The 57,494-nt window shown below is 61.8% G+C and carries 50 protein-coding genes and 2 pseudogenes (1 of these 52 running past the window's edge); 35 read left to right on the forward strand and 17 right to left on the reverse strand.

The genetic code is table 11. The annotated features are described in order from the left end of the window. Positions 1-103: 103 nt before the first annotated feature. The 8 genes and pseudogenes from F2S13_RS10815 to F2S13_RS10850 form a co-directional block, all read right to left on the reverse strand. Positions 104-1,402 carry an NAD(P)/FAD-dependent oxidoreductase gene (locus F2S13_RS10815; RefSeq protein ID WP_166360528.1) on the reverse strand — a complete coding sequence of 433 codons (1,299 nt, stop codon included), beginning with the start codon at positions 1,400-1,402 and terminating at the stop codon, positions 104-106. A gap of 84 nt (positions 1,403-1,486) precedes the next feature. After that, positions 1,487-1,660, reverse strand: a complete 174-nt coding sequence (locus F2S13_RS10820) for a DUF3094 family protein (protein WP_166360530.1) — start codon at positions 1,658-1,660, stop codon at positions 1,487-1,489. Between the two features lie 74 nt (positions 1,661-1,734). Beyond that, positions 1,735-2,364, reverse strand: coding sequence for a DUF1780 domain-containing protein (locus F2S13_RS10825; RefSeq protein WP_166360532.1), 630 nt, complete (start codon positions 2,362-2,364; stop codon positions 1,735-1,737). Positions 2,365-2,445: 81 nt separating this feature from the next. Further along, positions 2,446-3,576, reverse strand: a complete 1,131-nt coding sequence (locus tag F2S13_RS10830) for a helix-turn-helix transcriptional regulator (protein ID WP_166360534.1) — start codon at positions 3,574-3,576, stop codon at positions 2,446-2,448. A 302-nt stretch (positions 3,577-3,878) separates the two neighbouring features. After that, a complete protein-coding gene (gene paaY, locus F2S13_RS10835) occupies positions 3,879-4,475 on the reverse strand; it encodes a phenylacetic acid degradation protein PaaY (protein ID WP_166360536.1) in 597 nt (198 codons plus the stop codon). A gap of 135 nt (positions 4,476-4,610) precedes the next feature. Then, positions 4,611-5,384: an SDR family oxidoreductase gene (locus F2S13_RS10840; RefSeq protein ID WP_166360538.1), complete on the reverse strand. Its 774-nt coding sequence runs from the start codon at positions 5,382-5,384 to the stop codon at positions 4,611-4,613. 58 nt (positions 5,385-5,442) lie between these two features. Then, positions 5,443-6,684 carry an NADH:flavin oxidoreductase gene (locus F2S13_RS10845; protein WP_166360540.1) on the reverse strand — a complete coding sequence of 414 codons (1,242 nt, stop codon included), beginning with the start codon at positions 6,682-6,684 and terminating at the stop codon, positions 5,443-5,445. 221 nt (positions 6,685-6,905) lie between these two features. After that, positions 6,906-7,142: pseudogene (locus tag F2S13_RS10850) on the reverse strand (helix-turn-helix transcriptional regulator); the annotation flags it as partial. Between F2S13_RS10850 and F2S13_RS10855 the strand changes: the two are divergent. Then, positions 7,137-7,619 (forward strand): annotated as a pseudogene (locus F2S13_RS10855) (MMPL family transporter); the annotation flags it as partial. The pseudogenes F2S13_RS10850 and F2S13_RS10855 sit on opposite strands and share 6 nt — an antisense overlap. An 89-nt stretch (positions 7,620-7,708) precedes the next feature. Continuing rightward, the gene (locus F2S13_RS10860; protein ID WP_166360542.1) at positions 7,709-8,713 is read left to right on the forward strand and encodes an MFS transporter; all 1,005 of its coding nucleotides are present in this window, start codon (positions 7,709-7,711) and stop codon (positions 8,711-8,713) included. A 13-nt stretch (positions 8,714-8,726) separates the two neighbouring features. Here F2S13_RS10860 and wrbA read toward each other — a convergent pair whose 3' ends face one another. From wrbA to F2S13_RS10885, 5 genes are all read right to left on the reverse strand, one after another. Then, positions 8,727-9,329: an NAD(P)H:quinone oxidoreductase gene (gene wrbA, locus F2S13_RS10865; protein WP_166360544.1), complete on the reverse strand. Its 603-nt coding sequence runs from the start codon at positions 9,327-9,329 to the stop codon at positions 8,727-8,729. 42 nt (positions 9,330-9,371) lie between these two features. Next, the gene (locus F2S13_RS10870) at positions 9,372-10,478 is read right to left on the reverse strand and encodes an FAD-binding oxidoreductase (protein WP_166360546.1); all 1,107 of its coding nucleotides are present in this window, start codon (positions 10,476-10,478) and stop codon (positions 9,372-9,374) included. Position 10,479: 1 nt separating this feature from the next. Next, positions 10,480-11,535 (reverse strand): aromatic ring-hydroxylating dioxygenase subunit alpha, encoded by a 1,056-nt coding sequence (locus tag F2S13_RS10875; protein WP_166360548.1) that lies wholly within the window; start codon positions 11,533-11,535, stop codon positions 10,480-10,482. A gap of 33 nt (positions 11,536-11,568) precedes the next feature. Beyond that, positions 11,569-12,690, reverse strand: a complete 1,122-nt coding sequence (locus F2S13_RS10880) for a DUF2817 domain-containing protein (RefSeq protein ID WP_166360550.1) — start codon at positions 12,688-12,690, stop codon at positions 11,569-11,571. A gap of 77 nt (positions 12,691-12,767) precedes the next feature. After that, a complete protein-coding gene (locus F2S13_RS10885; RefSeq protein ID WP_166360552.1) occupies positions 12,768-13,538 on the reverse strand; it encodes an ABC transporter substrate-binding protein in 771 nt (256 codons plus the stop codon). Positions 13,539-13,682: 144 nt separating this feature from the next. Here F2S13_RS10885 and F2S13_RS10890 point away from each other — a divergent pair, with 144 nt between their 5' ends. The 31 genes from F2S13_RS10890 to F2S13_RS11040 all read left to right on the forward strand — a co-directional run bounded on the left by F2S13_RS10890 (position 13,683) and on the right by F2S13_RS11040 (position 51,099). Next, positions 13,683-14,633, forward strand: a complete 951-nt coding sequence (locus F2S13_RS10890) for a LysR substrate-binding domain-containing protein (RefSeq protein ID WP_166360554.1) — start codon at positions 13,683-13,685, stop codon at positions 14,631-14,633. Between the two features lie 236 nt (positions 14,634-14,869). Then, on the forward strand, positions 14,870-15,814 hold the full coding sequence (gene mhpB, locus F2S13_RS10895; protein WP_166360556.1) for a 3-carboxyethylcatechol 2,3-dioxygenase: 945 nt from the start codon (positions 14,870-14,872) through the stop codon (positions 15,812-15,814). Between the two features lie 43 nt (positions 15,815-15,857). Beyond that, complete coding sequence (locus F2S13_RS10900) at positions 15,858-16,727, forward strand: alpha/beta fold hydrolase (protein ID WP_166360558.1); 870 nt, start codon at positions 15,858-15,860, stop codon at positions 16,725-16,727. A gap of 118 nt (positions 16,728-16,845) precedes the next feature. Beyond that, positions 16,846-17,634, forward strand: coding sequence for a 2-keto-4-pentenoate hydratase (mhpD, locus tag F2S13_RS10905; protein WP_166360560.1), 789 nt, complete (start codon positions 16,846-16,848; stop codon positions 17,632-17,634). A 12-nt stretch (positions 17,635-17,646) separates the two neighbouring features. Further along, positions 17,647-18,582: an acetaldehyde dehydrogenase (acetylating) gene (locus F2S13_RS10910; RefSeq protein ID WP_166360562.1), complete on the forward strand. Its 936-nt coding sequence runs from the start codon at positions 17,647-17,649 to the stop codon at positions 18,580-18,582. Positions 18,583-18,593: 11 nt separating this feature from the next. Further along, positions 18,594-19,613, forward strand: a complete 1,020-nt coding sequence (gene dmpG / locus F2S13_RS10915) for a 4-hydroxy-2-oxovalerate aldolase (RefSeq protein WP_166360564.1) — start codon at positions 18,594-18,596, stop codon at positions 19,611-19,613. 102 nt (positions 19,614-19,715) lie between these two features. Next, positions 19,716-21,689, forward strand: coding sequence for a methyl-accepting chemotaxis protein (locus tag F2S13_RS10920; RefSeq protein WP_166360566.1), 1,974 nt, complete (start codon positions 19,716-19,718; stop codon positions 21,687-21,689). Positions 21,690-21,887: 198 nt separating this feature from the next. Next, entirely contained in the window at positions 21,888-22,937 is a 1,050-nt protein-coding gene (locus F2S13_RS10925; RefSeq protein WP_166360568.1) for a WD40/YVTN/BNR-like repeat-containing protein, read from the forward strand. A 34-nt stretch (positions 22,938-22,971) separates the two neighbouring features. After that, positions 22,972-25,344: an efflux RND transporter permease subunit gene (locus F2S13_RS10930; RefSeq protein WP_166360570.1), complete on the forward strand. Its 2,373-nt coding sequence runs from the start codon at positions 22,972-22,974 to the stop codon at positions 25,342-25,344. Positions 25,345-25,412: 68 nt separating this feature from the next. Continuing rightward, positions 25,413-27,020 carry a DUF1302 domain-containing protein gene (locus F2S13_RS10935; RefSeq protein ID WP_166360572.1) on the forward strand — a complete coding sequence of 536 codons (1,608 nt, stop codon included), beginning with the start codon at positions 25,413-25,415 and terminating at the stop codon, positions 27,018-27,020. Positions 27,021-27,040: 20 nt separating this feature from the next. Then, the gene (locus tag F2S13_RS10940; RefSeq protein WP_166360574.1) at positions 27,041-28,309 is read left to right on the forward strand and encodes a DUF1329 domain-containing protein; all 1,269 of its coding nucleotides are present in this window, start codon (positions 27,041-27,043) and stop codon (positions 28,307-28,309) included. Positions 28,310-28,385: 76 nt separating this feature from the next. Beyond that, positions 28,386-29,492 (forward strand): alcohol dehydrogenase catalytic domain-containing protein, encoded by a 1,107-nt coding sequence (locus tag F2S13_RS10945; protein WP_178119004.1) that lies wholly within the window; start codon positions 28,386-28,388, stop codon positions 29,490-29,492. Between the two features lie 64 nt (positions 29,493-29,556). Continuing rightward, positions 29,557-30,096, forward strand: coding sequence for a cupin domain-containing protein (locus F2S13_RS10950; RefSeq protein ID WP_166360576.1), 540 nt, complete (start codon positions 29,557-29,559; stop codon positions 30,094-30,096). A 286-nt stretch (positions 30,097-30,382) separates the two neighbouring features. Further along, complete coding sequence (locus tag F2S13_RS10955; RefSeq protein WP_166360578.1) at positions 30,383-31,381, forward strand: AraC family transcriptional regulator; 999 nt, start codon at positions 30,383-30,385, stop codon at positions 31,379-31,381. 161 nt (positions 31,382-31,542) lie between these two features. Beyond that, on the forward strand, positions 31,543-32,880 hold the full coding sequence (locus tag F2S13_RS10960) for an aromatic ring-hydroxylating dioxygenase subunit alpha (RefSeq protein WP_166360580.1): 1,338 nt from the start codon (positions 31,543-31,545) through the stop codon (positions 32,878-32,880). Positions 32,881-32,934: 54 nt separating this feature from the next. Further along, positions 32,935-33,798 (forward strand): alpha/beta fold hydrolase, encoded by an 864-nt coding sequence (locus F2S13_RS10965; protein WP_166360582.1) that lies wholly within the window; start codon positions 32,935-32,937, stop codon positions 33,796-33,798. Then, the gene (locus F2S13_RS10970) at positions 33,795-35,198 is read left to right on the forward strand and encodes an amidase (protein ID WP_166360584.1); all 1,404 of its coding nucleotides are present in this window, start codon (positions 33,795-33,797) and stop codon (positions 35,196-35,198) included. The genes F2S13_RS10965 and F2S13_RS10970 overlap by 4 nt, the downstream gene beginning before the upstream one ends. Before the next feature lie 383 nt (positions 35,199-35,581). Further along, entirely contained in the window at positions 35,582-36,607 is a 1,026-nt protein-coding gene (locus F2S13_RS10975) for a ring-hydroxylating dioxygenase ferredoxin reductase family protein (protein WP_166360586.1), read from the forward strand. Between the two features lie 10 nt (positions 36,608-36,617). Further along, entirely contained in the window at positions 36,618-37,943 is a 1,326-nt protein-coding gene (locus tag F2S13_RS10980; RefSeq protein ID WP_166360588.1) for a zinc-binding metallopeptidase family protein, read from the forward strand. 49 nt (positions 37,944-37,992) lie between these two features. Beyond that, positions 37,993-39,426, forward strand: a complete 1,434-nt coding sequence (gene iaaH, locus F2S13_RS10985; RefSeq protein ID WP_166360590.1) for an indoleacetamide hydrolase — start codon at positions 37,993-37,995, stop codon at positions 39,424-39,426. Positions 39,427-39,453: 27 nt separating this feature from the next. Next, positions 39,454-40,212 carry an SDR family NAD(P)-dependent oxidoreductase gene (locus F2S13_RS10990; protein ID WP_166360592.1) on the forward strand — a complete coding sequence of 253 codons (759 nt, stop codon included), beginning with the start codon at positions 39,454-39,456 and terminating at the stop codon, positions 40,210-40,212. Positions 40,213-40,258: 46 nt separating this feature from the next. Next, on the forward strand, positions 40,259-41,215 hold the full coding sequence (locus F2S13_RS10995; RefSeq protein WP_166360594.1) for a VOC family protein: 957 nt from the start codon (positions 40,259-40,261) through the stop codon (positions 41,213-41,215). After that, positions 41,212-42,072, forward strand: coding sequence for an alpha/beta fold hydrolase (locus tag F2S13_RS11000; RefSeq protein ID WP_166360596.1), 861 nt, complete (start codon positions 41,212-41,214; stop codon positions 42,070-42,072). The genes F2S13_RS10995 and F2S13_RS11000 overlap by 4 nt, the downstream gene beginning before the upstream one ends. Further along, entirely contained in the window at positions 42,069-42,491 is a 423-nt protein-coding gene (locus tag F2S13_RS11005; protein ID WP_166360598.1) for a lipocalin-like domain-containing protein, read from the forward strand. Before F2S13_RS11000 ends, F2S13_RS11005 begins: the two co-directional genes overlap by 4 nt. 254 nt (positions 42,492-42,745) lie before the next feature. Beyond that, the gene (locus tag F2S13_RS11010) at positions 42,746-44,032 is read left to right on the forward strand and encodes a cystathionine gamma-synthase family protein (protein ID WP_166360600.1); all 1,287 of its coding nucleotides are present in this window, start codon (positions 42,746-42,748) and stop codon (positions 44,030-44,032) included. Between the two features lie 150 nt (positions 44,033-44,182). Next, a complete protein-coding gene (locus F2S13_RS11015; protein WP_166360602.1) occupies positions 44,183-45,610 on the forward strand; it encodes an amino acid permease in 1,428 nt (475 codons plus the stop codon). Between the two features lie 44 nt (positions 45,611-45,654). Continuing rightward, positions 45,655-46,545 (forward strand): LysR substrate-binding domain-containing protein, encoded by an 891-nt coding sequence (locus F2S13_RS11020; protein WP_166360604.1) that lies wholly within the window; start codon positions 45,655-45,657, stop codon positions 46,543-46,545. Between the two features lie 17 nt (positions 46,546-46,562). Next, on the forward strand, positions 46,563-47,942 hold the full coding sequence (thrC, locus tag F2S13_RS11025; RefSeq protein WP_166360606.1) for a threonine synthase: 1,380 nt from the start codon (positions 46,563-46,565) through the stop codon (positions 47,940-47,942). Between the two features lie 19 nt (positions 47,943-47,961). Beyond that, complete coding sequence (locus F2S13_RS11030; RefSeq protein ID WP_166360608.1) at positions 47,962-48,399, forward strand: Lrp/AsnC family transcriptional regulator; 438 nt, start codon at positions 47,962-47,964, stop codon at positions 48,397-48,399. 228 nt (positions 48,400-48,627) lie between these two features. After that, positions 48,628-49,671, forward strand: coding sequence for a homoserine dehydrogenase (locus F2S13_RS11035; protein WP_166360610.1), 1,044 nt, complete (start codon positions 48,628-48,630; stop codon positions 49,669-49,671). A 15-nt stretch (positions 49,672-49,686) separates the two neighbouring features. Continuing rightward, a complete protein-coding gene (locus F2S13_RS11040; protein WP_166360612.1) occupies positions 49,687-51,099 on the forward strand; it encodes an aldehyde dehydrogenase family protein in 1,413 nt (470 codons plus the stop codon). 112 nt (positions 51,100-51,211) lie between these two features. Here the strand turns inward: F2S13_RS11040 and F2S13_RS11045 are convergent, their stop codons facing one another. From F2S13_RS11045 to F2S13_RS11055, 3 genes are all read right to left on the reverse strand, one after another. Next, positions 51,212-51,697: an ester cyclase gene (locus tag F2S13_RS11045; RefSeq protein WP_166360614.1), complete on the reverse strand. Its 486-nt coding sequence runs from the start codon at positions 51,695-51,697 to the stop codon at positions 51,212-51,214. 69 nt (positions 51,698-51,766) lie between these two features. Next, the gene (locus F2S13_RS11050; RefSeq protein WP_166360616.1) at positions 51,767-52,492 is read right to left on the reverse strand and encodes a cache domain-containing protein; all 726 of its coding nucleotides are present in this window, start codon (positions 52,490-52,492) and stop codon (positions 51,767-51,769) included. Continuing rightward, positions 52,489-53,244, reverse strand: coding sequence for a FadR/GntR family transcriptional regulator (locus F2S13_RS11055; protein ID WP_166360618.1), 756 nt, complete (start codon positions 53,242-53,244; stop codon positions 52,489-52,491). Before F2S13_RS11055 ends, F2S13_RS11050 begins: the two co-directional genes overlap by 4 nt. A gap of 226 nt (positions 53,245-53,470) precedes the next feature. On the opposite strand from F2S13_RS11055, the gene F2S13_RS11060 reads away from it, so the two are divergent. Together F2S13_RS11060 and F2S13_RS11065 are read left to right on the forward strand one after the other, a co-directional pair. After that, the gene (locus F2S13_RS11060) at positions 53,471-54,964 is read left to right on the forward strand and encodes an aldehyde dehydrogenase (protein ID WP_166360620.1); all 1,494 of its coding nucleotides are present in this window, start codon (positions 53,471-53,473) and stop codon (positions 54,962-54,964) included. A gap of 55 nt (positions 54,965-55,019) precedes the next feature. Continuing rightward, entirely contained in the window at positions 55,020-56,498 is a 1,479-nt protein-coding gene (locus F2S13_RS11065) for an APC family permease (RefSeq protein WP_166360623.1), read from the forward strand. 92 nt (positions 56,499-56,590) lie between these two features. On the opposite strand, the gene F2S13_RS11070 is transcribed toward F2S13_RS11065, so the two are convergent. Next, positions 56,591-57,494 carry the 3' portion of a TrkH family potassium uptake protein gene (locus tag F2S13_RS11070; protein ID WP_166360625.1) on the reverse strand. 551 nt of this gene lie beyond the right edge of the window, so the window shows 904 of its 1,455 coding nt (coding positions 552-1,455); its start codon lies beyond the right edge, outside the window — the gene reads right to left on this strand; the stop codon is at positions 56,591-56,593.

The raw sequence follows: 57,494 nt of genomic DNA on the forward strand, positions 1-57,494 counted from the left end.
CAACCATAGAATCTCCCACAGTGGATCTCCGTTGGCTCACAATTTTGTGAACGACATCTAACCCTGTGGGAGCGGGCTTGCCCGCGATGAGGCCCTCAGGGCCTCAATGCAGCTTCAAACGCGGCTCAGTCCCCCGCCCGATCCGACTCCCCAGCATCAACATCGCCGTCCGGAAAGTCCCATACAGCGCCATCTGGTGCATCCGGTACAGCGACACATAAAACATCCGCGCCAACCAGCCTTCCAGCATCACGCTACCGGTCAGGTTGCCCATCAGATTCCCCACCGCCGAAAAACTCGACAGGGAAATCAACGAGCCATAATCGCGATAACGGTACTCAGGCAGCGGCTTGCCCTCGATCCGCAGTTTCAGCGACTTGGCCAACAGGGACGCTTGCTGGTGCGCTGCTTGCGCACGAGGTGGCACATTTCGGTCGCTGCCCGGTTGCGGGCAGGCGGCGCAGTCGCCGAAGGCAAAGATATTTTCATCGCGGGTGGTCTGCAGCGTCGGCAACACCTGCAGCTGATTGATACGGTTGCTCTCCAGCCCATCGATCTCGGCCAGAAAGCCCGGCGCGCGAATACCGGCGGCCCAGACCTTCAAACTGGCCGGGATCACCTGACCACTGGCGGTCATCAGCGCATCAGCGGTCACTTCGCTGACCGCAGCGTTGGTCAACACGGTCACGCCGAGCTTTTCCAGGGTCTTGTGCACAGGCCCGCCAATGCGTTCGGGCAGGGCAGGGAGCACGCGTGGACCGGCTTCGATCAGGGTGATGCGCATGTTCTCCGGCTTGATCCGGCCCAAACCATAGGCGGCCAGTTCGTGGGCGGCGTGGTGCAGTTCGGCGGCCAGCTCGACCCCGGTAGCACCGGCGCCGACGATGGCCACGCTGATCTGCTCGCTGCCTTCGGTGTGGGCGGCGTGGGCGCGCAGGTAATGGTTGAGCAATTGTTGGTGGAAACGTTCGGCCTGCTTGCGGGTGTCGAGGAACAGGCAGTGTTCCGCAGCGCCACGGGTGCCGAAATCGTTGGTGGTACTGCCAACGGCAATCACCAGGCTGTCATAGCCCAGGGCGCGCGCAGGCACCAGCTCCTGGCCATTTTCATCCAGGGTCGCGGCGAGGAAGATCTGTTTGGAAGCGCGGTCGAGCCCACTCATGCGGCCGAGCTGAAACTCGAAATGATTCCATTTGGCCTGGGCCACATAGTTCAGTTCGTCTTCGGAGGAGTTCAGCGAGCCGGCAGCCACTTCGTGCAGCAGCGGTTTCCAGATATGGGTCAGGTTAGCGTCGACCAGTACCACACTGGCCGTGCCGCGCTTGCCCAGGGTCTTGCCCAGGCGGGTCGCCAATTCGAGGCCGCCAGCGCCCCCGCCAACGATGACAATACGGTGAGTCATGGAGATATCTCATAAGGTTTACGGAATCCGGGAATTGAGTGGCCGGCCGCGTGAACAGGCCGGATCGGGCGAGCGCAAGGCAGCTCATAGCACCAGGTGACTCAAGAGGCGGCTCAACAGGCCCAGACCGATCGTAACGGCTACCACCAGAACAAGGAGCAGCAAAGGCCGGAACGGCTTGCGCTCAACTTGATGCTGGGGGGCTCGCAGGTACTCATCGACGCGACGCTGGTCGTCGGGATTCAGGCGGCTGGTCATGGTGGCCTCGTTGATAGACGCTTCAGACTGTGGGAAAGCTACAGCGTTCACTGTAGTCGCACAACTGGGACCGCTCAGAGGCTGATGCCGACATCGAAAACAATGCTGCGTCCCAAATTGTTACGCAAAAAATCCGGGGCATCGGGGTGGGCGAACAACACCCGGGCAAAGGTCGGTCCGACCAGCGACAGAGAGCGCCAACCCTGGCGCAGGTATTCGGTCGGGGGCGGAAAGTGGCTGTTGAGATCCAGCACCTCACGCTTGAGGCTGGCGAAGGCAATGATGTCCAGTTCGGTCAGATCAAGCCCACGTTCCTTGTAGTTATGCGACTTTTTGCGCAGGGTCGGGGCCAATCGCTGCAGAAGTTCTTGCGCATTGATACGTCGAGGCTTGGCTTCGCGCCGCACCAACTGGCTGAGGGAGAAGGCGCTGCGGCGGCGCTGCAGTTCCTCGCGCCATTCATCATTCAGGCGTCGGCCTTCGTCGAGGACGAAAAACACCTCGAAGCAGGCATCGCGAAACAGGACGTCCGGCGGCTCCTGGCCGGCCGCGGTGAAGTCCTCGGCGCGATAGGGAATGTTCAAGCCTTGCAGCAGGCGCTCGCAGACCCAACGCTCGCGTTCCCATTTTCGAGCATTGGAGAGGAACGCATTGGCTTGTTCGGCCTGAATCGTGAGCAGGCGCAAAAAATCTGAGTCGTCCATGGGAACAAGCTTAGCGTTCAATTGTGAAGCTAAAGAATAAAGTCTGTCCCCAGGGCCGGTATCTGGTGTACGACGCAGCCCTCAGCCAAGGGTAGCGACGCTGCGCAGGATCAGGCGAACAAGCATGGTCTGGCGGGTGACGCCGGTTTTCGAGAAGGTGGAGCGCAGGTGCGCGCGCGCCGTGTTGCGACTGATGCCGAGCTCTTCCGAGGCTTCGTCGAGGGTCAAGCCATTGGCCAACAGCAGGGTCATTTGGGTTTCCGCCGGGGTCAGGTCGAAAAGTGCCCGGACGATCTCCTGTGGTGCACTGGATTCCTGCTCAGGATCGCTGATGAAGATGGCGACTGCCGGGCTTTGCTTGCCCTCGCTCCATTCGCTTGGCGGCACCGAGCGCACCACGATGCCCAGGTCGGCGAGCCCAGACGGGCGCTGCACGCGCATGGCCTCGACCACCGAAGGGTTGCTGCTTTTCTGCGACAGCAGGGCCTGCTTCACCAGGTTGCGAAACTGTTGGCTGTCCCGGGCTGTGCCGACCTGCAAGCCGTCGTTGACCAGCTTGATGCCGTCCTTTTGCTCCAGCAGGCGCTCGGCCAGGCGGTTCTTCTGCAGCACCTTGCCATCCTGATCGAGGATGATGGTACCCACCGCCAGTTGATCCACCGCGCCGGCGTACAGGTTGCGCTCGCTTTCCACGCGGTTGAGGTGGGTGTGCAGCACCACCGCGCGTTCCAGATGGGGCAGGAACAGGGTCAGCAGGTCCTTGTCGTCCTGGTTGAAGGGCGGATCGCTGCGTCCACGGCTGATGCGGATGCGGCACTGGGCACCGTCCTGGGTGTTGATGTCAGCGCCGAGCACATGGAACACATCGGCCGGCTCCAGGAAGTTCTTGTAGAACTCCGAGTTCAGCCAGTCGGGCATCGAGACGAACTCGATCAGGCTGACGACCTGGCGCTCAGGCAATCCGACAAAGGGGTCCAGGGAATAGAAATGCTGGTTATAAGAGGCCGTCACTTCCTCGGAGGAGCCCGAGGTCGTGATGCTCAGGCCATCCACCTGCTGGCTTGGCGGGCGCAGAATGAACGTGGCGTATTTGGACGCCAAGGCAATCTTGAGCTGGTCGAGGAAGGTCGTCCAGGGAACGTTCTCCAGCGGGCCCTGGTAGAGGGTGTCGAGCATTTCGCTGAACTGGTCGAATGTAAGGGAGTGCGCCATATGCAGGACATCTTCCGTCTTATTGTTATAAGGAGCTCGCCACAGGTTATGGGAAAAAGACCGTAAAGTTAACCATTCTGGCGACGGTTGGCAGTCGCCGTCCGAAGAGGCCGGTGAGAGGGCGACTCGACACCTGCCCTGTGGGAGCTGGCTTGCCAGCGATGACATCACCGTGGTGGTTCAGACAGACCGTGGCGTCTGAATCGCGGGCAAGTCGGATCGCCGCACCGCCGCTCCCACAGAATGGCCTAGGATACTTGCCGTCCGGGTCGCCTGATCATTGACGCGAGCCCCAATGAAGCTCATCCGCCAGGTCGCTTGGGCCGTATCCCCGAATCGTACACACGCGGGCGGTCCGTTTCCATCGCTGCCAGCGGCTCGCACTCCAGCAGGCCGGTCAGGCAGCGCCTGGCCAACGCTTGATATTCGGCAGTGCCGCGCTGTTTCCAGGCGATCTCCTGTTCGCCAAGCGCTCGCTTCACCTTGGCCGGTGACCCCATCACCAGGCTCTGCGGCGGGCACTCGAAGCCGGCCTTGACGAAGGCCGTAGCGGCGACAATACAGCGCTCCCCGATGCGCGCATTGTCCATTACCACCGCGTTCATCCCCACCAGTGCATCAGCGCCGATACGGCAGCCGTGCAGCACTGCGCCGTGCCCGATATGGCCGTGGCGTTCGACCACAGTGTCGCTGCCCGGGAAGCCGTGCATGACGCAAGTGTCCTGCAGGTTGACTCCCTCTTCCAGGATGATCCGCCCGAAGTCTCCGCGCAGCGCCGCGAGCGGGCCGACGTAGCAGCCGGGACCAACGATGACGTCACCAATCAGCACCGCGGTGGGGTGCACATAGGCGGTCGGATCGACCACCGGGGTCAGGCCATCAAGACTGTAGCAAGGCATCTTAGGGTCTCCGATCCTGAAGGGGGACGCGTTTTTTACGTGGGCTCACTCGGTGATCCGTATCGACACCCTCTGTCGCCACCGAACCGAAAATTGCAGCCCCGGTCAGCGAACCGGAGCAGCATCCGCCTGGGCTCAGAACTGCGTCGGCCGGATCTGGGCGTCGATGCCACCATCGACAAAGAGTTGGGCTCCATGGATGAAGCTGGCTTGCGGGCTGAGCAGGAACGCCACCACTGCCGCTATTTCACTCGGCTCGGCGTTGCGCCCCAGCGGCGAGACGTAGTCGCGGATCGCCTGGCCGAAGCGCGCATCCTGCATACCGGCCTGCAGCAGCGGCGTTTGGGTGGCCCCCGGGGCGATGCTATTGAGGCGCACGCCCATTTGGCCCCACTCCCGCGCACGGCGGCGCACTGCCACGGTGAGGGCATTCTTCGAGGCCGAATAGGCAAGGTAGCCAGCCTGGTCGCCAGCGGCCATCACGCCCTCGCCGACCTTCACCTCATCGCCGGCCTCGAAGGCCGCTGCCAGCGGATTGGTCTCCCAGTCGATACCCACCGAGGCGGTGGAGGAGATCACCACGACCGCCGGCGACTGGCCGCCGCGCAGCAGCGGCAGCAGGCCGTCGAGCAGTTCCACGGCACCGAAATAGTTGACCGAGCTGATCAGGCTCTCCGGTTTCACCTGCGGTCCCAGACCGGCGCACAGCACCATGCTGTCGAGGCGCCCCCCCAGGCGCTCATGCAACGCCTCCAACACTTGCTGGCGCCCCTCGGGGCTGGAAAGATCGCCATTGATGTCGGCATTGCGCAGATCCACACCCACCACCTCATGGCCGGCGCACTGGAGCAACTGACGGGTGGCGGCGCCGATTCCCGACGCGGAACCGGTTATCAAAGTGGTAGGCATTGTTTTACTCCAGGCTTGGGGAAAGTGCGCGCCCGTCCAGTGCCGGATGCGCCGGGAATCAGGACGCGGCACCCTGGCTGTTGAGCTGCGGATCACCGGGTTGTCCCAGCACGCAGGAGGTGCCGCCCGGGGTATACATCATCGCCACGCAGCGATTGCAGGCGGTGCAGATCGAGTCGCGGCTGATGCCCGACTGCAGCTTGTTGACATAGTCGTGTTCGGCAATCAGCACGCGCCCCATGGTCACGGCTTCAAAGCCCTCGGCCATCACCCGCTCGATCCCGGCCAGGCTCTTGGCCCCGCCCAGGTAGGCCAGCGGCATCTTCACTGCCTCTCGGACCTTGCGGGCATGCTCGAGCAGGTACAGCTCGCGGAAGTCTACCTTGGGTTCGATGAGGCTCTGGATGAACATGCCGGCGGCGACGATCGGGTTGCGGACGGTGACGCGGTTTTCCTTGGGAAAGGTGGAGCCGAATATAGTGCTCGTCGACTCGACGTTCATCCCCGCGCTCAACACCAGCAGGTGCGCGCCCTCACGTTCCAGGATACGGGCGATGGCGGCGCCGTCCTCGGCGGTATTGCCGGACCGCACGCCTTCGGTGATGCTGAACTTGCACACCACCGCCAGGTCCTTGCCCACCGCATCGAGTACCTTGCGCAACACCAGGCTGGGGAAGCGCAGGCGATTGTCCAGACTGCCGCCATACTGGTCGCGGCGCTTGTTGTACAACGGCGAGATGAACTGGCTGAGCAGATAGCCGTGGCCCATGTGCAGTTCAACCGCATCGAAGCCGGCCTCGCGAGCCAGTCGTGCACCGCGCACGAACTCATCGGCGACCCGCAGCATGTCGACCTCGGTCATCGCCTGTTTGCGGAACATGCCGCTGAGGATGCCGACCTTGTTGAAGCCGCCGCTGGCGGACAGCGGGCGCGCGGTCTGCTGTGGCGGCAGGAAGGTGAAGCAGCCGCCGTGGGTGATCTGTGCCGACGCTGCGGCGCCATGGCGATGCACGGCATCGGTGAGCACGCGCAGGTGCGCAAGGTTATCCCGGTCGAGGACGATCTGGTTCGGCAGCGTGCGGCCATCCGGGCTGACGGCACAGTAGGCCAGCGTGGTCATGCCCACGCCACCCGCAGCGATGTCGCCATGGAACTTGGCCAGCTGTTTGCTCGGAATGCCGCTTGGGGACATGCCCTCGTTGGTGGCGGACTTGATGAAACGGTTACGCAGTGTCAGCGGGCCGATGGTCAGCGGGCTGAAGGGGGACGGCGCAATGGCCTGAACGTTGTTGTTCTGCATGGCTAACCCTTTGTTGTTCTAATTGTCAGTGCAGCGGTTACTGCCCAGGTCGAAAACCAACAACGCCAGCAGCCTGGCGTGCCCAGGAAATGGCAGGATTGTTCTCCGTCCTTCCCGGTAGCCACATCGTCCAACAGGACTAGGGGCGGGGACGGTGGCGGTGGCGCTTTGGTGCAGTGCGCAATCCACTAGCTGCCGGTGAAAGGTCGGTCTACCCCTGACTACCCGAGGGTCGCTACGCTGCGCAGGATCAACCGCACCAGCACGGTCTGGCGCGTCACCCCGGTCTTGGAGAAGATCGATCGCAAGTGTGCTCGGGCGGTGTTTCGGCTGATATCCAATTCTTCCGAGGCTTCATCCAGGGTAAGTCCATTGGCCAATAGCATCGCCAGGTTGGTTTCAGCTGGTGTGAGGTCAAACAGTGCACCGACGATCTCTTTAGGAGCACTGGATGGCTGACCTTTCGCTCCTGGCGTGGGGTGCTGTGCGTGATCGTGCCACTGGTGCTGGTGACCATTCTTTGTAACGCACTAATGGCCCTGCTCGGCATCGGCCTGAAGGTCGCCACCCTGCCGGTGATCGCACTGGGCGTGGGCGTCGGCGTGGATTACGGGGTGTACCTCTACGAGCACATGCAGCACGAGATACGCCACGGCCTGGCCCTGCGCGAGGCGTTCTACCAGGCCATGCGCCAGCGAGGCACTGCCGCGGTATTCACCGCCCTGACCATGTCCATCGGCGTCGGCACCTGGGCTTTTTCCGCACTCAAGTTCCAGGCGGACATGGGCGTGCTGCTGGCGTTCATGTTTCTGGTCAACGTGCTCGGGGCGATCTTCCTGTTGCCTGCACTGGCTGTCTGGCTGGGCGTGGGTGCAGCGCCTCGACGGCTCGGCACCGATTGTTCGGCGATTCCCCTGGAGCTTCGCGCCGGTTGACCCGTAGCGACGATAAACGACGGCCAGGCTCTCGCCCGACTGCGGGTGAAGAGTCTCGGCCGATAACAATTCCGGATCAGAGTTTTGATATGTCGCGATTACAAAAGATGGGCGAGGAGCTGGAAATCGACGCTGCATCGGCGAACTTTTCCGCTCGGACAATCTGTGCATCGGCCAGCCAGCACCAGCGCCAGGGCTGGGCCATTGCCCTGAGTGGCATTGGCGTTGGCGCCTCGACCTATGTGCCGGCCATCACCATCGCCACGCGCTGGATCGCGCTTGAGCGGCAGGGGCTGGCCTTCGGCATCCTGCTTGCCGGAGCTTCCACGGGCGCCATCATCTTCCCCATGCTCCTGACCGACATCATCGCGGCCGTCGGTTGGCGAAGCGCCATGCAGGCTATCGCCGGCATGATTTTCCTGGTCTGCGTGCCATTGCTGTTGTGGGCCGCGCGCATGCCCGCAGTCCCATCGATCGCGAACCACCTCCCGGCGGACCTGCCCGATGGCCACGGCATTGCCCAGGCATTGCGCATGCCGCGTTACTGGTTGTGGATTGCCATGCAGATGCTCCTGACGCTGAGCAGCGTCGGTATCTTCATCGCCCTGGTGCCCTGTCTGGTGTCGGCCGGTTACTCGGCACAGCACGCTGCGGCCTTTCTCGCCGGCACCGCCACTGCGGCGCTGGTCGGCAATTTTCTCTTCGGTATGTTGAGTGACCACTGGGGCGCCAAGTCGATCTTGCTGATCGGTACGATCATCGGTGTCGCGGGTATTCTTTGCCTCCTGGCGGCGGCTGATCCAGCGTTGGGGTTGGCAGCAATCACGCTCTTTGCCCTGAGCTGGGGCAGTACCTTCAACCTGGTCAACCAATTCTCGCCCTTGCTGCTGGTGGAGGCGATGGGGCAGCGCAATTTCGGCAGCCTGCTCGGCATCGGCAATCTGATCGCGGGCCTGGGCTCCGCGTTCAGTCCGGCAGCCGTCGGCTATCTTGTCGACGCCACCCACACCTATACCCTGGCCCTGTGGCTATGCGCCGCCCTGGCAGTCGCCGCGTTGATACCCATTGCCTTGCAGTACCGCCGCGGCTCTTGAACGCCAGTGGGGATCAACCCGCCAGTTTTATTGCAAGCTCAGCGACGTGTTTGCCCTGGAAGCGCGCGATATCCAGTTCATTCTGTGAAGGTTGCCGTTTGCCGTCGGCACCTGCCAGGGTCGTTGCGCCATAGGGCGTACCGCCGGTGATTTCAGTCATGTTGGTCAACCCTGCGCAGGTGTACGGCACACCCACGATGACCATTCCTTGATGCAGCAGTGTGCTGTGGAATGACGTAATGGTGGTTTCCTGGCCACCGTGCTGGGTTCCGGTCGAAGAAAAAACGCTGCCGATTTTCCCGACGAGCGCGCCTTTCATCCACAGTCCGCCCGTCTGGTCGAGAAAGGTGCGCATCTGTCCGGCCATGTTGCCAAAGCGCGTCGGCGTGCCAAAGATGATGGCATCGTAATCGGCCAGTTCGGCAGGCGTTGCCACGGGTGCCTTTTGGTCGACCTTGACGCCGATGGCCGCCAATTGATCGGCCGGGATGGTTTCGGCGACACGCTTGAGCGTCACATCGGTGCCTGGGACGGACTTTGCGCCTTCGACGACGGCATTGGCCATTGTTTCGATATGGCCGTACATCGAGTAATAGAGAACCAGTACTTTTGCCATGATTGATGTCCTGGGTTGGGAGGCGACTTTGCGCAACTAACACTAGCAGCCACTCAAGTCCACCGTCAGGGCAGTGGTCGGACGCGTGCAACAAAGCAGGATGGCGCCGCCTGCCGGGGTATCCAGCGGCTCTTCGAAATATTCGACCGAACCTTCGCGCAGGCTCACCTGACAGGTGTTGCACAGGCCGGCGCGGCAATTGAAGGACGGGCTCAGGCCGGCCTGTTCGGCGAGATCGAGCAGCGAATGGCAATTCCGATCCCAGGCCACACGGGTGCCTGAGGGCAGAAAGTGCACGGTCAGGGCACTGTCTGTCGGGCTGGTTACAGTCGTTGGCGCAACGGCTGGCGGCTCGGGCATGACGTCGTCTTCTTCGAGGATGGTCGCGGGGCCGAAGAACTCGTAATGAATGCGTTCGCGGGCGATCCCGAGGCTGCGTAGCAGACGCCAGTTCGCTTGCATGAAGGGGCGCGGGCCGCACAGGTAGATGTCATAGTCGTCCAGCGGCAGCAGCCCTTGCAGGGTCTCCCGGCTGATCAGGCCCTGACTGTGGAAGGCCGCGTTGGCATGATCGTCGGCGTCCGGGTTGCGGTAGCAGAAGTGCACAGCAATCCCGGGACGCAGGCTGGCCAGGGTTAGGATCTCGTCGCGTAGTGCGTGCACGGCACCGTTTTCACAGGCATGGATGAAATACACTGGCCGCGCCGAGCTGCGGCTCAGTCGATGCAGCATGCTCACCATTGGCGTCAGCCCCACGCCGCCGCTGAACAGCACCACGGGCCTGGGGCTCTGTTCATCCAGAATGAAAGTGCCGGCTGGCCCGGCGATTTCGAGCAGGTCGCCGACCTGCACACTGTCGTGCAGGTAATTGGACCCTTGCCCGGGCGGCAGCTCCGGTCGGTCGAAAGGTGCTGGTTCGCGCTTGACCGAAATACGCAGCCGCGAAGAGTCGCCGGCGTCTCCCGAAAAGCTGTAGTTGCGCAGCGCGGTAACGCCGCCGCCCAGTGCGAGGCGCACGACAAGAAATTGTCCCGGCCGAAACGGCAGGCGCGAGACGCCGTCGGCAGCCGTCAGGACGAATGAGGTGATGACAGCACTTTCCTGTTTTTTCTCGATCACCCGGAAGTTGTTGAAGCCTTGAGCTTCCATCTCATGCCTCCGCCTTTTGCTTGAGTGGAATCAGTTGGCTGCGCTGTTCCTCGGCAATCAATTTCTCCAGGTTGCGGCGAAAGCGCAGTGGCCCGGAGTCGGACGCCAGGTCGATATTGGGCGTGCGCTTGTTGGCCATGCCCTGGTGCACGGCACTGAGCACGACCCGGTCTTCGGCGAAGGCGTGGCGTACATCTTCGTCGAACTGACGGGAAACCTCCTGGTTATCAGGGTCGAAATTGCGTACCTGGAACCAGAAGTAGCGGGTGTTGGCTTCATCGATCGGGGTCATGAAGTTGTAGGAGTTCATCAGGAACACCTGTTCGTGCAGTTCGCCTTCGTCGCTGCCGGTTCCGGCCGGAGTGAACAGCGCCTTGATGATGGCTTGCGAGGGGTAGTGCACTTCGTAGTGCTGCTTGCGGTCGCAGTTACCGGTGAACTTGACGAACTTGGCGTAGAAGGGCGCGACTTCGACATCGCGCATCCAGCGGGAAACGATCACGCCGGCATCAGTGACCGTGGTTTGCAGTGGCTCCTGGGCGCATGCTGCGTTACCGAAGGACGATTGATGCACCCATGCCACATGGGAGGGATCGAGCAGGTTGTCGGTCATGTACAGGTAGTTGCAGGGCACCACCATGCTGTCGCCACGGTTGAGTCCCCACGCCGGGTCGTCCCATTCCGGCACTTCGCAGATCCTGCTTGCGTCAGCCAGCTCGGCATCGCCCATCCAGATCCAGATCAAGCCGTAGCGCACGGCCAGGGGGTAACTGCGAACCCTGGCGCCCTGCGGAATGACCCGGCTACCCGGTGCGCGGACACAACTACCGGAACAGTCGAACGTCAGGCCATGGTAACCGCACTCGATGTCATCGCCCTGGCGACGCCCCAGCGACAACGGCAACTTGCGGTGCGGGCAGGCATCCTCGAGCGCGACTGGCGTACCGTCACTCTTGCGGTACAGCAACACGGGTTCGCTGAGCAGGGTGACGGGGTACAGGTCATCGCCCAGCTCGGCTTCAGTGGCGGCTACGTACCATGCGTTTCGCAGGAACATGAGGTCTCTCCTTGTTATTGTTTTTGGGGGCGTTTACCGATGTGCTGCAGGCTCAAACCGTGACAGTGCCGTCAGGGCCCGCTCCCAGATCTGGCGGGTGCGCAGCCACACCATCTCGCGCCAGTCAGGGTCGGCCGGATAAAACTGCTCGAGCAGATCCAGCTTGATCTGCCTGGCAACCTCATGGGTCAGGTCCCCATGCAAATGCAGCCACTGGTCGTTGCGCAAAATGGTGTGGATCTGTTCGCCCGGATAAGTGCCGCATTCGATCACGAAGGGCATCAGGTGTACGTGGGGCAAGGCCTCGATAATGGCCTGCGAGGTATAGCCGGTTGCGGTCGCGGCCACCCCGGTGTCACTTCGGCTGTCGGCGCCGGTGATCAGGGTGTACAGCCACGGGCCATACACGGTCTGGGCATCGTGCAGCGCCGGGTAGGCGGACTGGGCAATGGTCATCAGCATCGGGTGACCGTAGGCGCCCGCGCCGGTGTGCAGGTCGAAACACATGACCTCCCGGGCATGGGCCAGATGTTCTCGCAGGATTGTGCGCAGGGTGTTGTTCGACCAGGTCGGGCCCCGGCCGCTGTAGAAAAGACCGTCGGGATGGCTGTACTGGCCGGCCTCGACAATCGACATCACCGCAGCCCAACCCTCTGCGCGCACACGCTCGTCGAGCCGGGCATCGGCTCGGTTCCGCTGAGGTCCCTGCAGCTCGGTGCAGGTATAGATCTCATGCAGCGCTTCGTACCCCGGGTTGTCCGGCAGTGCTTGCGTGAAGTCCAGATAATTGCGGTTGAGGTCGATATTGTCTTCGTTGACGCGGCGCATCCAGGCCGTGCCCCACGGATTGATCAGGTGGATCATCAGCACCGCGACATCGTCGGGCAGGGCCCTGTCGCTGAGTGCTTGCAGCCATCGTGTCTGGCAGTCCGAACCATAGAAGCCTTCGACGCCATGGGTGCCGCTGAGGGCTACCAGCACTCGCTTGGCCTGAGGATCACCGAGCCACGCCACATCGGTACTCAGGGCCTCGCCAAACGGCCCGCGCAATGGGTGAGGGTACTCGGTCAATCTGGCACCTGCTTGCCTGGCAGCCGCCAGAAACTGCTCGCGCTGGCCGCGGAAACTCGGGTGCTCTGGAAAACCTGTGTTCATGGTTACCTCATGTCGATGAACCGGCACCGGGCGTGCAGACATCACCTGGTGCCGGGAGCTGATCAGCCGGTGCGGGTTCAGTCGTAGATATCGAAGCTGAAGTACTTCGATGCGATCGCCTTGTAGGTGCCGTTGCGGTGCATCTCGGCCAGCGCTCCGTTGATTGCCTGGGCCAGTTCCGGGTCGTCCTTGCGCAGGCCGATGGCGATCCCTTCACCCAGCAGCTTGTCGTCCTTGACGGTATCGCCGACGAAGGCGAACCCGGTGTTCTGGGGCGTCTGCAGGAAGCCGATGTCGGCCACGGCGGCGTCCGTCAGGCTGGCATCGATGCGGCCACTGATCAGGTCCGGGTACACCAGGTCCTGGTTGGTGTAGGACACCATGTTGACCCCATGTGGTACCCAGGCGGCCTTGACGTAAGCTTCCTGCGTACTGCCCTGGGCGACGCCGACACGCTTGCCCTTGAGCGACTCGACGGTCGGCAGCAGGCCACTGTCCTTTTTCGCGATCAGGCGGTTGGGCGAGTTGTAGAGCCGGTCCGAGAAGGCGACGTTCTCCTTGCGCTTTTCGTTGACGGTCATGGCCGACAGGACCGCATCGAATTTCTTCGCCCGCAGGGCCGGGATGATGCTGTCGAACGCAGTTTCGTACCACACGCACTTGACCTTGAGCTGGGCACAGATGGCATTGCCCAGGTCGATGTCGAAGCCGACCAGTTGGCCATCCGGATTTTTCGATTCGAAGGGGGCGAAGGTCGGGTCTACACCGAAACGTATCACGCTCAAGTCTTTGGCAAGGGCTCCGGCCGATGCCAGTGCAAGTACCGTGGCGAGGACAAATTTCTTCATTCTTGTTTTCCTTTGTCTGTCGTGGGGCTGACTGCTGCCATGACCAGCATACGAGACTCTCGATATTCGAAAAGATGCCAAAAACTGTTGCTTTGTTTAGCTCAGCTAACGTATCAATCAGCCAGTTGCTGACTGGAGATGCTGATGAACAGCTTGCCTTCGCTGCGTGCCTTGCAGGTCTTCGAAGCCGTGGGGCGCTTTGGTGGGATCGCCGAAGCGGCCAGGCGCCTGGGGATTTCTGCGGGGGCGGTCAGCCAGCAAATGAAACTGCTGGAAGACAGCCTGGGGTTGAGCCTGACGTTCAAGGTGGGCAAGCGCATCCGCTTGACCGCCGCCGGGCAGCGTTACCACGAAAGCTGCGCGGCAGCGTTCGAAAGCCTGCGCATTGCCCAGGTCGAAGTCGAACGTTCGAAGAACGCCAGCAACTTGCGTATCAGTGCCTTGCCATCGCTGTTATCGGAATGGCTGGCACCGCTGATCTACAGCTGGCAAAGCGATCACCCGCAACTCAACCTGTTTCTCGATGGCAGCCATGGGGAGCCCGCACCCGACGGTTACGAATTCGATTTCCGGGTCACCTACGGCGATCACGTGTCCTCTGAAGGCGCCATCGAACTGTTCCGTGATTGCGTGGTACCGGTCTGTAGCCCACATCTGTTGCGAGGCGATGCACCGCTGCGAACCCCGGCAGATTTGCTGGCGTACCCATTGCTGTCCATTGACTGGCTGCCGAAATTCGCTTCGCCGCCTTCGTGGCGCGACTGGCTCGCCGCGCAACAGGTGGACTGTTCGCAATTACGCGATGGCTATCGGGTTTACTCGTTGTCATCGATGGCCATTCAGGCGGCGATAGCAGGGCAGGGCGTGGTGTTGGCGCAATGCTCGATGATCGGCGATGCGCTGGCGGACGGGCGCTTGATCATGCCGTTTGCCCAGGCGTTGCCTTTGCCGTCGTCGTATTTTCTGGTGGGTGCCAAGGACGTTTTCGACAAGACCCACTGCCGCGACTTCCACCGCTGGCTGGTGGCTCGCGGACGGGAGCAGACGGCGATCAATCAGGGGTTGTTGGCTCGCCATGGGGCTCAAGACGATTGATCGGTCAGCAGTTCCCGTGACGCCTGAATCTCCAGGTAAATAACCGCTACACAGTTTCAAAGCGCACGCATTTCTTGCGCTACCGGGATAACGGCGTAGCCCATGGGAGCGCCGCGACTCGAAGGGTTTCCTATGATCGGCCCGTATCAGTGGCGATGCACTGTGTCCGCCGATGGCAGGAACCGGCGACCAAGTATCACGCCGGATAAACCCTTTCGTGAGCAAGGTGGCTGGAAATGAGTGCCTATTTGCAATGCCTGTCGCATACCCCCCTGGTCGGGCATGTGGACCCGCTGCCGGCGGTGCTGGATGAGGTCGCCGTGGTGGTGGCCGAGGCCCGCCAATGCATCGAGCAGTTCGATCCGGAGTTGGTGATCCTGTTTGCGCCGGATCACTACAACGGCTTTTTCTATGACGTGATGCCGTCGTTCTGCATTGGCATGGCCGCCCATGCGATTGGCGATTTCGGCACGGCGGCCGGCCCACTCAGCGTTCCCCAGGCGCTGGCCGAAGCCTGCGCCACAGCGGTACTCGAGGCCGGTGTGGATGCGGCGGTGTCTTATCGCATGCAGGTCGACCACGGCTTCGCCCAACCGCTTCAGTTGCTGCTCGGTGGCCTCGAGCAATGCCCGGTGATTCCGGTGTTCATTAATGCGGTGGCCGTTCCGTTGCCCGGCTTCCAGCGTGCGCGCCTGCTGGGCGAGGCCATCGGGGCTTTCGCTCGCACGTTGAACAAACGGGTCCTGTTCCTGGCATCAGGCGGTCTTTCGCACCAGCCACCGGTGCCGGAGCTGGCCAAGGTCGATGCGCGCATGGCCGACCGGCTGCTGGGCAGCGGCCGCAATCTTCCGGCCGATGAGCGCGAAGCGCGCCAGCAGCGGGTCATCCTCGCTGCCCAGCGTTTTACTGAAGACCAGAGTTCGCTGCACCCACTCAACCCTGAGTGGGATCGGCAGTTTCTCGACATTCTGGGCGAAGGCCGAATGAGCGAACTCGATGGCCTGAGCAATCAGCAATTGTCTGCGCTGGCCGGCAAGTCCACCCATGAAGTGAAAACCTGGGTCGCTGCCTGCGCCGCGTTGTCGGCGTTCGGCCCCTATCAAGCCAACAGCCGTTATTACCGGCCGATTCCCGAGTGGATCGCAGGCTTCGGCGCACTCAGTGCCCAGCCCGTGGCCTGACGCGACTTTGTAACGCCTTTTCCGAAATTCAAGGAGTGTGCGCATGAGTGCAACACCTCAAATGCTGACCGAAGCGTCCAGCAGTCGATTTGCCCGCATCAACGAGGGCGACCTCGACCTGCAGATCCATTACAACGATTGCGGCCAGGGGGCCGAAACCGTGTTGATGCTGCACGGCTCCGGCCCTGGGGCCAGCGGTTGGGCGAACTTCAATCGCAACATCGAGCCGCTGGTCGCGGCTGGTTACCGCGTCATCCTGATGGACTGCCCGGGCTGGAGCAAAAGCGATTCGGTGGTATGCACCGGCTCGCGTTCGGACCTCAATGCGCGTGTATTGGCAGGCCTGCTCGATACGTTGGGGCTTGAGCGCGTGCACATCCTCGGCAACTCCATGGGCGGGCACAGCGCCGTCGCCTTCGCCCTGGCCAATCCGCAGCGCGTCGGCAAGCTGGTGCTGATGGGCGGCGGTACGGGCGGGGCCAGTCCCTTCGTGCCGATGCCGACCGAAGGCATCAAGCTGCTGCAGGGGCTGTACCGCGAGCCGACCGTGGAGAACCTGAAGAAGATGATGAGTGTCTTCGTCTACGACACCAGCGACCTCACCGAAGAGCTGTTCCAGACCCGCCTGGACAACATGCTCACCCGCCGCGATCACCTGGCCAACTTCGTCGAAAGCCTGGCCATCAATCCCAAGCAGTTCCCCGACTTCAGTGCGCGCCTGGGCGAGATCAAGGCACAGACCCTGGTCATCTGGGGTCGCAATGACCGCTTCGTACCGATGGACACCGGCCTGCGCCTGATCGCCGGCATCCCCAATTCCGAACTGCACGTGTTCAACAGCTGTGGCCACTGGGCGCAGTGGGAACACGCCGACAAGTTCAACCGCATGGTGCTGGACTTCCTGACCCACTGATCGGGCACCTGGTGCTGGCGGACTTCGGTTCCTCCCACTCCAGCGCCAGGCATGCTCGATACCTTCCTGGCAGGGTATCGGGCGGGGCTTGAACAGCGCGCAATCTTTGAGGTGAGTTATGAGTGTTACCCAACAGACTCTGGATCAACTGGCTAGCGCCTTGCGCCAAGCTGAAGCCAGCGGTGAAGCGATCGAGCCGCTGCGCGGCGTGATCGGTGAAGACAATGGCGCGGCGGCCTACGCCATCCAGCGCCTCAATGTCGCCCATGGCGTGGCCAACGGCCGCCGCGTGGTCGGGCGCAAGATCGGCCTGACCAACCCCAAGGTGCAGGCCCAGCTGGGCGTGGACCAACCGGACTTCGGCACCCTGTTCGCCGACATGTGCTACGGCGACAACCAGGTGGTGGCCGCCAGCAGCGTGCTGCAACCGAAGATCGAGGCCGAGATCGCGTTGATCCTGGAGCGTGACCTGCCCCGTGCCGACAGCAGTTTTGCCGACGTCATGGCCGCCACCGGCTGGGTGCTGCCGGCACTGGAAATCGTCGGCAGCCGCGTCCAGGGCTGGAACATCCGCTTCGTCGACACCGTGGCCGACAACGCCTCCAGCGGCTGCTTCGTGCTCGGTGGGCCGGTTCGCCGTCTCGATGGCCTGGACCTGCGCCAGGCCAGCATGCGCATGACCCGCAACGGCGAAGAAGTCTCCAGCGGCAGCGGTGCCGAATGCCTGGGCCACCCGCTCAATGCCGCAGTGTGGCTGGCGCGGACCATGGCCACCCTGGGCGAGCCACTCAAGGCTGGCGACATCATTCTCACCGGCGCGCTGGGGCCGATGGTCGCGGTGGCCGCCGGTGATCGTTTCGAAGCCGAGATCAACGGCATTGGCCGTGTCGCTGTCGACTTCGCATAAGAGGCTCTACCCATGAAAAAACTCAAAGTCGCCATCATCGGCTCCGGCAACATCGGCACCGACCTGATGATCAAGGTCCTGCGCCACGGCCAGCACCTGGAAATGGCCGCCATGGTCGGCATCGACCCGGCCTCCGATGGCTTGGCCCGCGCCCAGCGCATGGGCGTGGCCACCACCCATGAAGGCGTTGAAGGCCTGACCCGCCTGGAGGTGTTCCAGGACATCGACTTCGTCTTCGATGCCACCTCGGCCGGCGCCCACGTGAACAACGATGCCTTCCTGCGTTCGATCAAACCGGGCATCCGCCTGATTGACCTGACCCCGGCGGCCATCGGCCCGTACTGCGTGCCGGTGGTCAACCTGGAGCAGAACCTCAATCAACTCAACGTCAACATGGTCACCTGCGGTGGCCAGGCGACCATCCCCATGGTCGCCGCCGTGTCGCGCGTGGCCAAGGTGCACTACGCCGAGATCGTCGCCTCGATCGCGAGCAAATCCGCCGGCCCCGGCACCCGCGCCAACATCGACGAGTTCACCGAGACCACCTCCAAGGCTATCGAAGTGATCGGCGGGGCGGCCAAGGGCAAGGCGATCATCATCATGAACCCGGCCGAGCCGCCGCTGATCATGCGCGACACCGTGTTCGTCCTGTCCGAGGCCGTCGACCAGGATCACGTGGAAGCCTCCATCGAGGAAATGACTGCCGCGGTGCAGGCCTATGTGCCGGGCTATCGGCTGAAGCAGAAGGTGCAGTTCGACGTCATCCCTGAGGACGCACCGCTGAACATTCCCGGACTGGGCAAGTTCTCCGGACTGAAGACCTCGGTGTTTCTCGAAGTCGAAGGCGCCGCCCATTACCTGCCGGCCTACGCCGGCAACCTCGACATCATGACCTCGGCGGCGCTGGCCACCGCCGAGCGCATGGCCCTTTCCATGATCAACGGTTGAGGAGCACGCCTATGAACGGCAAGAAACTCTATATCTCTGACGTCACCCTGCGTGACGGCAGCCACGCCATCCGCCATCAGTACTCCCTGCAGAACGTGCAGGACATCGCCCGCGCTTTGGACAAGGCCAAAGTCGATTCGATCGAAGTCGCCCACGGCGACGGCCTGCAGGGCTCGAGCTTCAACTACGGCTTCGGCAAGCACACTGACCTTGAGTACATCGAGGCGGTGGCCGACGTGATCAGCCACGCCAAAATCGCCACCTTGCTGCTGCCCGGCATCGGCACCGTGCACGACCTCAAGGCCGCCTACGACGCTGGTGCCCGTGTGGTCCGTGTGGCCACCCACTGCACCGAGGCGGATGTCTCGAAACAGCACATCGAATACGCCCGCGAACTGGGCATGGATACCGTCGGCTTCCTGATGATGAGCCACATGATCCCGGCCGAGCAGTTGGCGGCCCAGGGCAAGCTGATGGAAAGCTATGGCGCCACCTGCATCTACATGGCCGACTCCGGTGGTGCCATGAACATGCAGGACATCCGCGAGCGCATGCGCGCCTTCAAGGCCGTGCTCCAGCCGCAAACCCAGACCGGCATGCACGCCCACCACAACCTCAGCCTGGGCGTGGCCAACTCCATCGCCGCGGTGGAAGAGGGCTGCGACCGCATCGATGCGAGCCTGGCCGGCATGGGCGCCGGCGCCGGCAACGCGCCGCTGGAGGTGTTCATCGCCGCCGCCGAGCGCCTGGGCTGGAACCATGGCACCGACCTCTACACCTTGCTCGACGCCGCCGATGACATCGTTCGTCCATTGCAGGACCGCCCGGTGCGGGTCGATCGCGAGACCCTGGCGCTGGGGTATGCCGGGGTCTATTCGAGCTTCCTGCGCCACGCCGAAATCGCTGCTGCCAAGTACGGCCTGAAGACCCTCGACATCCTCGTCGAGCTGGGCAAGCGGCGCATGGTTGGCGGTCAGGAAGACATGATCGTCGACGTCGCGCTGGACCTGCTGGCTGCCAACAGGTCGTGATCCGAGTAGCGGCTCACTCGGCGGATACGCGTCTGCCGATGGGCCATCGCACGTGTGGAGGCCAGGGAATCGAGGCCTGGCCACCCCTTACAGGAGTTCGTCATGCTGGCCAACCTCTCGCTGAAAAACAAACTGCTGTTCACCATCCTGCCTCTGACGCTACTGGTCTACCTGGCCACGATACTGCTGGTCTACCAATCGAGTCGTGCTTCCACCGAAGCCTTGGCGGAAGTGGCGGTAGACGCCATCGTCCATCAACAAGCCGCTGAAATCACCGCCTACTTCGACAGTGCGCTGCAAGGCGTGCGGACCAGTGCCGACCTGTTGTCGCGGAACATGGTCGACAACAGGCTGACGGGTAGCCGCAGCGCCGATCAACTGCTCGAATCCCTGCTGCACAACAGCCCGCAGGCCAGCGCCGCCTGGTGGTTGCCCGCGCAAACCGGCGATGCACTGTACTGGCTGCGTGACGGGCAGAACGTCCAGCCGGCCCCGAATGAGCATCGCGCGGCGCTGCGCAATGCGTTGGGCGCGAGTGCCGGCGAACGCGAAAGCGTCGCACCGCCGCGGGCGTTGCCGGGTCTCGACAGGGCGCGGCCGGTCATCCTGGTGCAAGTGCCGGTGCGCGCGAACGGGCAGTTGCTCGGCACGCTGGGCCTGGGCCTGGATGCGGGGCAACTGCAACGGCGAGTCGCTCAATTGCGGCCACTGGGTGTAGGCCTTGCGGCGTTGACCGCGCATGACACGACATTGGTTGCCCATCCCGATCCGTCGCGGGTGGGGCGCCGTTCGGTCGACACCGAGGCGGACTTTCTCGGCGACCACCTGCAGGCGATGGTTGATGCGGTGCGCAATGGCACTTCCCTGACCACCCGTTTCGTCTCACCGGCGATAGGCGAAGAAGTATTCATGCTCGCGGTGCCGGTGGTGATTGGCAATACCGCCACGCCCTGGTCGTTCGGCGTCGCCCTGCCCAGTGCAGCGGTACTCGGCGGGGTCAACAGCCTGGCGATCAAGATGCTCGTGCTCGGCAGCGTCGCCGTGCTGCTGGTCGGTGGCCTGATCCTGTCGCTCGGGCAGGCCATGAGCCGTCCGCTGAGCGCCGTGGTGCAGGCCATCGGACAATTGGCCTCGGGCGAGGCGGACCTGGGATCGCGGCTTGTGGTCAAGGGGCGCGATGAGCTGGCAACCCTGGCCCGGGAACTCAACCGTTTCCTGGGGACCATGGGCGAGTTGGTCGCAGAGATCAACGGCACCAGCCAGTCCCTGCAACAGACCTCGGCAGACCTGCAGCAGGACAGCCAGGCGGCTGGCGCCGTGGTCGATTCCCAGCGCGACGAAATCGGCCAGCTGGCGACGGCCATGCAACAGATGGCCGCCACGGTAGAGGAAGTGGCCGCCAATGCCGAACTGGCGGCCCAGGCCACCCGTGAGGGCGACCGGGCGGTGGCGCAGGGGCAGGCCACCGTGACCCGGCTCGGCAGCGCCATCGCCGAGGATGCGCAGCTGCTCGGGCAGATTTCCCAGCTGACCGGCCAATTGGATCAGGCCAGCCAGGCGATCGGCGTGGTGGTGGCGGTGATCCGTGATATTGCCGAGCAAACCAACCTGCTGGCCCTCAATGCCGCCATCGAGTCGGCGCGTGCCGGCGAGCAGGGCCGAGGTTTCGCTGTGGTGGCCGACGAAGTGCGCGCCCTGGCGCGACGTACCCACAGCTCGACCGAGGAGGTGGGGAAAAGCATCGGCATGATCCAGGACACGACACGCAGTGTGGTGGCGATGGTGCAGAAGAGCCGCGACACCTCGGCGGCCAATGTCGCGAACGCACATGAAGCCGGACTGGCGTTGCACCGCATCACCGAGATGATCGGCCAGGTACGCGACATGAGTCAGCAGATCGCCACGGCCACCGAGCAGCAGGCCGCTACCAGCGAGCAGCTGTCGCACAGCCTGGTGAGCATCGCCAGTTCCGCGCAAAGCGCTTCGCAGGGCACCCACCAGGTCCAGCAGCGCAGCCAGCACCTGCGGGCCCTGGCTGGAAGCCTCAATGGCCTGGTGAGCCGCTTTCGGTTGTAAGCCACATGGACGGCAAGCGGCGAGTGCCAGTGGACTCATGGCCCACTCGTTGCTCCCGAAAATGCACCTGTCGGCATTAATCGGCGCCCAAGGGACAAGCCCGGCAGTGCCGGGATAGTCCCCCATTCGGCCATGACTTTAGAGTCGAACTGCCTCAGTCGTCAGCCAAAGACGACGCTAACCCGGCGGAATCGACCCATGTCAAAACTTATAAAAATCGATCAATCCACGGCCTTGCCGGTGTCACGTGCAGCCCTGGGGCAGCGCGTCATGCGTGTCCTGATGGCGGTGTTGCCGTGGGTGATCATCGCCGGCCTGCTGTGGGCCGGTCTGTTCATCAAGCCGCAGCCGGTGGGCGCTACGGTGACGCCGCCACTGCTCGAGCGGCGCGACCAGTTCTACGGCCTGGCCCTGAGCCCGGACGGTGAAGTCTGGGCCAGCGGCTCGAACGGCAAGATCCTCGCCCTTGCCACCGATGGTCGCCTGCATCGGCTGGTCACCCCGACCGAGCGCACCTTGCAGGACATCGCCATCTGGGACGACAGCCACGCCGTGGCGGTCGGCAATGACGGCGTCGTGCTGTTCAGCCAGGACGGCGGTCGCTTCTGGCAGGCCGCAGCCCATGTGCCGCGTTCTGAAGTCGCCAACAAGCTCAACCGCGTACGCATCGCCGCAGGCGGTCTGGCAATCGCCACGGGCGAGATGGGCGCGTTGTTGATCAGCCACGACTATGGCCAGAACTGGCAGCGCCTGCGCGATGAAGAGGACGTGGCCTGGAACGACGTGGCCATTCTCGATGACGGCCAACTGGTCGTGGTCGGCGAATTCGGCCGCATCCTGCGCAGCGAGGACCTCGGTCAGCACTGGGAAGAAATCGAAGCGCCGCTGCCCAGCTCGCTGATGTCGGTGCAGTTTCGCGATGCCCGCAACGGTGTGGCGGTCGGCCTGGAAGGTGCGCTGCTGGTCACCCGTGATGGCGGGCGGCAGTGGCAGAACATCGACCTGGGCATCGGCGATCACTTGTTCGATGTGCTGTGGAGCCCGGCGCAAGCGCGCTGGTTCGCCACTGGCTCACTGGGGCGCTGGGTGAGCGGCAGTGGCCAGGACGATGGCTGGAAGGTCGGCATCCTGGATGACCGCAACCTGTCCTGGCACACCCGTGCCCTGGCCGTCGGCAACGACCTCTGGCTGGCCGGCGCAGACCTTGGCCACTGGAACGGCGAGCGCTGGTCGCCGCTGAAACCCTGACCCCGCCCTGGCCCCCTTCATTCGAGAAATCAGCATGATCGAACATATTGCCCAATTCTGTATCCGCCGACGCACCTGGGTGGTTGGCGTGTTGCTCGCAATGACCCTGACACTGGGCTGGTTTGCCCTGCACATTGAAGTCCGCACGGTATTCGAAGACATGCTGCCTTCGCGCCATGAATACGTGCAGACCCATGAAAAGTTCAAGGACACCTTCGGTGGTTCGAACATGGTGACCATCATGTTCGAGGTCGAGGAGGGTGACATCTTCCGCACCGATGTACTGGACAAGGTGCGCAACGTCACGCTCGGGCTGCGTGAAGTGTCTGCGGTCAACCCGTACCAGATCACCTCGCTGGCTTCGAAGAAACTCAAGGAAGTACGCGCCTCCACGGCCGGCATCGAGAGTCGCCCGCTGATGTGGCCGAACCTGCCGGCCAATGCCGAGGCAATGACCGAGCTCAAGCAGGCGGTGCTGCGCAACCCGTTGGTATACGGCCCTTACGTATCCAAGGACCTGCAGGCGACCCTGATCACCGTCGACTTCATCGACCAGCAGGTCGACTATGCCAAGGTGTTCAGCGAGATCCGCGGCCTTATCGCCAAGGTCGATGACGGCAGCGTGAAAATCCGCGTGGTTGGTGACCCGATTCTCTACGGTTGGGTAGGGCATTACCTTCCGGAAACCGTGCAACTGGTGATTGGCGCTCTGTTACTGACGCTGAGCATGCTCTTTGTCCTGCTGCGCACCTGGCGCGGCGTCACCCTGCCGCTGCTTGCCGGCGCAGTCAGTGCATTGTGGGCGCTGGGCATCTGCCGGCTGCTGGGGATCAACTTCGAACCCCTGGTCATCGTCGTGGCAATGCTCATCACCTCGCGTGCGGTTTCGCACTCGGTGCAGATCGTCAATCGTTTCGACGATGAAATCGACCTGCTGCCACCCGGTGCGGATACTTCGAGCATCGCCGCGCGGGTTGCTCTGCAGGATCTGTTTCGCCCGGGCATGCTCGGGGTGATCGCCGATGCCGCGTGCATGGCCGTGGTCGCGCTGAGCCCGATCCCCATGCTGCAGAAACTCACTGTGCTGTCGGTGGTCTGGGTTTCGACCCTGACCGTCAGCGCGGTCATCCTCACGCCGGTGCTGCTGTCTTGCATTCGCAAGCCGCACGGCACGGCGCACCCGATCAACTGCCTGCCGGTGTTGCGCAAAGTGCTCGACCTCAGCGTCTGGGTCAGCCTGTCGAAAACCCGCTACTGGGTACTGGGTGGCAGCTTTCTGGTGGTGCTCGGTGCGGGCCTGTACTCATTGAATCTGAAAATTGGCGACGCCAACCCCGGCTCGCCGATTCTCTGGCCGAACTCGCCATACAACCTCGACTCCGCTGCGATCAATGCCCGCTTCGAAGGGGTCGACCGGATGTTCGTGGTGCTGGGCGAGGACGGTCATGTCGGCCTGGTCAAAAGCAACGAAGCACTGAAGGCGATGAACAGCTTCCAGCGTTTCATGGAGGCGCAACCGGAGATTGGCAGCTCGGTCTCGATTGCCGACGTGCTGCCGCAGGTCAATAGCAGCCTGCGCGAAGGCAACCCACGCTACCTCGAACTGGCAGACAGCGAGGGCGTCAACGGCAGCCTGATGGCCATGCTCGATTCGATTTCCGAGCCGGGTGACACCTCGCGTTTCGCCGATGACCAATATGCCAACGGTTCGGTGACGCTGATGTTCCGCGACCGTCAGGGCGAGACCATTCGTACTGCCGTGGAGCGGGTCAAGGAGTTCATCTCCAGTCATCCGCTCGCCGAGGGGCACTGGCAACTGGCCGGGGGGCTGGTCGGTGTGATGGCGGCGATCAACGAGATCATCCTGTCCAGCCAGATCGAAGCGATCGCCCTGGCGCTGCTGGTGCTCGCCGTGCTCTGCACCCTGGTCTACCGCTCCAGCGTGGCCGGCATGCTGTTCATGGTCCCGGTGATCATCTCCAACATGCTGACCTTCGCCTTCATGACCTGGAAGGGCATCGGCATGAACATCAACACCGTGCCGGTGGCTGCGCTCGGCATTGGCCTGGGCGTTGACTACGCGTTCTACATCGCCGACCGGGTCAAGGAAGAAATCCACGCGGGCGCCAGCCCCGAGCAGGCGATCAGCAATGCCCTGCACTCGGCCGGCATGGGTGTGATCGTCACGGCCAGCGTGCTGATCCTCAGCACGTTGCTGTGGTGGGCGTCGTCGCTGCGCTTCCAGGCGGAAATGGGCCTGCTGATGGCTATCTGGTTGAGCGTCTCGGCGTTCTCCGCCTTGTTCGTCATGCCTTCACTGATCTACGTGTGCCGCCCGCGCTTCATTTTCGGTGAACGCTCGATCGCCCCGGTCGCGATACCAGCGGCTGTGTGCCAGCCGACTTGAGCCCCGTTCCCTACAACAAAAACAACAACCAATGGTTCCTCGCTGCCATCACCTCCTGGGGAGATAACATGAACGAACACCGCAAACACACCGTGCGCATGCGCGCGCCACTCGACAAACTGGCATTGGCCATGGCGTTGAGTGCCCTGGCCACGCCGCTGCTGGCCGAAGACAGCTTCAAGTACGACGGCTACCTGCGCGAAGAGCTTTCGTGGAACGCCAAGAACTGGGAAGACACCCCGAATTACAACGACAGGGGCAAGTTGTCGATGGCGCGCAGTACTGCGCGTCTCAACCTCGATTGGCAGGCCAGCGATAAAGTCTCGGTTGTCGCCAAGCTGCGCGCCTCGCACGAGGTCCAGACCGACTTCCTGCAACACCTGGAAGACATGGGCGCCAACAATTACCACTCCGATGATGGTCGCGGCGACATCATGGATCTCTACAACAAGGCCGCAATCCGCGAGCTGTACGTAGACTTTCCAGTCGGCGATCGCACCTCGTTTCGCATCGGCAAGCAACAGATCGCCTGGGGCGAGACCGACTTCTTCGCTGCCAACGACCTGGTACATGGCTTCGACTATACCTGGCGCAGCTTCCTCGAGCCGGCCAACGAAGAACTGCGCAAGACCAACAACATCATCAAGATGAACGTCGATGTACCCGAGCTCGACGGTGGCCTTGAGGTCTTTGTGCGGCCGGGCCTCGACAACAAGGACGACATCGGCACCGAGATCGATATCTATGGCGGACGCTGGTCCAGCCAGCCTTACGCCGGTGTCGATTTCCGCAACATCGACCCCTACAACTTCGAGAACGACGAGGGCGACTACCGCGATGTCACCGGTGGCCTGCGCTGGAGCGGCATGTACGGCGACTCCAACTACTCGCTGTCGTACCTGAGAACCTTCTACAACTCGCCGATCCTCAACGCTTCGGACAACCTCGCGATCATCGGCCAGCCGAACACGCCGTCCGGCGCAGTCACCCATGGCACCGACCAGACTCGCGGCGTCGCCGGTGAAGTGATCTACCCGATCGTCGACATCTTCGGCTTCACTGCCAGTCGCTACTCGGATCTGGCCGATGCGGTGTTCAGTACCGAGGTGGCCTACATCAAGGATGCGCCTTACCAGATCGAGCTTTCCACGCCGACCCTTATCAGCCAGATCGTCGCCCCCGGCTTCGACGGTTTCACCCGCAAGGACGTGGTCGCGATGATGCTGCGCATGGACAAGAACATCGCGGCTACCCAGACCCTGCTGGGCACCGAAAAACCGATGTTCTTCTCGGTGCAGCTGTTCGACAAATGGGTGCAGGACTTCGACAAGGATGACCAACTGCTCTACAGCGTCGGCTGGGGCGGCAAGGTCAAGGAGCATTCGGTCCTGGCCACCACCATCTTCGACCTCAGCTACGACAGCGGCCGTATTCGCCCGAACCTGGTACTGGGCGCCGACCTGAGCAATGGCGGCGGCTTCGCTGTGCCGTCGATGACGTTCGAGTTGACCAGCAAATGGCGCTGGAAGGTTGAGTACGACGCCTTCTGGGACGACGAATCGCGCAACGCTGACAAGTGCACCGCACCCAATGCCGCAACCTGCGACAGCACCACCATGTTCGGTTATTTCCACAACCGCGATCAGGTGTACACCAGCCTGACTTATCTCTTCTGAGCCACACCGGAGACAATGCCATGAACCTATCCCGCTTTGCTATGCGCCACTCACTGGCTCTGGGCCTCATCGCAGCAGCCGGCAGCCTGCCGTGCCTCGCCAGCGCTGCCGAACTGCCAGCCGGTACGGTGATTTCCGCCAGCAACCTCGACAAGGTCAAGAACGACACCTTCGAAGGCCACACCATCGCCAGCCTGCTGACCGAGAAGATGGAGTGGCGTATCCGCAACAGTGGCTGGAAGCTGCCACTGGCCAAGTCGAAGAATGTCACCCTCGACCCGCGCTGGGTCGCGGCGACGGCGGCCAACGCCGGCAAGACTTCGATCAACAAGGAATCCTGCCGGATCGATGGCTGGAGTGCGGGCGCTCCCTTCCCGAACATCGATGAGAAAGACCCGCAGGCAGCCGAGAAGATTGTCTGGAACTTCCACCTCGGCCAGATGATCGGCGATGTGTCCCAGGTGCAGAACTTCACCCAACTGCTGGTCGATGGCACGCGTGGCATTCACGCCGAGCCGGTTGCCGAGTTCTCCCGCTACACCATGAAAGGCCGCTTGACCGGGGACAACGCAGTGGAGGGCGACGGCAGCGAACGTGGCCGTCAGTTGCTGTATTTCAAGTCGCCGTCCGACATGAAGGGCCTGGGCACCTACACCGTCATGTATGACACCGAGAAGGTCAACGATGTCTGGGCTTATATTCCGGCGGTACGTCGGGTTCGGCGCCTGTCCGGCGGTGCCTGGATGGACCCGGTTGGCTCTTCCGACCAGCTGCAGGATGACTTGGAGGGTTTCAACGCACGGCCTTGCTGGTATTCGCAGTACAAGCTGCTCGGCAAGCGTTGGGTGCTGGCGGTGGCAAACGGCAAGGAGGGGTTGTGGAACACCCAGGGCACCACGCCGGCGGAGAAATATTCCGTGCTGGAACAGCAGCCACCGTACTGGAACATGAACAATGACCTGTACGAGCCGCGCGAGGTGTATGTGGTCGAGGCCACCACACCGTCGACCCACCCGTACAGCAAGAAAATACTGTACATGGAAACCAAATTCCCCCGCGTCCATTACGCCGAGGCCTACAACCGCAAGGGCGAATTCTGGAAGTTCATGGAATGGCACACGGCTTACAACGCTGCCAACGGCGACATGCGCACCACTGGCAGTGCGGTGATCGACTTCCAGCGCAATCACGCCACGCTGTCGCTGATTGACACCAAGACCTGGAAGACCAACTTCGACGCCAAGTCCACGGACTTCTCCCTGCAGTCCCTGCAGAAAGCGGCTCGTTGATCCAGCGCAAACAACAACACTAAACGAAGCGATCGGGTGAACCTGTGTGGTTCGCCCGATCGGAGGAGTTGCACAAATGTCGATGATGAAAGCCGCGCGTCTGCACGAGATCGGTGGTCGTTTCACCTTTGACGAAGTTCCCGTGCCGACACCCGGCGAGCACGACGTGTTGGTCAAGGTCGAGGCCAGCGGGGTCATTCCCAACCTGAAAAACGTCACCACCCACTTTCCCGAGTGGTACCCCTTCCTGCCATTGCCGGCGCTGCCAGCGGTTTTCGGGCTGGACAGCGCCGGCACTGTCGCCGCGGTGGGCACCAAGGTCACCGGGTTCAAGCCCGGTGACCGTGTGTACGTCAATCCGGGTGTCGGTTGCGGTGAGTGTCGCTACTGCCGTCAGGGTGAGACGCCGCGTTGCGACGCTTATACCTTTCTCGGTTACTTCGGCTTCGGGCCCGGCTCGCAAGCCATCTTCAAGGACTACGCCCATGCTGGCTACAGCCAGTACATGACCGCGCCGTCGACCAACCTGGTGCGCCTGCCGCAATGCTTGAGCTTCGCCCAGGCGACGCGCTTGGGTTACCTCGGCACGGCCTATTCGGCCATTCGCAAATCGGCATTGCGTCCGGGGCAGAGCGTCTTGATTCTCGGCGCATCGGGCACGCTCGGTGTGGGCGCGACGTTGCTCGCCCTGGCATTCGGCGCGGCACGTATCGTGGTGGCGGCGCGCGACGAGGGCGCCCTGGCCAGGCTCCAGCAATTGGCGCCGGAGCGTATTGTCCCGGTGCTGATCGGTGCTGGCGATATCGACCAGCAGGTGCGTGACCAGGTGCCGGGAGGCGTCGATGTGATGCTCGATACCTTGGGCGCCAAGGCACCGGCGGCGCTTTCGGTGGCGGCCATGCAGGCCGTCGCACGCGGCGGCCGGATCATCCAGATCGGCGGCGTGGCCGGGCCCATCCCGATCGACCCGCACCCGTTCATGTGCGCCCAGCTGCAGTACATCGGCTCGCTGTGGTTCACCACGGCCGAGGGCGACGAGATGGTCAGCATGATCGAGGCCGGTACTGTTGATCTGTCGCTGCTCGAAGAGCGTCGTTACGGGCTCGAGCAGCTCAACGAGGCGCTCGAAGACATCCAGGTGCTGGCCAACGGTTTCACCAATTTCCATATCGTGCACGCCTGAAAAAACCTGCGCGCGTCGCCTGCAGCGGCGCGTGCCTTTACCCTCAATCGGAAGCGTTCAGAACATGACAATAAAGCGCATCGTGACAGGTCATGACAGCTCCGGCAGTGCTGTCTTTATCGAAAATGGCCCGCTTGCCGGCGTCGAATCCTTCATCCATTCCCCAGGCTTCAGCGCCGCGCTGGTCTGGCAAACCGAACCCCAGGCCCGCATCGTCGACCAACCGACCGATCCGGCGCAGCGGCTGGTGTCGGTAGTGCCGGCGCCGGGAGGCAGCAGTGCGCTGCTGGTCACCTTCCCGCCGGACAGCCTGGCCGGTGCGGGCGATTTCGATCCAGAGGCCGCAGGCCGGGAGCTCTGCGCACGGCTACCCGGCCTGGGCGAGCGATTCGAGGCCGAGCATCCGGGGTTCCATCGTACCGACACCATCGACTACGGCGTGGTCCTGGAAGGGGAGGTCGAACTGGAGCTCGACGGCGGGCGCACCAGTCGGTTGCGCCAGGGGGATTTTGTGGTGCAGATGGGCACCCGCCATGCGTGGCGTAACCCCGGTAACACTCCGGCACGCCTGCTGTTCGTGCTGGTCGGCGCACAGCGCTCGTAAAAGACCGCCTGGGCAGGCGTAAACGCCATAAAGCATGGGATTTAGGCCGTTTTGCTACGTTCGTCGCGAAGAACAGGCAGTGGCTGCAGGCAGGGTATGGTTCTTGCCTCTACTGGGAAGCATCGCGCGCTTTGCAAGGCGTTGTCCGGACCCCAGACAAGCGATCAATAGCGGGAGATACACCCATATGCGCGCCCGAGATTAGCCACCAAAACAATAATTAAGCGCGTGTGCCTTGTAGTGGAAATGCAATCTGCCCCACGACCCTGGGCGGAGGATATCAACAATGCAAAATCTGGTTTTTGCCGCGGCAACGCCACCGGAAACAGTACTGTCCCGATTCGAGGTCTGTCGCACCCAGGATATCGAGGAGGCCAGCAAATGGGGGGAGCGCATATTCTGTGCGAACCGCCTGCGCAGCCTGGATATCAAGGGGGCGGTCAATACCAGCATCTACTATCGGCGGCTGGGAGGCGTCGGCATCGGTCGCATGAGTTACGGCGGTGACATCACCATCGAACCTGGCGTCCTCGATTCCTTCGCCCTGATCCAGATGCCGATACGTGGCCAGGAATTGATCGAGTACGCCAACCAGCGGGTGCATTCAACACCCCAGCTCGGGTCGATTCTCAATACCCATGCGCCGTTCAAGATTCATCACTGTCCCGGCACCGAAAAGCTGATCATCCGCGTCGATCGCAGCCTGCTCGAACGCCACTGTCAGCAGCACCTGGGGCGCACCTTGCGCAAGGCCATCGAGTTTCAGCCGGCCATGCCGCTGGATACCGTCGAGGGGCGGCGCTGGATGCGCATGATCGGCTGGCTCTACGACAGCCTGTCCGTTGACGAGGAAGTGCCAGCGCTGCTTGTTGCGCAGTTCGAGAGCACCCTGGTCGACACCTTGCTGGCGTGTCAGCCGCACACCTACAGCGCTGAACTGTGCGAGGACTCGCGCACCATCGCCCCATCGTTCGTCAAACGCGTGGAGCGCTATATCGAGGAACATGCCCACGAGCCGATCTCCATCGTGGACATGGCCGAGCACGCCGGTGTCAGCAGCCGTTCGTTGTTCACCGGCTTTCGCCGTTACCGCAATACCTCGCCGATGCTCTACCTCAAGGAAGTGCGTTTGCGCTACGTCCATGAGGAACTGCAGCGTCAGAGCCTGGGCGCCGTCACCGTCACCTCCGTGGCCTTCCGTTGGGGCTTCAGCCACCTTGGCCACTTCACGACCGATTACAAGCGTCGCTTTGGCGAGAGCCCGTCGGAGACGCTCTCGCGTTGATTTCAACTGGACAGGGATGTCCACCCCCCGCGCATTTTATGCGCTGCCGGGATAAGCAGCTCAGTCCCGGGAGCGTCAGCTCAGCCCCCACTTCCTAGGATGACGGTCAAGCGTGCCGTAGTGCGACGCCAATGTCCTGTCAGCCTTTTGGGAGTCACCACATGTCCGAGCAACCCATCATTCGTCGTCGCGTGGTCAAGACCGGTATCAGCGATGCCCGTGCCAACAACGCGAAAACCCAGAGCCAATATCAACCGTACAAGGATGCCGCCTGGGGCTTCGTCAACCACTGGTACCCGGCGCTGTTCAGCAACGAGCTGGCCGAAGACCAGGTCGAGGGCATCCAGATCTGTGGTATCCCGATTGTGCTGCGCCGGGTCAACGGTCAGGTGTATGCCCTCAAGGACCAGTGCCTGCACCGTGGCGTGCGGTTGTCGGAGAAACCAACCTGCTTCACAAAGAGCACCATCTCGTGCTGGTACCACGGTTTCACCTTCGACCTGGAAAGCGGCAAGCTGGTGACCATCGTTGCCAACCCGGACGACAAGCTGATCGGCACCACCGGCATCACCACCTACCCGGTGCATGAGGTCAATGGCATGATTTTCGTCTTCGTGCGCGAAGACAGCTTCCCCGATGAAGACGTACCGCCACTGGCCGACGACCTGCCATTCCGTTTCCCGGAGCGCAGTGAACAGTTCCCGCATCCGCAGTGGCCGGCTTCGCCGGGCGTGCTCGATGAAAACGCGGTGGTGCTCGGCATGCACCGTACCGGTTTCGGCAACTGGCGAATCGCCTGTGAGAACGGCTTCGACAACGCCCACATCCTGGTGCACAAGGACAACACCATCGTCCACGCCATGGACTGGGTACTGCCACTGGGCCTGCTGCCGACCAGCGATGACTGCATTGCCGTAATCGAAGATGAGAAGGGCCCCAAAGGCTTGATGCAATGGCTGTTCACCGACAAGTGGGCGCCAGTGCTGGAGAACAAGGAACTGGGCCTGAAGGTGGATGGCCTCAACGGTCGCCAATACCGAACCTCGGTGGTATTGCCTGGCGTGCTGATGGTGGAAAACTGGCCTGGCGAGCACTTGACCCAGTACGAGTGGTACGTGCCGATCACCGATGATACCCACGAGTACTGGGAAATCATCGTGCGCGTGTGCAACACCCCGGAGGAGCGCCAGAAGCATCAATATCGTTTTGACCACGTGTACAAGCCACTGTGCCTGCACGGCTTCAACGATTGCGACATCTATGCCCGCGAAGCGATGCAGAACTTCTATGCCGACGGCACCGGTTGGGATGACGAGCAACTGGTGGCCACCGACATTTCGCCGATCAGCTGGCGCAAGCTGGCCTCGCGCTGGAACCGCGGTATCGCCAAGCCGGGGCGTGGTGTGAAGGGCGCGTTGAAGGACACCAGCCTGATCTTCAAGGAAACCGCCGACGGTCATCGCCCGAGCTACAAGGTCCGGCAGATTGTCGAAGAGTGATTGACTCGGCTGCCCGGCGCACATCGCCGGGCAGCCTCAGGCGAGGCATTTGCAATGGACAACGAATTCCCTTCTACCCGTCACTGGGTCACAGCCGACGGCGTGCGTCTGCACTACCGCCAGGTCGACGGGCCGGATGACGGCCTGCCGGTGATCTTTACCCATGGTGGCGGCCCGGGCAGTACTGCCTGGAGCAATTTTCACCGCAGTGCACTGCCGTTCGCGGCGCGTCATCGCTGTTACTTTCTCGACTTTGCCCAGTTCGGTGACTCGGACATGGTGCCCGTCGAGGGGCCCGTGTTCAGCTGGCACGCGCGCAAGCTGCTGGCGTTCATGGACGCTCTGGGCATCGCCCGGGCGCATCTGGTCAACCAGTCGTTCGGCGGCTGCGTGGCGATCCGCTTCGCTGCCGAACACCCCGAGCGGGTCGCTCGCCTGGTGCTTATCGGCTCGCAACCGGTGGCGCGTGGCGTGATGCAACCGCTGCCGCTGTTCAGCAAGCATGCCGCAACGCTGATGAGCGATTACTACTTCGCCGATGGCGGGCCGAGCCTGGCTAAGATGCGCACATTGATCCAGCGTTACGAGCTGCACGACGACGGTGCAATCGATGAGCAAAGCCTGCAGCTGCGTTTTCAAGCGAGCTGCAACCCGGGCTTGCACGCACTGTTCGAACAACCCGGAGCCTTTGGTCAGCCGGAAGACCTCATGCCGCTGTTCAACCGGGTAAAGGCGCCGACCTTGATCCTCTGGGGCCTGCATGACTGGTTCGGCGGCATCGATGTACCGATGCTGATGGTCAACCAGTTTGCCGACGCGCGCCTGCATGTGCTGGGTAACGCCGCGCACCATCTACAGAGTGAACAACCGGCCGAATTCAACGCATTGGCACTGAATTTCCTCGGAGGCTACCCATGAACAGCCAAGATGAACTGCACTACCTGGAACTGCATGAACTGTCGCTGCTGATCCGCACGGGCAAGCTGTCGCCGGTGGAAGTCACCGAGGCGCAGTTGGCGCGTATCGAGCGGCTGGATGGCCGCTTGAATGCCTACGCCACGGTCACGCCGGAACTGGCGCTCCAGCAGGCCCGCGAGGCCGAGCGCGAACTGGCGCGCGGCGAATGCCGCAGCCCCTTGCATGGCATCCCGCTCGCGGTGAAGGACTTGCTGCACACGGCCGGCGTGCCCACCTCGGCAGGCATGCCGATTCACCAGGCATTCGTGCCCAGCGAAGATGCCACTGTCGTGGCCCGCTTGCGCGAAGCCGGGAGCGTGCTGCTCGGCAAGCTGAGGATGACCGAGGGCGCCTTCGCCATCCACCACCCGGACCTGCCCACGCCGCTCAACCCCTGGCACCCTGGGCACTGGGCCGGTGCCTCCTCCAGCGGCAGCGGCGTGGCCACTGCCGCCGGCCTCTGTTACGCCGCGATCGGCAGCGACACGGGCGGTTCGATTCGTTTTCCCTGTGCAGCCAACGGCCTCACCGGGCTCAAGCCGACCTGGGGCCGGGTCAGTCGCCATGGCTGCTTCGAGCTGGCCGCCAGCCTCGACCACATCGGGCCGATGACCCGAAGCGCTCGTGACGCCCTGTTCCTGCTCTCGACCATTGCCGGCCACGATCCCAAGGACCCGACCTCGCTGCCCAGCGTTTGCCTGGAGGTGCCCAGCATCGAGGACTCGTTCCGCGGCCTGCGCGTTGGCATCGACGAAGCCTGGTTGAGCGATGGCGTCGACCCGGTGATACAACAGGCATTGGAGCGGATCATGGCCATCGTCCGTGACAGCGGCGGCATCCTGCAGCGCGTCAACATGCCCGACACACGTGCGGTGAGCGGTAACTGGGAGCTTCATTGCGGCGTGCAGACGGCCGTTGCCCATGCTGCCACCTACCCGCAACGGGCAAGTGAATACGGCCCGGCCCTGAGCCGGCTGATCGATACCGGACGTGCCCTCAGCGGCATGGATTACCAGCGCGTGCTGCTCGAGGCGCAGCGTTTCAGCGGTGAGCTGGACCTCGTGCTCAACGATGTCGACCTGCTGCTGTCGCCGGTGCAGCCCTATGCCGCGCCGACCCACGAACAACTGGCCAACCTGGCCCAGGACCCGGAGGCCAATCGCCGCCTGATCCAGTTCACCGCGCCGTTCAATGTCAGCGGCCACCCCTGCATCAGCCTGCCTTGCGGTTTCACCGACGACGGCCTGCCGATCGGTTGCCAGTTCATTGCCAAGCGCAATGGCGAGGCAGTGTTGTGCCGCGCCGGTATGGCGGTGCAGAAAGTGACGGACTGGCACCGGGTGCGTCCAGCGGCTCTTTAATGGCTCCTTTGTTAGCCCGTGCCCTATGGCACGGGCTTTTTTTATTCCATCGGCCAACGCCGAACCTTGGTCTGGCACCGCAGGGGAAGGCTGTGCCTTCCAATCGCTGGCAAGCCAGCTCCCACAGGGACCACTGCAACCCACAGATATTTGGTTTGAAACACTGTGGGAGCTGCGGTGCGACGACTCGACTTGCCAGCGATGCAGACACCGCGGTGTGTCAGGTCCGACGCCATCGCACTTCTCGCAGGATTCTGCGCTGTCGGGATAAGCCCGTAGCCCATGGGAGCGCCGCCCCGGCCAAGGCTTCCTATGATCGGTCCATCTCAAGAATCCGGCCGCTCACGGCCGTAGCCCCATGCCTGCCAGGGAGCCGACCTCTCATGAATGACAAACAGCACCAAGTCACCGTCAACTTCAGCGATGGCGTCAGCCGCAGTTTCAACGTCGCCGAGCAAACCAGCATTCTCGATGCCGCGCTCGCCGCGGACATTCCGTTGCTCTATCAATGCCGTTCCGGCAGCTGCTCAAGCTGCATCGCCCAGCTCGCCGAGGGCGACGCCCGTACTCGCCCGGGCGCCAGTTCCACGCTGATGCCCAGCGAATACGCCGCCGGCCAGCGCCTGCTGTGTCTCTGCCAGGCCGAGTCCGACTGCAGTTTCGACCTCGCCTACAGCAGTGAAGTCGGCTCGAGCATGGCGCAGCAAGTGCACGCGTTCGTCAACGCAGTGGAGCGCATTGCCAGCAACGTGATGCGCGTGACCCTGGAATTGGCCGATGGCGACTGGCTGGAGTTTCGCCCCGGCCAGTTCATGCAGATTGAAGTGCCGGGTTACGGCGTGGTGCGCAGCTACTCGCCATCGAGCACGGTGGCGCAGTTGCCGCAACTTGAGTTCCTGGTTCGGCTGCTACCGGGTGGTGCCATGTCCGGCTACCTGGAAGAGAAGGCTGCGAACGAGGACGTGCTGACCTTGAGCGGCCCTTATGGTGCGTTCTTCCTGCGCGAGGAAAAGCGCCGCGCGCCGCACATCTTCGTCGCTGGCGGCACGGGCCTGGCGCCGATCCTGTCGATGATCGATGCCTTGCGCCAAGGCAGCGGGCGCAAGCCGCCGATGCTGCTCAGCTTCGGTTGTGCGGTGCCGGACGCCTTGTTCTGCCTCGACGACATCGAGCTGCGCCAACAGTGGTTGCCCAGCCTGGAAGCACGCATCTGCGTCGACCGCGAACCGCGCGACGGCCTGCACCACGGCAGCCCGGTCAGTGCGCTGCGTGAGGGCGATGTCAGTGCCGACACAGTCGCCTATCTGTGCGGCCCGCAACCGATGATCGATGCCGCCACTGCGCGGTTGATCGAGTTGGGCGCCGACCCCGCGAACATCTTTGCCGAACAGTTTGTGGCCAGCCACTAAGGAACCCGTCATGCAATCGACCACGCCCGTCAGCTTCACTGCCGAACAAATGAAGTGGTACGAACAGGCCTGCGCCAGGATCGACCCCAAGCGCCTGCAGCGCCTGCTGTACAACATCACCAACATTCATAGCCCAACCGGTGCGGCGCGTGCGGCCAGCGAGCACATGAGGGGCTACCTCGAAAGCATCGGCATGGCCGCACGTTACCAGTCGATGAGTTTCACCAGTGGCAATGTGTTGGCCGAAATGCGCGGCAGTGGGGGCGGCGCCAGCGTGCTCCTGTATTCGCCGATCGATACCCACCTGGAGTTGGACGAGGCCGAGAAGATCCTCACTGGCCCGGCTGACGAAGCCGATATGCAGACCTCGGCGCAGCAGGTCGACGACTGGGTGTTCGGCCTTGGCGCTTCCAACCCCAAGGGCATGATCGCCACCCTGACCGAAGTGGCCACCGCGCTGATCGAGGCCGAAGTACCGCTGGTGGGCGACCTGCTGGTCGGCCTGGCCGATGGTGGCATGCCGGTGGACGTTTCGGCCCGCCAGCATGCCGGCATGTCCAACGGCGTGACCCACCTGATCAACCGTGGCGGCGCCCCGGACTTTGCCATCGTCATGAAACCGTGGAACTGGGTCTATCACGAAGAGCCCGGCATGGGCTGGTTCAAGCTGCGCGTGTACGGCACCCTCGGCTATGCCGGCGTGCCCCGAGGCACGCCGGGCTTCCGCAGCTCGGTGGTACCGGCGGCGACCGTGATCCAGGACCTCGAGCAGTGGCTCATCGAGTATGCCGAACGCAATACCTCCGGGCAGATCAAGCCCCATGGCTGGATCTCCGGGGTGCGCGGTGGCAATCCGGAACGCCCGGCCTTTCCGTCGGCGGTCACCGAAATTTTCTTCGATGTGCGGATCAACCCGCGCACCAGTCCGGCCGAGGTCAAGGCGCAGTTCGCCGAGTTCGTCCGCGACCTGCAGGCACGACGCCCGGAGCTGACCCTCGACTGGGAAATGTACGGCTCCGTGGCCGGCGGCAGTACCGATGCGCAGAACTGGATCGTGCAGTCCTGCCGACGTGGCTGGGAGCATATCGAGCGACGTGCCCATGGCGAGGCCGACCTGCTCGGCGGGCAGACCGACGGTGCCGCCTTGCGCCGCCTCGGCATTCCCACCGCACGCATCGGCTGGCCATGGCCGGCGCAAGGTGCGCCATTGCCGGTTGCCGAGGGCCTCGGCGGCATGGGCGCGACCTACATCCCCGACCTGCTGCCGTGTGCCAGGAAAATCATGTACGCGCTGATCGATACCCTGACCCGACCTCGTCACGAGCTGGGCCTGTAATGCTGTCGCGCCAGCTGCACCCCTTCATCATCTCGCGGGAATCGATGTCATGACGCCCAGTCATTTCGATCTGACCATCAGCCAGGCGCAGGCAGCCTTCCGAGACGGCAGTTTGAGCAGCCGCATGCTGGTTCAGGCTTGCCTTGATCGTGCCGAGTCTGGCGCCCAGCTCAATGCGTTTGTCACCCTGGATGCCGCCGACGCACTGACTGCGGCCGATGCGGCCGACTCGGCACGGCGGGCCGGTAAACCGCTCAAGCCACTGAGCGGCATTCCGATCGTGGTCAAGGACAACATTCACGCCGCTGGGCTGCCTTCAACCGCAGGTACCCCGGCGCTGGCAGGTTTCATCCCCCGTGAGGATGCACCGGTCTTGCAGCGTTTGCGCGAAGCCGGTGCCATTGTGCTGGGCAAGACCAACCTGCATGAGCTGGCATTCGGCGCCACTGGCTACAACCCGGCCTTCAATACCGGCAGCCTGGTGGGCGTGCGCAACCCCTACGATGCCCGGCGTATCGCCGGCGGTTCGTCGTCGGGCAGCGCTGTCGCGCTTGGCGCACGCATGGCGTTGGCCGCCCTGGGCACCGACACCGGCGGTTCGATGCGCATTCCCTGCGCACTGAACGGATGCGCCTCGCTGCGCCCGAGCGCCGGTCGCTACCCGGATCGGGGCATCGCGCCGATTGCCCCGAGTCGCGACACCGCAGGCCCAATGGCCTTGTGCATGGCTGACGTTGCGCTGCTCGATGGCTTGATCTGTGATGACCTGTCGTTGCCGCCAGTCCATTTGGGCGAGCTGCGGCTAGGCATCGCCGACGAGTTCTGGCGTGAGCTGGATGCCGACACCCTGGCTGCTTCAATGGCTGCGCTGGAGAAGCTGCGCGGCGCTGGCGTGAGTCTGGTGAGGATCGACGACAGCCGCCTGCAAGCCCTCAACCACCCTATCGGTTTCCCGGTGGTGATCCATGAAGCCCACGCGGCGATGGTTGCCTACCTGCGCGAGCAGGGGCCGGGTATCTCCATCGAGGCGCTGGTGGCGCAGATCGCCAGCCCTGATGTGCGCGCGGTCTATGAGCAGATGGTACTGCCGGGCAAGGTCGCGACGGCTGACGGCCTGGTTGCTGCCGAGCCGCTTTATCGGGCGGCCATGCAGGGGGGCAAGGCTGCGTTGCAAGCCCATTACCAGGCGCTGTTCAGTGAGGATGAGCTCGATGGCCTGCTGTTTCCCACATCACCCGTCATTGCCCCGTTTGCCGAGGCGCAGGTCAGCGAGCCGGGCAATTTCGAACGGTTGATCCAGAACACCGAGCCTGCGGCCAGTGCCGGCCTGCCGTGCATCCAGCTGCCGGTTGGCCTGGGTGCAACCAGCGGCATGCCGATCGGGCTGGAGCTCGATGGCCCGGCCGGCAGTGATCGTCGCCTGCTGGCCATCGGCATCGCCCTGGAAGGCGTGTTGGGGCGTATCCCGTCGGCCAGCGCTTGATCACCACAATTGAGTAAAGGAGCCACCATGAGCCCTCAATACGACTTGCAGGACAAGGTCATCATCGTCACCGGCGGTGGCAGCGGCATGGGCCGCGACACCAGCCTGGCCCTGGCCAGCGCCGGTGCCCGGGTGGTCGTGGGCAACCGCAATGCCCGGGCCGGTGCGGCCTTGGTCGAAGAGATCGTCGCCAGTGGTGGCCAGGCATTATTCCGGGTGACGGACGTTGCCAACGCCGCCGACTGCGAAGCGCTGGTGGCGCTGGCCCTGAAGTATTACGGCCGCCTCGACGGCGCGTTCAACAACGCCGGCTTGCAGCGAGCCTTTACCGATGTGCACCAGACCCCGGTCGAGGACTTCAGCGAGGTCATCGATATCAACCTCAAGGGCATGTTGTACATGATGAAGTACGAGACCGCCGCGATGCTGCAGAGCGGGGGTGGAGCGATCGTCAACAACGCTTCGATCTTCGGCCTCAAGGCCATGGCCCAGGCGGCCTATTACGTTGCCGCCAAGCACGGCATCGTCGGTGCCACCCGCGCCGCCGCACTCGACTATGCCACGCGCGGCATTCGTATCAACGCAATCTGCCCGGGGCCGATCAAGACCCCGAGTTTCGACCGCGTGACCAGCGGTGACGAGCATATGTATGACGACGGCGTGCCCATGCACCGCATCGGTCAGCCGCATGAGATCAGCGCGGCAGTGCTGTGGCTGCTGTCCGAGCAATCGTCCTATGTGACCGGCGCCACGCTGTCGATCGATGGCGGGATGTCGGCGGCGTAATTGCCGGTCGCGTTGCCGTCGCCCGCTTCCTCAAAGGAGAACAAGCATGATCAATGCGATGAGCTATGTGGTTGTCCACACTCCCTATCTGGAGCAATGGCTGCCGCTGGCCAGCAACCATATCGGCTTGCACGTCGATGTGGTCGAGCCCGATGTTGCCGTGCGCCTGCGCATGGACGCCAAGGTCCAGCGCCTGCTGCTGCTCGCCACGTCCGGCCCGGCATCTTTGGCAATGGGCTTCGAGGTGCCCGACGCGGCCGCTCTGCAAAGGGTCAGGCAAGCCCTCGAGGCGGCGGGCTATCCGGTGGTGGACGGCACGGCGGCGGAAATTGCCCTGCGCGGCGTCAAGGCAATGTTCCATTTCCGTGACCCGGACGCCAACCGTATCGAAGTGGTCTGGGGCCTGGCCGACACTGCCGAGCCGCTGCATCCGGGACGGCCGATCGGCGGTTTTCGCACCGGCGAGCTGGGCATCGGCCATGTTGCCCTGATGACCGGCGAATTCGAAAGGATGTGCCACCTGTACAAGGAGGTGCTGGGCTTCAAGGTCAGTGACCGGGCCAGCGCGCCATTCAAGGTGGAGTTCCTCCACGTCAACCCGCGGCACCACACCCTCGGCCTGGCCGACACGGGCACCGGTGCAGGGGTCTATCACCTGATGCTCGAGTACAACGACTTCGATGATGTCGGTCGTGCCTACGACATGGCCCTGGAAAACCCCGACTCCATCGGCGTGACCCTGGGCCGCCATATCAATGATCACGTCACCTCGTTCTACCTGAAAAACCCGGATGGCTGGATGTTCGAACTCGGTTGGGCCGCGCGCACCATCGGCCCGGACTGGCAGATCGAGGAGCTGCCGGGCATGAGCCTGTGGGGCCATGACCGCACCTGGCTGGCGCCGCAAAAGCGCGAGGCGGCCCGGCAAATTCTCAAGCAACTTGCCGCACGCGGCGTGCGCGCACCGGTGGCGATGCCCAACCCAGCAGAGAAAAACCGATGAATCCTGTTCAGTACACCCCCGCATTGCCGGAAATAGGCTGCAACCTGCGGATCGGCGATTGCACCCTCAACTATCACGACCAGGGCAGCGGCGAGCCCATCCTGCTGATCCACGGTTCCGGCCCCGGTGTCACCGCCTGGGCCAACTGGCGCGGAGTGATTCCGGTGCTGTCGCGGCGCGCGCGAGTGATTGCCCCGGACATGCTCGGCTTCGGCTACAGCCAGTGCCCCTCCACGTTGACGCTCGACCCCGATGCCTGGGTCGCCCAACTGATCGGATTGCTCGATGCCCTGGACCTGCCTTCGGTCTCGGTAGTGGGTAACTCCTTTGGTGGTGCCATCGCCCTGGCGTTGGCCCATCGCTACCCGCAGCGGGTCAAGCGCCTGGTATTGATGGGCGCGGTCGGCCTGAGCTTCCCGATCACTGACGGCCTGGAAAAAGTCTGGGGTTATCAGCCTTCGCTCCAGGCCATGCGTGAACTGATGGGGGTGTTCGCCCATGACCGTGGCCTGATCACCGATGACCTGGTGCGCATGCGCTTCGAGGCCAGCGTGCGCGACGACGTGCAAACACGCTTTGCCCGGCTGTTTCCGGCACCGCGCCAACAAGGCGTGGAAATGCTCGCACTGCCTGAGTCGGCATTGCGTGCACTGCCCCAACGCACGCTGATCATCCATGGTCGCGACGACCAGGTCATCCCGCTGGAGGTTTCGGAACGCATGGTGCGCCTGATCCCCCATGCGCAACTGCATGTGTTCGGTGAGTGCGGCCATTGGGTGCAGATCGAGCAAGCCGAGGCTTTCACCCGCTTGCTCGAAGACTTTCTATGTCATGAGCCAAAAGAGGACGCAGCATGAATCAAGACATCATTCGTGGACGCTGGAACATCCTGTCGTGGGAACAGGTCTACGACGACGGCCGCGTGCTGCACCCCATGGGCGAGGCGCTGGAGGGTTTCATCGAGTACGGCCCCTTCGGCATGTTTTGTGTGATTGCAAAGAAAGATCGCCAGCACTTCCAAAGCGGTGGCCAGTGGTCGGCCGACGACGCCGAAAAGGCCGGAGCCTATGGCAGCTACCTGACCTATGCGGGCGATTACGAGGTAAAAGGCGATGTGATCCTTCACCACGTGAAACACAGCCTGTTCCCGAATTGGGAAGGCGGGTCACAAAAACGTGTGGCGATCCTGGAGGGCGATGTACTGGCTTTGACTGCTCGACTTGAAGAGGGCACCAGCGAGGCGCGCACCGCCAGGTTGCTTTGGCAGCGGGCATGATCTGCTTGCAACGGTGAGAACAACAAAACGAACCCACAGGAGTGGGTTCGTTTGCTTCCAGCATTTCAAAACTGCACTGCCAAATCCGGCACCCCGCTATTTCGAACACCCCCCTCGCGCATCATCAGCCATTAATAAAACCGACCCTTTGACCCCGATATCATCGTTTCTCCGCGGTGAGGCTTTTGACTATATTGGCGCCCAGAACAAGCGAAGTGGCAAATAATCGCCATCATTCATTGCGGGTGTTAATAATGAAAAATCAACCTGGCATCGTGGAAAACACGAGGCGTGATAACGTCGGAACGGGGACGAAAGTTGTCTGGGGCGGGGAGCAAGTTCGGCATCCTTATAACGCTACGCAAACACCCATTGTTGTCAGCGCTGCATACGGTTACGACGATATCGATGTCTGGTATGACGTTGCGTTGGGCAAGACGCCAGGTTTTATTTATAGCCGCATGAGCAACCCGACCGTCGCGACACTCGAGGCAAAGATCTGTGCGTTGGAAAACGCTGAATCGGCGGTGGCGTTCAGCACTGGCATGGCCGCGATCAGCAGTGTGTTGTACACCTTTCTGGCCCATGGCAATCGGGTGGTTTCCACCAAAGACAGTTACGGTGGCACCAACAAGATTTTCGAAGAGTTCCTGCCGCGGATGGGCGTCAGTGTCACCTTGTGCGAAACCTTCGACCATGACGAAATCGAACGGGAAATCGCCAAGGGCTGTGACCTGCTTTACCTGGAAACACCCACCAATCCGACGCTGAAAATTGTCGATATCAAACGACTGGTTGCAGCGGCCAAGCGTGTCGGCGCGCTGGTAGTTGCCGACAACACCTTTGCCACGCCCTTGAATCAGAACCCCCTGGCGCTCGGTGTGGATGTGGTTGTGCACAGTGCCACCAAGTTTCTCAGCGGCCATGGTGATGTACTGGGCGGTCTGGTCTGCGGTGTTGAACCGTTGATGGACAAAGTGCGTCATTACCGCGAAATCAATGGTGCTGCGCTCGATCCTTTCTCGGCGTACTTGATCATTCGTGGCATGAAAACCCTGGCATTGCGCGTGCGCCAACAACAACAAAGCGCCCAGGCCCTGGCAGAGTTCTTGTGCAATGAGCCCCTGGTCGAATCGGTGAACTATCCCGGATTGCCCCAGCACCCGAACCATGAGGTGGCCTGTGCGCAAATGCGCGGGTTCGGCGCCATTGTCAGTTTTGTCCTGGTCGGCGGTATGGACACGGTCAAAGTGTTGTTGCCGCAATTGCGCTACGCCCACTGTGCCGGGAACCTCGGTGCGGTCGAAACCATTTATGGCCCGGCCAGGACCACCAGCCATGTGGAAAATACCCTGGAAGAACGTTTGGCCCTGGGGATTTCCGAAGGCCTGGTACGCGTATCGGTCGGTATTGAAGAGACCGATGATCTTATCGACGATCTGAAACAGGCATTCAAGTTTGTCAGAAGTACGCGGGATGAAAACAACCTGTCGAACATCGCACACACATCGAGTGAGTGTTGCACAGAGGTGGCCAGCTGACGTTAGAACGTTAAACCCCATGGCAGGGCTGCGCATGGGGTATTCATGAAGAGGAATAATAACAAGATTTAGCGGCAATTCGATGGTGCTCTGCCGAGTCATCTACTGCAGAAATTTATTTTGCCCTAACAACTTTCATGAGATTCAGATATGTCCATAAAAGAAGAACAATCAAGTGCGCGCGTCGGTTTCAAACAGGAAATGCAAACTCGCCACATTGTCATGTTGGCCCTCGGCGGGGTGATTGGCACCGGCCTGTTCCTGACCTCCGGGTATACCGTCAATCAGGCAGGGCCATTGGGCGCGGTTATCGCTTACATCATCGGCGCGGTGATGGTCTACATGGTCATGATGTGCCTGGGCGAATTGGCGGTGCAGATGCCGGAAACCGGTTCGTTCAGTACCTACGCAACACGCTTTCTAGGCCCGGGCACCGGCTACACGGTAGCGTGGCTCTATTGGCTGACCTGGACGGTGGCGATCGGCTCCGAATTTACCGCCGCCGGTATCCTGATGGTGCGGTGGTTCCCGGATACACCGGTGTGGATCTGGAGCGCGCTGTTTGCTGGCGTGGTGTTCATCAGTAACGTCGTTTCCGTCAGGCTGTTTGCCGAAACCGAGTTCTGGCTGTCGCTGGTCAAGGTGCTGACGGTACTGGCGTTTCTGGTGGTCGGTGGCGGGGCGATCATCGGTGTCTTTCACATCGATCAGGCACACAGCATCGGGTTGAGCAACTTTACCCGCGAGGGCTTGTTTCCCACCGGTTTCATGTCGATTGCCATGACCCTGCTGGCGGTGTCCTTTGCCTTCTCCGGCACTGAGTTGATCGGTATTGCCGCTGGGGAAACCAAGGATCCTCAACGCAATGTGCCGCGGGCTATTCGCACAACGGTACTGCGCCTGGCGATTTTCTTCGTGGGGACCATTTTCGTCCTGGCGACCTTGCTGCCGCGCGAACAGGCCGGGCTGGTCGAAAGCCCGTTCGTGACCGTGTTCACTTACATCGGCATCCCGTACTCCGCCGATATCATGAACTTCGTGATCATCACTGCGCTGTTGTCCGCCGCCAACTCCGGGTTGTACGCCGCTTCGAGGATGATCTGGACCTTGAGTGACCAAGGGCATTTGCCCAAGCAATTCTCTGCCTTGACCCGCATGGGGACGCCTTTCAACGCAATCGTCTTGAGTATGGTCGGTGGTGCGGCATCGCTGCTGAGCAGTGTGTTTGCTCCGGATACCATTTACCTGGCGCTGGTTTCCATTTCCGGCCTGGCCGTGGTGGTGGTGTGGATGAGTATTGCCGCCAGTCAGATCGCCTTCCGTCGCCACTATGTGGCCAACGGCGGCAATATCAAGGATCTGGCGTGCCGTGTACGGGGCTATCCGTGGGTGCCGTTGGGGGCGTTGGCGTGTTGCCTGCTGTCCTGCGTGGGGATTGCCTTTGACCCCGAGCAGCGCGTGGCCCTGTACTTCGGTGTGCCGTTCATTGCCTGGTGTTACTTCGTGTACTTCATCACCCGCAAAGGCCGCGAGCGTCGCCTCTCGACCATTGCCCCATTGGCGCACCCTGCGAAGTGACTTGAGCGGCGCTAGAATCGGGGGTCGTCAATGAGGTGCAGGCAATGAATCAAAAGACGTTACCCCCACTCAATTGGCTTCGTGCGTTTGAAGTATCCGCCCGTTGTCTGAACTTCACCCATGCGGCCGAAGAGTTGTGTTTGACCCAGGGGGCGATCAGCCAACAAATCCGCCAACTGGAAAGCCACCTGGGTGTGGCACTTTTCAAGCGCCTGCCGCGTGGATTGAGTTTGACCGAAGAAGGCCAGTCTTACTTGCCGGTCGTGCAGGATGCGATCACTCGGCTGGCAGTCGGTACTAATGAGATCTTCGGCCAGCACAAACGGCGACCAATCAAGGTGCGTGGCAGCCTGTCTTTTTTCGTGCACTGGCTGGCGCCGAAGCTGGTCGACTTCAGCCAGGCTCATCCCCATGTGGACATCCGCTACATCAGCAATATCTGGGTCAAGGAACTCGACGGCGAGGACGACATGGAAATCCGCTGGGGGCATGGTCAATGGCCGGGTCTGGTGTCCCAGCGCCTGACCTGGGACACCCTGTTTCCGGTTTGCTCGCCTGAGTTGATGGCGCGCTCACCGTTGCTGGTACCCGGCGATGTCGCGCAGCACCCTTTGCTCCACGTGTTGGGCTACGAGGAAGGCTGGGGCTACTGGTTGAAAAGGGTGGGCGCGGACGCCGTCGACTTTTCCACAGGGATGCAATTCGACACCCTCATTTCGACGCTGCGCATGGCCGAACTGGGGCAGGGCATCGCGTTGGCTCGCTCGTCCATGGTCGATGAGATGCTCAAGGACGGCCGGCTGATCGAACCTTTTGCGCGGAGGATCGAGGCCAGCGAATCGTTTTACCTGGTCCGTGATTCAGGCGCCGATCAGCATCCCGACGCGGTCATGTTTTCCACCTGGCTGGTCGAGCAGGCACATCGTTACAAATGAGTGGCCGGAGTAAACCTATGCACTATGTAAGCACACGAAGCTCGGCTGTTCAGGCCGACTTCGAGAAGATTGTATTGTCCGGGATTGCCGAGGACGGCGGGCTCTATGTGCCGGTCAGCCTGCCGGTGTTCAGTGCGCAGGAGATCGCCAACTGGTCCTGGTTGCCCTACGACGAACTGGCCTACCGCGTCATGAGCCCTTTTGTTGGCGAGTCGATACCGGAGGCAGACTTCAAACACCTGCTCAAGGATGCCTACAGCACCTTCAGCCATCGCTCCATCGCGCCGTTGCATCAGGTCGACCGCAATGAGTGGGTGCTGGAACTGTTCCATGGGCCCACCCGCGCTTCGAAAGATTTCGCGGCGCAACTACAGGGGCGTCTGGTCGAGTATTTTCTCGGCAAGCGCAAGCAGCGGGCGGTGATGTTGGGTGCGACCAACGGTGATACCGGCCTTGCCGCGATCGAGGCGTTCAAGGACTGCAATGAAACAGCCGTCGTGGTGTTCTACCCGCAAACCGGTGTGCCTGAGGATCAGCTGCAGCATTTGCAGGCGGCCACTCACCCACGGTTGTTCAAGTTCGCCGTGAACGGCAGCTTCGACGATTGCCAGACGATCGTCGCGCAACTGTTCCAACACTGGCCATTAACACAATGCCAGGCGATCAGTTTCAACTCGAACAACTGGGTCAGTGTGATGGCTCAGTTGGCGTTTTATTTTCACGCTGCCCTGCAACTGGGTGGCGGCCAGCGACCCATAGGATTCAGCGTGCCGGCGGCCAGCTTCGCGGAAGTCTATGCCGGTTATATTGCGCAAAAAATGGGCTTGCCGATCAATCAGATCATCGTCGCCACCAACCAGAACGATGCGTTGCATCAGCTGTTTCTGAAGAATCACTACTCCAGGTTGCGGGCGAACAAGACCCTGTCGCCAGCCATGGACCTGTCGATATTCGCCAACCTCGAGCGCTTTGTGTGGGAGCTCTATGGGCACGATGACCAGGCGGTGAGCGGGCTGATGAAAGAATTCGAGTCCAGTGGCGAGATGACGATCGCCAATGAGTTCTGGTTGCAGGCACGGATGATCATCGATTCCTACTCGGTCAGCGATGACGAGACCCTGAATGAAATCACCACGCTGCACCGGGACACCGGTTATGTCATCGACCCGCACACCGCCACCGGTGTACTGGCCGCGCGGCTCTACCGACGGAGCATGGTCGCGCCCATGGTGACCCTGGGCGAGATTTCGCCGGTCAAATCGGCGGCACTGCTGGGGGAACTGGGGATCATGCCGGCGTCGACGCGAAGCATCCCGGTGGCGCAACCACAGCAGCAGGCCTGGCGCATTGAGCGCGACGATCTTGCAACCATTCACCAGGTGCTGAGCGGCCTGTGAGGACGCAGCAGGGGGCTCAATGAAGCGAATTCTGGATCCTCTCGATGAGCGCATCATCGCCGAGCTCACCGTGAATGCCCGGGCGGCCCATGCCGAGCTCGCCACCAAGGTGAACCTGTCACGTAATGCCGTGCGCCAGCGAATCGAACGACTCGAACGTGATGGCGCCATCCAGGGCTATACGATACGTACAGGCGACGGTCGCCAACCGTCGGCAAATATCAATGCGGTGATTTTCGTCTATCGCTATGACCGCATGCGCGGCGCGGATGTTTTGCAGGCACTCAAGAAAATACCGGAGATCATCCAGTGCGATGTGATGAGCGGGGAATTCGATCTGATGGTTCGTGTCGGTGCTTCCAGCCCCGAGCGGGTGCATAAAGTCTGGAATGAAATATCCGCCATGGCGGGGGTGGAAAACACCGTGACTTCGTTTGTGTTGTCCGCTGTTGTTTAAAATCCCTTTCTCTGCCTGCAATCGAGCGGCATTCAGCATGCCAGCGATGGCGTCTTGCCGGGAACGAGGAGTAAGCCAACGATTGTTGGCTTTTTTTATGCCTGTGCACTTTGGCCGGGTGCTGGTTAAAACGACCATGAAATAGAGCAAACAGCCATATTTTACTGCCAGGGCCGCCGTCCTAACCTAGTGCTCATTGATTAATGACCCGGATGGAAGGCAACAGAAATGACTGAATACAAGATCGCATTGGTAGGCTTCGGTGGTGTCAATCGCGGGTTGGCCCAACTGATTGCCGAGCGTAACGAAGCCTGGAAAACCGAACTCGGCTTCACGTTGAAAATCGTCGGTGTCACCGACCTCTTTCTGGGTTCCATCGTTGGCCGCGACGGGCTGGATGCGGGGCTGCTGGCAAGCCTTCCAGCGGTCAAGGGTGCTCTGGCGCAGTTGCCGGGTGGTACTGCCGAAGCCTTCAATGAAAACGTAATCAAGCAATCCGGCGCCGACATCATTGCCGAGGCGACCTTCACCAACCCGGTGGACGGCGAGCCGGCCACTTCGTTCTGCCGTTGGGCCCTGGAAGGCGGCAAACATGTGGTCACCACCAACAAGGGGCCGATTGCCCTGCATGCCGCTGAATTGAAAGACCTGGCCAAACGCAACAACGTCGCCTTTGAATATGAGGGCTCGGTGATGAGCGGGACCCCGGTTATCCGCCTGGCTAAACAGTCGCTGGCCGGCGTCTCCATCACCGGCTTCGAGGGGATCCTCAACGGCACGTCCAACTTCGTCCTCACCAGCATGGAAGGCGGCCTGGGTTTCGCCGAGGCCGTCAGCAAGGCCCAGGAACTGGGGTATGCCGAGGCCGATCCGACCGCCGATGTCGAAGGGCATGACGTGCGCCTGAAAGTGGTCATTCTGGCCAATGAATTGCTCGATGCCAAGCTGAGTGTCAGTGATGTCAGCTGCCGGGGTATCTCGGCACTTGGCCTCAGTGATATTGAAAGTGCTGTGCAAAAGGGTGCTCGCTGGAAGCTTATCGGTGCCGCCAGGCGCAACGCCGATGGTTCGGTCAGCGCCAGTGTCGAACCGAAGCTGCTGAACAACGATCACCCGCTGGCGGGCATTTCGGGCGCGATCAATGCGGTGTCGTTCAACACTGAGCTGCTGGGACCGGTCACCGTCTCAGGTCCAGGTGCAGGCCGTATCGAAACGGCGTTCGCTCTGCTGTCGGACATCATCGCCATTCATAAGTCTGTTTCGACCCATTAAGCAGGAGTAGACGTTATGAGCCTATCGCGCTTGGCCATGGCCGTTGTGGGAAATCAAATCGATGTGCTGAACCCGTTCGACGGAAGCGTCGTCGGGACAGTACCTGAAATGTGTGCGGCTCATGTCCCGCACTTGCTGGCTCAGGGGCGCAGCGGGGCGCAAGTCTGCGCCGGACTGCCGCGTTATCGCAGGGCACAGATACTCGAACAGGCCGCACGCAACATCGAGCGCGATGCGGGCTCGTTTGCCCGGCTGATCGTCGATGAAGCCGGCAAAACCATCAGGCAGGCGGAAAAGGAAGTCAAACGGTGCATCAACACCCTCAAGCTGTCTGCCGAAGAAGCCAAACGCAATGCCGGTGAAGTCGTGCCGTTCGATGCCTATGAAGGTTCCGAGTCTCGGCAGGGATGGTTCTCCAGAGAGCCGCTGGGCCTGATTGTGGCGATCACACCGTACAACGATCCGTTGAACCTGGTGGCACACAAGCTCGGCCCGGCCATTGCCGGTGGCAACGCCGTCATCCTGAAACCCTCCGAGTTGGCGCCGTTGTCGGCGATCAAGCTGGTTGCCTGTCTGGTCGATGCGGGCCTGCCAGCATCGGTAGTCACCGTTGCTACCGGAGGCGCGGAACTGGGCAAGGCACTGGTTGCTGCCCGTGAAGTGCGGATGATCTCGTTTACTGGCGGTTTCGTGACTGGCGAACACATTGCCCGCGGCGCTGGCTTGAAGAAACTGGCCATGGACCTGGGCGGCAATGCACCGGTGATCGTCCTGGACGATTGCGACCTCCAGAGCACTGTCGAGTCCTGTGTCTCGGGTGCATTCTGGGCTGCCGGGCAGAACTGCATCGGCACCCAACGCTTGTTGATCCAGGCCTCGATTTATGAGGTGTTTCGCGACAAATTCGTTGCGCTGTCGAAGACATTGATTGCCGGTAACCCGGCCGCGTCCAGCACGGACATTGGCCCGATGATAACTGTGCAGGCTGCACAGAACGCCGAGGCGGTCGTGTCCGAAGCGCTGCAACAGGGTGCCAGGCTACTTTGCGGGCACCAACGGGAAGGCGCGTGCTACACCGCGACGGTATTGGAGAAGGTCGATCACGCCAGCCGCTTGTGGCGCAATGAAGTGTTTGCACCGGTGGTGGTGCTTGAACCCTTTGACACCTTCGATGAAGCCATCGCCCTGGCTAACGAGCCGGAGTACAGCTTGCACGCCGGGATTTTCACCAACGATCTGGGCAAGGCCTTGAGCGCTGCGCGGCGGATCGATGCGGGTGGGGTGATGATCAACGATTCGTCCGACTACCGTTTTGACGCCATGCCTTTCGGTGGCTCGAAATATGGCAGCCTCGGCCGAGAAGGTGTTCGTTTCGCTTACGAGGAAATGACGCAGCCAAAGGTCGTCTGCGTCAACAATCTGTGCTGAACGATTGAAATTCAGGTAGTGCTTATTGTGTCGCATTGGGAGGCTTAGTCAGCCACCCAATGCGTTGTTCTTCGACTTCCGGTGAGCTGACAGCTCACCCTGCATTGCACCATTACCAACCCAACTGCTTGTTGAACGACAACGCATCATAGTAATCATGCTGTGACGCAATCTTGCCGTCCTTCAACTTGATGAAACTGACACCCTTGAAGGACAACGGCTTGTTGGTTGCAGGTGTCTCGGGTGCCCAGGCGCCGGTGTTTTTGCCGTCGAACTGCCATTCGAAGGCAATGTTGTCGCCGTCGACGATCGGCTGGCCAACCATCTGCCATTTCAAATCCGGCACCGCATCGATAAACAGCTTGATGACTTCGACCCTGGCGGTTTCCCGGCCGACTTTGGGAACCCCTACCGAGGCGTCCAGAAACTCTCCGTTCTCAGCGAAATACTGGGCTGCTGCATCGGGGTCGTGTTTATTCCATGCGCCCATGTAGGCGTTGATCACGTCCAGGGTGTTCTGTTTGTCCGCAGCAACCGAAAACTGGGCAAACAGAAGAAAGGCCAGGATGCTGACTAGTCGAATCGATATCCGGTGCATGGTATTTCCTCTTCGATTATTGCTGTTGTGGGAGAGTCGGAAACAGTTTTGCCCAAGTGGTGCAGCGACCTATCGCGGCACCGGCAGCTCGACCAGCGACCACTCGATCGATAGCGGTTTGAGCTTGTGTACTTTGGCGGCAGCAGGGCGGCTGGCCATGTTGCCGACGAACCAGTTCGCCGAATTGGCCGCGACGATCCGGCCTTCGCCATTGATGATGAATGCCTCGTTTTTCATGCGCAGCAGGCAGCGGGTGAGCAGTTGATCGAATTCGTGCAGGGCAATATCCGCCGCGGCGACGCCGACGAAATGCCCGCCGGCGAAAATCGGCACGGAGAAGGCCAGTATGTAGAGTTCGGTGCCATAGAGGTCCACGAACGGCCCTTCGATCGAAGCTTCACCCGTGAGCTTCGGGCGCGTGAACCAGGGCATGCCCTGGTAGTTGTAGAAGCTTTCGCTCTGGCGGTTGAAGTTCAGCATCATGGGGATGACTTTTCCGCTCGAGGGGCGGTAGAACCATTCGAGGAACATCTCTTGATCGGCGAGTTCCCCCGGTTCCAGCACGACACCGGTCCCATGAATATAGTTGTCGTTTCCTGACAGGCGCTCTTCGATTGTCGGTTGTAAGAAAGCCAGATCCTTCGACGTCGGTTTTTTGCCTTCGGCGTCAAGCGCGTTCCAGACCGTCACTACCTCTGCGGCCAGCGTATCGAGTTGCTCGAACACCTTGCACAAGATGTCCTCCAGGCGCTGGGCGCACTGGCCAAGCTCGTCATTCATTGGTGTCGTGATCATTGCAATGTGCTCTCTTGCTGCTCAAGCAGGGCGAAGCGCAGGTCCATCAGGCGCTTGATGCCTTCCTTGATATGGGCCTCTGTCAGGGCCCTGGCCAGATTGGATTCGCCGGCTACCACGGCCTGCAGGATGGCCCGGTGTTCAGCAATGGCCGTGCTTTTCTGAACATCGGTGGTGGAGATCCATTGCAGCTCGCCCATTTCGGCCTGCAGGCGCATTTCCGCGTGGGTCAGCCGCACCGATTGGGCGGCCACGGCAATTTCGATATGGAAGCGAGCGTCCGCCCGACGCAGCTCGCTTCGGGTCGTGGCGTCCTGCAACGCAGTGACGAAATGTTCTAGTCGTTGATGCTGGGCGCTGGAGGATCGGCTGGCGGCCAGGCCGGCGGCAGTCGCTGAAATGGCGATCTGTTCGTCGCAGAGGTCGCGAAGTTCCAGCGAGCTCATGGCGCTCAACCTGGCCTTGAGAAACTCATCGGAAACTTCCACAGGGGCGCAGACAAAACTGCCGCCGTTCCTGCCGCGTTTTGTCGCGACAACGCCGCGCTGACGAAGAATGGCCAAGGCATCGCGCAGGGTCACGGTGGCCACGCCAAAACGGGTCGCCAGTTCGCTTTCGCTGGGCAATTGTTCGCCCACGCCAATCAGGCCCAGTTCGATGACCTCGATCAGCCGGCGAGCCACTTCCTCGGGCTTGCCTTCCTGGCTGACCTGCAGCAGGGAAAGGCGGTTCACTTTATTCAGTTGAGTCATCTACTCGCCATAAAAAATATGAAACTAGGTTTCTTTTAGTCATATCCAGCCTTTCACGCAACAGAAAAGCCCAATTTAAGACGCCGATATGTCGTTTTTAGATAAAAGCGACATGCCGATTGGCAGCTTGAAATTCATAAGATATGGTTTCATATGTTTAATAAAAAGCCAGGCTCCAGGATCCACCGGGAGCGGTACTGGCCCCGACACAGAGGAATGGCAGGTCATGACGAATCCAACCCTAAGCACTTGGGAAGCTCGCGCTCGAGAACTGAAGATAGAAGGGCGCGCGTTCATCGGTGGGGACTACACCCACGCCATCGAAGGGGAGACCTTCGATTGTCTGAGCCCGATCGATGGTCGCCTGCTGACCAAGGTCACCAGCTGCTCGGCCGCCGACGCCGATCGCGCGGTTGAAGTGGCCCGCGCCACATTCGAATCCGGCGTCTGGTCGCGCATGGCGCCGGCGGACAGAAAGCAGGTGATGATCTGTTTCGCCGAGCTGCTGGAAGCCAATGCCGAGGAACTGGCGCTGCTGGAAACCCTCGACATGGGCAAGCCGATCAGCGACTCGCTGGCTGTCGACGTGCCGCAAGCCGCACAAGCCCTGAGCTGGAGCGGTGAGGCCATCGACAAGATCTACGACGAAGTCGCTGCCACCCCCCATGACCAACTCGGTCTGGTGACCCGCGAGCCGGTCGGCGTGGTCGCGGCCATCGTGCCGTGGAACTTCCCGCTGATGATGGCCTGCTGGAAACTGGGCCCTGCGCTGTCGACCGGCAACTCGGTGATCCTCAAGCCGTCGGAAAAATCGCCACTGACCGCCATCCGCATCGCCCAACTGGCCATCGAGGCCGGCATCCCGGCGGGCGTGCTGAACGTGCTACCAGGCTACGGCCACACCGTCGGCAAGGCCCTGGCCCTGCACATGGACGTCGACACCCTGGTGTTCACCGGTTCGACCAAGATCGCCAAGCAGTTGCTGATCTACTCCGGCGAGTCGAACATGAAGCGCGTCTGGCTGGAAGCCGGCGGCAAGAGCCCGAACATCGTCTTCGCCGATGCCGCGGACCTGCAAGCCGCCGCCGAATCGGCTGCCGGCGCCATCGCCTTCAACCAGGGTGAAGTCTGCACCGCCGGCTCGCGTCTGCTGGTGGAGCGTTCGATCAAGGACAAGTTCCTGCCCCTGGTGGTCGAGGCCCTCAAGGGCTGGAAGCCGGGCAACCCGCTGGACCCGGCCACCAACGTCGGTGCCCTGGTCGATACCCAGCAGATGAACACCGTGCTCTCGTACATCGAGTCCGGCCACAACGAAGGCGCCAAACTGCTGGTGGGCGGCAAGCGCACCCTGCAGGAAACCGGTGGCACCTACGTCGAACCGACCATCTTCGACGGCGTCAGCAACGCCATGAAGATCGCCCAGGAAGAGATCTTCGGCCCGGTGCTGTCGGTGATCACTTTCGATACCGTCGAAGAAGCCATCAACATCGCCAACGACACCCCGTACGGCCTGGCCGCGGCGGTGTGGACCGCCGACATCTCCAAGGCGCACCTGACCGCCAGGGCGCTGCGCGCCGGTAGCGTCTGGGTCAACCAGTACGATGGCGGCGACATGACCGCGCCCTTCGGTGGCTTCAAGCAATCGGGCAACGGCCGCGACAAGTCGCTACATGCGTTCGACAAGTACACCGAGCTGAAAGCTACCTGGATCAAGTTGTAAGTCAGCAAAGCAAAAACAATAACAGCCGACAGGACAATGTCCTCAGGATAACAACATGAACAGTTCCGAATTCTCTGCGGCCGATAGCGACGCCGCTCAGCTCAGGGCGCTTGGCTATACGTCGAACTTCGAAAGAAGCATGAGCCTCTGGGAAAACTTTGCGTTGGGCTTCACCTACCTTTCGCCGGTCGTGGGCGTTTATACGCTCTTCGGCCTGTGCCTGGCGGCGGGCGGGCCGCCCATGTTCTGGTCCTACCTGCTGGTGGGGCTGGGGCAGATGCTGGTCTGCCTGATCTTCTGCGAAGTGGTTTCGCAATTCCCGATTTCCGGGGGCGTTTATCCGTGGGCGCGTCGCCTGGTGGGCAAACGCTGGGCCTGGATGGTGGGCTGGATCTACTCCGTGTCGCTGTGCGTGACCATTGCCGCGGTAGCGCTCGGCGCCGGTCCTTACATCGCCGCCATGCTGGGCTTCGAACCGAGTCCAGTGACCAACACGATGGTCGCGCTGGCCCTGACCGTCATGGCCACCGTGCTTAACCTGAGCGGGACCAAGCTGCTGGCCAAGGTCGCAATGTTCGGCTTTATCTGCGAGCTGCTGGGCGCGATCGTGATTGGTGGTTATCTGCTGATGTTCGAGCGTCACCAGCCGTTGTCGGTGCTGTTCAATACCTTCGACATCAGCATCGATGGCAGCTACTGGCCGGCGTTCCTGACCGCGTCGCTGGCTGGCATGTTCCTCTACTACGGCTTCGAAGCCTGCGGCGACGTGGCCGAAGAAACGCCCAATCCGAGCAAGCGCATTCCCAAGGCCATGCGCATGACCATCTACATCGGTGGTGGCGCCGCGATCTTCGCCGCCTTGGCATTGATCCTGGCGGTACCGGATATCGCCAAGGTGATTTCCGGTGAAGACAAGGACCCGATGTACACCATCATGGTCAACGCTTTCGGGCCGACCGGCTGGCAGATCGTGACGGCGGTGATCACCGTTTCCTTCGTGTCCTGCGTGCTCAGCCTGCAGGCGGCGGCCAGCCGTTTGCTGTACTCCTTTGCCCGGGATGAAATGGTCATGGGCAGCGGCGTGCTCAAGCGTCTTTCACCCACCACCCGTGTTCCCACTGCAGCCTTGATCACCTGCGGCGTGATCCCGGCAGCCATCGTGTGTGCCGGCTTCTTCCTGGAAAACGCCATTGCGATCATCGTGAGCTTCGCGGCCATCGGTATCTACCTGTCGTTCCAGATGATCGTGGGCGGGGCGCTGTTCGCTCGTCTGCGCGGCTGGAAACCGGCCGGCCAGTTCACTCTGGGTCGCTGGGGCTGGATCGTGAACATCCTGGCGCTGGTCTACGGCTTGCTGGCAGTCGCCAACATGTCCTGGCCGCGTACCCCGGATGCCCCTTGGTACAGCAACTACGGCATCCTGCTCACCGCCGCCGTGGTCATTGGCATCGGCTTGTTCTACATGGCTGTGTTCAAGCCTTACGACAAAGGCACGGCGCCGTTTGGCGATGCATGGAAATTGCACAGGAAATAAGGTGTAAAGGCTCCCAGGCGAACAGGCAGATCAATTGGGAGCACAGGTCGAAGTAAAGAGCAGGCAGGGATGCCTGCTCTTTTTCATTGGCATCAGAATTTCCAGAACGCTGGGGTCAGCAGCACCAGTACGGTGAGGATTTCCAGCCTGCCCAGCAGCATGCCGATGGTCAGCAACCATTTTGCCGCGTCGGGCAAGGTCGAGAAATTACCTACCGGGCCAATGATCGGCCCCAATCCCGGACCCACATTGCACACGGCTGTGGCGGCACCGGTCAGCGCAGTGGTCCAGTCCAGGCCGAGCAACGCCAGGCCCGCCGCGATGACACCGATGGTGATGGTGAAAAAGAAGGAAAACGTCAGCAGCGAGCGAACAATGTCTTCGTCCAGCGGATGACCGTTGTACTTTTTTCGAATGACTGCACGCGGATGTATCAGTTGTTCAAGGTTGCTGAGCAGCAGTGAGAAGGCCACCTGGAAACGGAAGATCTTCAAGCCGCCCGCGGTGGACCCCGAGCAACCTCCAACGAATGTCAGATAGAAAAACAACATGACGGAGAAGCTGCCCCACAAGGTGTAGTCGCCCACTGCGACGCCCGTGGTGGTGACCACCGAGGTCACATTGACCGCCACGATGCGTATGGCGTCCCACCAGCCAAAGTCGCTGTGCAAGTGCAGCCAGGTTCCAAACACCAGCCAGGTGATGACCAGAAAGCCGACAAAGCCCTGGACTTGATGGTCCTTGAACAAGGCTTCCTTGCGGCCACGCAACGTGGCGACATACAACGTAAAGGGCAAGCTGCCAAGCATCATGACCACCACGGCCACCCAATGGATCGCGGGTTGCGACCAGTGCGCCAGCGAGGCATCGGAGGTGGAAAAGCCGCCGGTTGAAATCAATGACATGGAATGATTGATGGCCTCGAATGAGTTCATCCCGGCCAGCCAGAATGCCAGCCAGCCGATGCCCGTGAAGCCGATATAGATCGCGAAAATG

It is taken from the genome of Pseudomonas akapageensis, from assembly GCF_011355085.1.
Classification (GTDB): Bacteria; Pseudomonadota; Gammaproteobacteria; order Pseudomonadales; family Pseudomonadaceae; genus Aquipseudomonas; species Aquipseudomonas akapageensis.

What these genes read in the sequence shown, in the direction of transcription:
- F2S13_RS10875 (WP_166360548.1), bottom strand. Translation starts at nt 11,535, where the DNA reads ATGTTCCTGCGAAACGCATGGTACGTAGCCGCCACTGAAGCCGAGCTG.
- F2S13_RS11020 (WP_166360604.1), top strand. Translation starts at nt 45,655, where the DNA reads ATGAATCAAAAGACGTTACCCCCACTCAATTGGCTTCGTGCGTTTGAA.
- F2S13_RS10990 (WP_166360592.1), top strand. Translation starts at nt 39,454, where the DNA reads ATGAGCCCTCAATACGACTTGCAGGACAAGGTCATCATCGTCACCGGC.
- F2S13_RS10960 (WP_166360580.1), top strand. Translation starts at nt 31,543, where the DNA reads ATGTCCGAGCAACCCATCATTCGTCGTCGCGTGGTCAAGACCGGTATC.
- F2S13_RS11050 (WP_166360616.1), bottom strand. Translation starts at nt 52,492, where the DNA reads ATGATCACGACACCAATGAATGACGAGCTTGGCCAGTGCGCCCAGCGC.
- wrbA (WP_166360544.1), bottom strand. Translation starts at nt 9,329, where the DNA reads ATGGCAAAAGTACTGGTTCTCTATTACTCGATGTACGGCCATATCGAA.
- F2S13_RS10945 (WP_178119004.1), top strand. Translation starts at nt 28,386, where the DNA reads ATGTCGATGATGAAAGCCGCGCGTCTGCACGAGATCGGTGGTCGTTTC.
- F2S13_RS10965 (WP_166360582.1), top strand. Translation starts at nt 32,935, where the DNA reads ATGGACAACGAATTCCCTTCTACCCGTCACTGGGTCACAGCCGACGGC.
- F2S13_RS10970 (WP_166360584.1), top strand. Translation starts at nt 33,795, where the DNA reads ATGAACAGCCAAGATGAACTGCACTACCTGGAACTGCATGAACTGTCG.
- F2S13_RS10910 (WP_166360562.1), top strand. Translation starts at nt 17,647, where the DNA reads ATGAAAAAACTCAAAGTCGCCATCATCGGCTCCGGCAACATCGGCACC.
- F2S13_RS10870 (WP_166360546.1), bottom strand. Translation starts at nt 10,478, where the DNA reads ATGGAAGCTCAAGGCTTCAACAACTTCCGGGTGATCGAGAAAAAACAG.
- F2S13_RS11010 (WP_166360600.1), top strand. Translation starts at nt 42,746, where the DNA reads ATGAAAAATCAACCTGGCATCGTGGAAAACACGAGGCGTGATAACGTC.
- F2S13_RS10845 (WP_166360540.1), bottom strand. Translation starts at nt 6,684, where the DNA reads ATGCAGAACAACAACGTTCAGGCCATTGCGCCGTCCCCCTTCAGCCCG.
- F2S13_RS11045 (WP_166360614.1), bottom strand. Translation starts at nt 51,697, where the DNA reads ATGCACCGGATATCGATTCGACTAGTCAGCATCCTGGCCTTTCTTCTG.
- F2S13_RS10880 (WP_166360550.1), bottom strand. Translation starts at nt 12,690, where the DNA reads ATGAACACAGGTTTTCCAGAGCACCCGAGTTTCCGCGGCCAGCGCGAG.
- F2S13_RS11035 (WP_166360610.1), top strand. Translation starts at nt 48,628, where the DNA reads ATGACTGAATACAAGATCGCATTGGTAGGCTTCGGTGGTGTCAATCGC.
- F2S13_RS10825 (WP_166360532.1), bottom strand. Translation starts at nt 2,364, where the DNA reads ATGGACGACTCAGATTTTTTGCGCCTGCTCACGATTCAGGCCGAACAA.
- dmpG (WP_166360564.1), top strand. Translation starts at nt 18,594, where the DNA reads ATGAACGGCAAGAAACTCTATATCTCTGACGTCACCCTGCGTGACGGC.
- iaaH (WP_166360590.1), top strand. Translation starts at nt 37,993, where the DNA reads ATGACGCCCAGTCATTTCGATCTGACCATCAGCCAGGCGCAGGCAGCC.
- F2S13_RS10820 (WP_166360530.1), bottom strand. Translation starts at nt 1,660, where the DNA reads ATGACCAGCCGCCTGAATCCCGACGACCAGCGTCGCGTCGATGAGTAC.
- F2S13_RS10900 (WP_166360558.1), top strand. Translation starts at nt 15,858, where the DNA reads ATGAGTGCAACACCTCAAATGCTGACCGAAGCGTCCAGCAGTCGATTT.
- F2S13_RS10840 (WP_166360538.1), bottom strand. Translation starts at nt 5,384, where the DNA reads ATGCCTACCACTTTGATAACCGGTTCCGCGTCGGGAATCGGCGCCGCC.
- F2S13_RS10890 (WP_166360554.1), top strand. Translation starts at nt 13,683, where the DNA reads ATGAACAGCTTGCCTTCGCTGCGTGCCTTGCAGGTCTTCGAAGCCGTG.
- F2S13_RS11000 (WP_166360596.1), top strand. Translation starts at nt 41,212, where the DNA reads ATGAATCCTGTTCAGTACACCCCCGCATTGCCGGAAATAGGCTGCAAC.
- F2S13_RS10995 (WP_166360594.1), top strand. Translation starts at nt 40,259, where the DNA reads ATGATCAATGCGATGAGCTATGTGGTTGTCCACACTCCCTATCTGGAG.
- F2S13_RS11055 (WP_166360618.1), bottom strand. Translation starts at nt 53,244, where the DNA reads ATGACTCAACTGAATAAAGTGAACCGCCTTTCCCTGCTGCAGGTCAGC.
- F2S13_RS10950 (WP_166360576.1), top strand. Translation starts at nt 29,557, where the DNA reads ATGACAATAAAGCGCATCGTGACAGGTCATGACAGCTCCGGCAGTGCT.
- F2S13_RS10930 (WP_166360570.1), top strand. Translation starts at nt 22,972, where the DNA reads ATGATCGAACATATTGCCCAATTCTGTATCCGCCGACGCACCTGGGTG.
- F2S13_RS10830 (WP_166360534.1), bottom strand. Translation starts at nt 3,576, where the DNA reads ATGGCGCACTCCCTTACATTCGACCAGTTCAGCGAAATGCTCGACACC.
- mhpB (WP_166360556.1), top strand. Translation starts at nt 14,870, where the DNA reads ATGAGTGCCTATTTGCAATGCCTGTCGCATACCCCCCTGGTCGGGCAT.
- F2S13_RS10860 (WP_166360542.1), top strand. Translation starts at nt 7,709, where the DNA reads ATGTCGCGATTACAAAAGATGGGCGAGGAGCTGGAAATCGACGCTGCA.
- F2S13_RS10935 (WP_166360572.1), top strand. Translation starts at nt 25,413, where the DNA reads ATGAACGAACACCGCAAACACACCGTGCGCATGCGCGCGCCACTCGAC.
- F2S13_RS11065 (WP_166360623.1), top strand. Translation starts at nt 55,020, where the DNA reads ATGAACAGTTCCGAATTCTCTGCGGCCGATAGCGACGCCGCTCAGCTC.
- F2S13_RS11005 (WP_166360598.1), top strand. Translation starts at nt 42,069, where the DNA reads ATGAATCAAGACATCATTCGTGGACGCTGGAACATCCTGTCGTGGGAA.
- F2S13_RS10920 (WP_166360566.1), top strand. Translation starts at nt 19,716, where the DNA reads ATGCTGGCCAACCTCTCGCTGAAAAACAAACTGCTGTTCACCATCCTG.
- F2S13_RS11040 (WP_166360612.1), top strand. Translation starts at nt 49,687, where the DNA reads ATGAGCCTATCGCGCTTGGCCATGGCCGTTGTGGGAAATCAAATCGAT.
- thrC (WP_166360606.1), top strand. Translation starts at nt 46,563, where the DNA reads ATGCACTATGTAAGCACACGAAGCTCGGCTGTTCAGGCCGACTTCGAG.
- mhpD (WP_166360560.1), top strand. Translation starts at nt 16,846, where the DNA reads ATGAGTGTTACCCAACAGACTCTGGATCAACTGGCTAGCGCCTTGCGC.
- F2S13_RS10940 (WP_166360574.1), top strand. Translation starts at nt 27,041, where the DNA reads ATGAACCTATCCCGCTTTGCTATGCGCCACTCACTGGCTCTGGGCCTC.
- F2S13_RS10955 (WP_166360578.1), top strand. Translation starts at nt 30,383, where the DNA reads ATGCAAAATCTGGTTTTTGCCGCGGCAACGCCACCGGAAACAGTACTG.
- F2S13_RS11015 (WP_166360602.1), top strand. Translation starts at nt 44,183, where the DNA reads ATGTCCATAAAAGAAGAACAATCAAGTGCGCGCGTCGGTTTCAAACAG.
- paaY (WP_166360536.1), bottom strand. Translation starts at nt 4,475, where the DNA reads ATGCCTTGCTACAGTCTTGATGGCCTGACCCCGGTGGTCGATCCGACC.
- F2S13_RS10925 (WP_166360568.1), top strand. Translation starts at nt 21,888, where the DNA reads ATGTCAAAACTTATAAAAATCGATCAATCCACGGCCTTGCCGGTGTCA.
- F2S13_RS11060 (WP_166360620.1), top strand. Translation starts at nt 53,471, where the DNA reads ATGACGAATCCAACCCTAAGCACTTGGGAAGCTCGCGCTCGAGAACTG.
- F2S13_RS10975 (WP_166360586.1), top strand. Translation starts at nt 35,582, where the DNA reads ATGAATGACAAACAGCACCAAGTCACCGTCAACTTCAGCGATGGCGTC.
- F2S13_RS10885 (WP_166360552.1), bottom strand. Translation starts at nt 13,538, where the DNA reads ATGAAGAAATTTGTCCTCGCCACGGTACTTGCACTGGCATCGGCCGGA.
- F2S13_RS11030 (WP_166360608.1), top strand. Translation starts at nt 47,962, where the DNA reads ATGAAGCGAATTCTGGATCCTCTCGATGAGCGCATCATCGCCGAGCTC.
- F2S13_RS10815 (WP_166360528.1), bottom strand. Translation starts at nt 1,402, where the DNA reads ATGACTCACCGTATTGTCATCGTTGGCGGGGGCGCTGGCGGCCTCGAA.
- F2S13_RS10980 (WP_166360588.1), top strand. Translation starts at nt 36,618, where the DNA reads ATGCAATCGACCACGCCCGTCAGCTTCACTGCCGAACAAATGAAGTGG.